This is a genomic window from Rhodococcus sp. P4_B6 (assembly GCF_056402215.1).
The window spans coordinates 1-56,217 of the sequence record NZ_JBFUHV010000054.1 but is presented as its reverse complement, the minus strand read 5'-3'; the positions used below and the strand labels follow the sequence as shown (position 1 = coordinate 56,217).

General features: G+C 65.9%; 45 protein-coding genes and 2 pseudogenes. 21 read left to right on the top strand and 26 right to left on the bottom strand.

Going from position 1 to position 56,217, the window contains the following annotated elements:
- Nucleotides 1–2,586 (top strand): winged helix-turn-helix domain-containing protein (locus tag AC1DWT_RS24530; protein ID WP_477922563.1); only part of this gene is annotated, 2,586 nt, incomplete at its 5' end.
- Between the two features lie 12 nt (nt 2,587–2,598).
- On the opposite strand, the gene AC1DWT_RS24525 is transcribed toward AC1DWT_RS24530, so the two are convergent.
- The 5 genes from AC1DWT_RS24525 to gnd form a co-directional block, all read right to left on the bottom strand.
- Nucleotides 2,599–3,213: a GTP-binding protein gene (locus tag AC1DWT_RS24525; protein ID WP_095869894.1), complete on the bottom strand. Its 615-nt coding sequence runs from the start codon at nt 3,211–3,213 to the stop codon at nt 2,599–2,601.
- The gene (locus AC1DWT_RS24520) at nt 3,210–3,629 is read right to left on the bottom strand and encodes a roadblock/LC7 domain-containing protein (RefSeq protein WP_095869895.1); all 420 of its coding nucleotides are present in this window, start codon (nt 3,627–3,629) and stop codon (nt 3,210–3,212) included. The genes AC1DWT_RS24525 and AC1DWT_RS24520 overlap by 4 nt, the downstream gene beginning before the upstream one ends.
- On the bottom strand, nt 3,626–6,256 hold the full coding sequence (locus AC1DWT_RS24515; protein ID WP_095869896.1) for an ATP-binding protein: 2,631 nt from the start codon (nt 6,254–6,256) through the stop codon (nt 3,626–3,628). Before AC1DWT_RS24515 ends, AC1DWT_RS24520 begins: the two co-directional genes overlap by 4 nt.
- Before the next feature lie 330 nt (nt 6,257–6,586).
- A complete protein-coding gene (gene pgi / locus AC1DWT_RS24510) occupies nt 6,587–8,254 on the bottom strand; it encodes a glucose-6-phosphate isomerase (RefSeq protein ID WP_095869897.1) in 1,668 nt (555 codons plus the stop codon).
- A 3-nt stretch (nt 8,255–8,257) separates the two neighbouring features.
- Nucleotides 8,258–9,157: a phosphogluconate dehydrogenase (NAD(+)-dependent, decarboxylating) gene (gene gnd / locus AC1DWT_RS24505; RefSeq protein WP_095869898.1), complete on the bottom strand. Its 900-nt coding sequence runs from the start codon at nt 9,155–9,157 to the stop codon at nt 8,258–8,260.
- A gap of 162 nt (nt 9,158–9,319) precedes the next feature.
- Here gnd and zwf point away from each other — a divergent pair, with 162 nt between their 5' ends.
- Complete coding sequence (gene zwf, locus AC1DWT_RS24500) at nt 9,320–10,900, top strand: glucose-6-phosphate dehydrogenase (RefSeq protein WP_095869899.1); 1,581 nt, start codon at nt 9,320–9,322, stop codon at nt 10,898–10,900.
- 301 nt (nt 10,901–11,201) lie between these two features.
- Here zwf and hxlA read toward each other — a convergent pair whose 3' ends face one another.
- Together hxlA and hxlB are read right to left on the bottom strand one after the other, a co-directional pair.
- Entirely contained in the window at nt 11,202–11,831 is a 630-nt protein-coding gene (hxlA, locus tag AC1DWT_RS24495; RefSeq protein ID WP_095869900.1) for a 3-hexulose-6-phosphate synthase, read from the bottom strand.
- Between the two features lie 47 nt (nt 11,832–11,878).
- On the bottom strand, nt 11,879–12,460 hold the full coding sequence (gene hxlB / locus AC1DWT_RS24490) for a 6-phospho-3-hexuloisomerase (RefSeq protein ID WP_095869901.1): 582 nt from the start codon (nt 12,458–12,460) through the stop codon (nt 11,879–11,881).
- 148 nt (nt 12,461–12,608) lie between these two features.
- Here hxlB and AC1DWT_RS24485 point away from each other — a divergent pair, with 148 nt between their 5' ends.
- The gene (locus AC1DWT_RS24485; protein WP_095869902.1) at nt 12,609–13,901 is read left to right on the top strand and encodes a helix-turn-helix transcriptional regulator; all 1,293 of its coding nucleotides are present in this window, start codon (nt 12,609–12,611) and stop codon (nt 13,899–13,901) included.
- A 796-nt stretch (nt 13,902–14,697) separates the two neighbouring features.
- Nucleotides 14,698–15,045 (top strand): hypothetical protein, encoded by a 348-nt coding sequence (locus AC1DWT_RS24480; RefSeq protein WP_095870006.1) that lies wholly within the window; start codon nt 14,698–14,700, stop codon nt 15,043–15,045.
- A 700-nt stretch (nt 15,046–15,745) separates the two neighbouring features.
- Here AC1DWT_RS24480 and AC1DWT_RS24475 read toward each other — a convergent pair.
- Nucleotides 15,746–16,168 carry a hypothetical protein gene (locus AC1DWT_RS24475; protein WP_179443366.1) on the bottom strand — a complete coding sequence of 141 codons (423 nt, stop codon included), beginning with the start codon at nt 16,166–16,168 and terminating at the stop codon, nt 15,746–15,748.
- Nucleotides 16,169–16,497: 329 nt separating this feature from the next.
- On the opposite strand from AC1DWT_RS24475, the gene AC1DWT_RS24470 reads away from it, so the two are divergent.
- The 4 genes from AC1DWT_RS24470 to AC1DWT_RS24455 all read left to right on the top strand — a co-directional run bounded on the left by AC1DWT_RS24470 (nt 16,498) and on the right by AC1DWT_RS24455 (nt 20,958).
- A complete protein-coding gene (locus tag AC1DWT_RS24470) occupies nt 16,498–17,109 on the top strand; it encodes a dihydrofolate reductase family protein (protein ID WP_095870007.1) in 612 nt (203 codons plus the stop codon).
- Nucleotides 17,110–17,198: 89 nt separating this feature from the next.
- Nucleotides 17,199–18,146: a barstar family protein gene (locus AC1DWT_RS24465; protein ID WP_095869904.1), complete on the top strand. Its 948-nt coding sequence runs from the start codon at nt 17,199–17,201 to the stop codon at nt 18,144–18,146.
- A 407-nt stretch (nt 18,147–18,553) separates the two neighbouring features.
- Nucleotides 18,554–19,849, top strand: coding sequence for an Lsr2 family DNA-binding protein (locus AC1DWT_RS24460; RefSeq protein WP_257014833.1), 1,296 nt, complete (start codon nt 18,554–18,556; stop codon nt 19,847–19,849).
- Nucleotides 19,850–20,256: 407 nt separating this feature from the next.
- Nucleotides 20,257–20,958 carry a hypothetical protein gene (locus tag AC1DWT_RS24455; protein ID WP_095869905.1) on the top strand — a complete coding sequence of 234 codons (702 nt, stop codon included), beginning with the start codon at nt 20,257–20,259 and terminating at the stop codon, nt 20,956–20,958.
- Between the two features lie 115 nt (nt 20,959–21,073).
- Here the strand turns inward: AC1DWT_RS24455 and AC1DWT_RS24450 are convergent, their stop codons facing one another.
- From AC1DWT_RS24450 to AC1DWT_RS24440, 3 genes are all read right to left on the bottom strand, one after another.
- A complete protein-coding gene (locus tag AC1DWT_RS24450) occupies nt 21,074–21,481 on the bottom strand; it encodes a YciI family protein (protein WP_095869906.1) in 408 nt (135 codons plus the stop codon).
- 317 nt (nt 21,482–21,798) lie between these two features.
- Nucleotides 21,799–22,503, bottom strand: a complete 705-nt coding sequence (locus AC1DWT_RS24445; protein WP_477922554.1) for an RES family NAD+ phosphorylase — start codon at nt 22,501–22,503, stop codon at nt 21,799–21,801.
- Nucleotides 22,497–23,240: a helix-turn-helix domain-containing protein gene (locus AC1DWT_RS24440; protein ID WP_095869908.1), complete on the bottom strand. Its 744-nt coding sequence runs from the start codon at nt 23,238–23,240 to the stop codon at nt 22,497–22,499. The genes AC1DWT_RS24445 and AC1DWT_RS24440 overlap by 7 nt, the downstream gene beginning before the upstream one ends.
- A 305-nt stretch (nt 23,241–23,545) precedes the next feature.
- Here AC1DWT_RS24440 and AC1DWT_RS24435 point away from each other — a divergent pair, with 305 nt between their 5' ends.
- Together AC1DWT_RS24435 and AC1DWT_RS24430 are read left to right on the top strand one after the other, a co-directional pair.
- Nucleotides 23,546–23,710 carry a hypothetical protein gene (locus AC1DWT_RS24435; RefSeq protein ID WP_166680744.1) on the top strand — a complete coding sequence of 55 codons (165 nt, stop codon included), beginning with the start codon at nt 23,546–23,548 and terminating at the stop codon, nt 23,708–23,710.
- 66 nt (nt 23,711–23,776) lie between these two features.
- Nucleotides 23,777–23,935, top strand: coding sequence for a hypothetical protein (locus tag AC1DWT_RS24430; RefSeq protein WP_166680743.1), 159 nt, complete (start codon nt 23,777–23,779; stop codon nt 23,933–23,935).
- A gap of 1,130 nt (nt 23,936–25,065) precedes the next feature.
- Here AC1DWT_RS24430 and AC1DWT_RS24425 read toward each other — a convergent pair.
- The 7 genes from AC1DWT_RS24425 to AC1DWT_RS24395 form a co-directional block, all read right to left on the bottom strand.
- Nucleotides 25,066–25,323, bottom strand: a complete 258-nt coding sequence (locus tag AC1DWT_RS24425) for a hypothetical protein (RefSeq protein ID WP_005568784.1) — start codon at nt 25,321–25,323, stop codon at nt 25,066–25,068.
- 152 nt (nt 25,324–25,475) lie between these two features.
- On the bottom strand, nt 25,476–25,664 hold the full coding sequence (locus AC1DWT_RS24420) for a hypothetical protein (protein WP_005263719.1): 189 nt from the start codon (nt 25,662–25,664) through the stop codon (nt 25,476–25,478).
- A 257-nt stretch (nt 25,665–25,921) separates the two neighbouring features.
- Nucleotides 25,922–26,344, bottom strand: a complete 423-nt coding sequence (locus tag AC1DWT_RS24415; protein WP_095869909.1) for a DUF5313 family protein — start codon at nt 26,342–26,344, stop codon at nt 25,922–25,924.
- A complete protein-coding gene (locus tag AC1DWT_RS24410; RefSeq protein WP_095869910.1) occupies nt 26,341–28,077 on the bottom strand; it encodes a SulP family inorganic anion transporter in 1,737 nt (578 codons plus the stop codon). The genes AC1DWT_RS24415 and AC1DWT_RS24410 overlap by 4 nt, the downstream gene beginning before the upstream one ends.
- Before the next feature lie 261 nt (nt 28,078–28,338).
- Nucleotides 28,339–30,234 carry a phosphoenolpyruvate carboxykinase (GTP) gene (locus AC1DWT_RS24405; RefSeq protein ID WP_095869911.1) on the bottom strand — a complete coding sequence of 632 codons (1,896 nt, stop codon included), beginning with the start codon at nt 30,232–30,234 and terminating at the stop codon, nt 28,339–28,341.
- Between the two features lie 59 nt (nt 30,235–30,293).
- On the bottom strand, nt 30,294–31,175 hold the full coding sequence (locus AC1DWT_RS24400) for a hypothetical protein (protein ID WP_095869912.1): 882 nt from the start codon (nt 31,173–31,175) through the stop codon (nt 30,294–30,296).
- Between the two features lie 120 nt (nt 31,176–31,295).
- Nucleotides 31,296–31,661, bottom strand: a complete 366-nt coding sequence (locus AC1DWT_RS24395; protein ID WP_005263702.1) for an ArsR/SmtB family transcription factor — start codon at nt 31,659–31,661, stop codon at nt 31,296–31,298.
- 305 nt (nt 31,662–31,966) lie between these two features.
- On the opposite strand from AC1DWT_RS24395, the gene AC1DWT_RS24390 reads away from it, so the two are divergent.
- Both AC1DWT_RS24390 and AC1DWT_RS24385 read left to right on the top strand, forming a co-directional pair.
- Nucleotides 31,967–32,890 carry a DUF1275 family protein gene (locus AC1DWT_RS24390; RefSeq protein ID WP_477922547.1) on the top strand — a complete coding sequence of 308 codons (924 nt, stop codon included), beginning with the start codon at nt 31,967–31,969 and terminating at the stop codon, nt 32,888–32,890.
- A 72-nt stretch (nt 32,891–32,962) separates the two neighbouring features.
- The gene (locus AC1DWT_RS24385) at nt 32,963–33,250 is read left to right on the top strand and encodes a hypothetical protein (RefSeq protein ID WP_095870009.1); all 288 of its coding nucleotides are present in this window, start codon (nt 32,963–32,965) and stop codon (nt 33,248–33,250) included.
- A gap of 331 nt (nt 33,251–33,581) precedes the next feature.
- Here the strand turns inward: AC1DWT_RS24385 and AC1DWT_RS24380 are convergent, their stop codons facing one another.
- Nucleotides 33,582–33,980, bottom strand: a complete 399-nt coding sequence (locus tag AC1DWT_RS24380; RefSeq protein WP_095869913.1) for a hypothetical protein — start codon at nt 33,978–33,980, stop codon at nt 33,582–33,584.
- 308 nt (nt 33,981–34,288) lie between these two features.
- Between AC1DWT_RS24380 and AC1DWT_RS24375 the strand changes: the two genes are divergently transcribed.
- Nucleotides 34,289–35,686 carry an NAD-dependent malic enzyme gene (locus AC1DWT_RS24375; RefSeq protein ID WP_477922544.1) on the top strand — a complete coding sequence of 466 codons (1,398 nt, stop codon included), beginning with the start codon at nt 34,289–34,291 and terminating at the stop codon, nt 35,684–35,686.
- A 614-nt stretch (nt 35,687–36,300) separates the two neighbouring features.
- Here AC1DWT_RS24375 and AC1DWT_RS24370 read toward each other — a convergent pair.
- The 6 genes and pseudogenes from AC1DWT_RS24370 to AC1DWT_RS24345 form a co-directional block, all read right to left on the bottom strand.
- A complete protein-coding gene (locus AC1DWT_RS24370; protein ID WP_477922542.1) occupies nt 36,301–36,594 on the bottom strand; it encodes a hypothetical protein in 294 nt (97 codons plus the stop codon).
- 642 nt (nt 36,595–37,236) lie between these two features.
- Nucleotides 37,237–37,335 (bottom strand): annotated as a pseudogene (locus AC1DWT_RS24365) (transposase); the annotation flags it as partial.
- Nucleotides 37,336–37,521: 186 nt separating this feature from the next.
- A complete protein-coding gene (locus tag AC1DWT_RS24360; RefSeq protein ID WP_061043358.1) occupies nt 37,522–38,577 on the bottom strand; it encodes an acyl-CoA dehydrogenase family protein in 1,056 nt (351 codons plus the stop codon).
- Between the two features lie 8 nt (nt 38,578–38,585).
- Nucleotides 38,586–39,824 (bottom strand): acyl-CoA dehydrogenase family protein, encoded by a 1,239-nt coding sequence (locus tag AC1DWT_RS24355; protein ID WP_061698726.1) that lies wholly within the window; start codon nt 39,822–39,824, stop codon nt 38,586–38,588.
- Nucleotides 39,821–40,585: an enoyl-CoA hydratase-related protein gene (locus AC1DWT_RS24350; RefSeq protein ID WP_477922539.1), complete on the bottom strand. Its 765-nt coding sequence runs from the start codon at nt 40,583–40,585 to the stop codon at nt 39,821–39,823. The genes AC1DWT_RS24355 and AC1DWT_RS24350 overlap by 4 nt, the downstream gene beginning before the upstream one ends.
- Nucleotides 40,586–40,592: 7 nt before the next feature.
- Complete coding sequence (locus tag AC1DWT_RS24345) at nt 40,593–42,191, bottom strand: AMP-binding protein (protein WP_477922537.1); 1,599 nt, start codon at nt 42,189–42,191, stop codon at nt 40,593–40,595.
- A gap of 221 nt (nt 42,192–42,412) precedes the next feature.
- Between AC1DWT_RS24345 and AC1DWT_RS24340 the strand changes: the two genes are divergently transcribed.
- The 3 genes from AC1DWT_RS24340 (at nt 42,413) to AC1DWT_RS24330 (ending at nt 45,890) form a co-directional block, all read left to right on the top strand.
- On the top strand, nt 42,413–43,204 hold the full coding sequence (locus AC1DWT_RS24340; protein ID WP_477922535.1) for a FadR/GntR family transcriptional regulator: 792 nt from the start codon (nt 42,413–42,415) through the stop codon (nt 43,202–43,204).
- Nucleotides 43,205–43,347: 143 nt separating this feature from the next.
- On the top strand, nt 43,348–44,718 hold the full coding sequence (locus tag AC1DWT_RS24335; RefSeq protein ID WP_477922533.1) for an MFS transporter: 1,371 nt from the start codon (nt 43,348–43,350) through the stop codon (nt 44,716–44,718).
- A gap of 584 nt (nt 44,719–45,302) precedes the next feature.
- Entirely contained in the window at nt 45,303–45,890 is a 588-nt protein-coding gene (locus tag AC1DWT_RS24330) for a GIY-YIG nuclease family protein (protein WP_477922531.1), read from the top strand.
- Nucleotides 45,891–46,623: 733 nt separating this feature from the next.
- Here AC1DWT_RS24330 and AC1DWT_RS24325 read toward each other — a convergent pair.
- On the bottom strand, nt 46,624–49,887 hold the full coding sequence (locus AC1DWT_RS24325; protein WP_477922529.1) for a protein kinase domain-containing protein: 3,264 nt from the start codon (nt 49,885–49,887) through the stop codon (nt 46,624–46,626).
- Between the two features lie 451 nt (nt 49,888–50,338).
- Between AC1DWT_RS24325 and AC1DWT_RS24320 the strand changes: the two genes are divergently transcribed.
- From AC1DWT_RS24320 to AC1DWT_RS24300, 5 genes and pseudogenes are all read left to right on the top strand, one after another.
- Nucleotides 50,339–51,799: an aldehyde dehydrogenase family protein gene (locus AC1DWT_RS24320; protein ID WP_477922527.1), complete on the top strand. Its 1,461-nt coding sequence runs from the start codon at nt 50,339–50,341 to the stop codon at nt 51,797–51,799.
- Between the two features lie 42 nt (nt 51,800–51,841).
- Nucleotides 51,842–52,975, top strand: a complete 1,134-nt coding sequence (locus tag AC1DWT_RS24315) for an NAD(P)-dependent alcohol dehydrogenase (RefSeq protein ID WP_061698748.1) — start codon at nt 51,842–51,844, stop codon at nt 52,973–52,975.
- Nucleotides 52,968–54,563, top strand: coding sequence for a class I adenylate-forming enzyme family protein (locus AC1DWT_RS24310; protein WP_477922524.1), 1,596 nt, complete (start codon nt 52,968–52,970; stop codon nt 54,561–54,563). Before AC1DWT_RS24315 ends, AC1DWT_RS24310 begins: the two co-directional genes overlap by 8 nt.
- 128 nt (nt 54,564–54,691) lie before the next feature.
- The gene (locus AC1DWT_RS24305; RefSeq protein WP_477922522.1) at nt 54,692–55,108 is read left to right on the top strand and encodes a PEP-utilizing enzyme; all 417 of its coding nucleotides are present in this window, start codon (nt 54,692–54,694) and stop codon (nt 55,106–55,108) included.
- Between the two features lie 44 nt (nt 55,109–55,152).
- A pseudogene (locus tag AC1DWT_RS24300) lies at nt 55,153–56,217 on the top strand (hypothetical protein); the annotation flags it as partial.

Below are 56,217 nucleotides of genomic sequence, written 5' to 3'. Positions count from 1 at the left end.
CCGCTTCCACTCGTCGGTGACGACGACCGTCCCTTCCGACCCACGGACGAGATCAAGGTCGGCGTGTCGGACTATCTTCGATACCGCCGCGGTAACGGGACGCGTCGAGATCTCCCCCCGCCACCGAGCGCCTCCACCAAGTACCGCCCGCCGGTTACACCGGGGGCAGCGGTGGCGCGCACGCACCTACTCGAGCGACTGCGCCGCAGCGGTCGCCGGCGCCTGGTGCTCATTCATGCACCCGCGGGATTCGGCAAGAGCACACTGGCCGCCCAACGCCTCGAGGCACTGCGCAGTGACGGCGTGGCGACCGCCTGGCTGACGATCGACAATGACGACAACACGCTCATCTGGTTCCTCACCCACCTGATCGAGTCCATCGCCGTCGCACAACCRGCCTTCGGYCGGGAACTGGTACGCGAACTCGAAGTCCACGGCGCCGGCCGCGAGCGGTACGTGCTCACCTCGTTGATCGACAAGCTGCACTCGGCCGACCAACACGTGGCCCTCGTCATCGACGACTGGCACCGCGTGAGCAACGACGACACGCGGTCGGCACTGGAGTTCTTACTCGAACACGGTTGCCACCACCTGCACCTGATCGTCACCAGCCGCACCCGGCTCGGCCTTCCTCTCAGCACGATGAGTGTGCACAACGAGCTCGTCGAAATAGATTCCGCAGCACTGCGGTTCGATGTCCGCGAGTCGACACAGCTGCTTGTCGACCGGACCGGTCTCGATCTGGGCGAACCCGATATCGTCGAACTCGAACAGTCGACGGATGGGTGGGCGGCGGCTCTGCAACTGGTCTCGCTGGCACTGCGCGATCACCCGCACCCCCGCGAGCTGATCGACCACCTGTCCGGGGGGAACCGGGCCATCGGCGAGTACCTCGCCGAGAATGTCCTCGGCAGTCTCGATCGACACACGCTCGACTTCGTGCTCACGACCTCGATCACCGAGAAGACCTGCGGCGGACTGGCGCGGGCACTCACCGGCGACCAGGACGGGCAAGCCGCCCTCGAGGACGTCGAGGCACGTGATCTGTTCCTGCGCCGACTCGACGACGAGGGGGAGTGGTTCCGTTATCACCACCTGTTCGCCGAGTTTCTCCAACGCCGCCTCGCGCGCGACGACCCCGATCGTGTGGTCGAACTCCATCGGAAAGCAGGCGGATGGTTTGCGGGCCGGGATCTTCTCAGCCAGGCAGTCGACCACTACCTCCTCGCMGGTGACGAGCACGACGCCRTCGGACTCGTCGAGRAYGCKGCGATGGACCTGCTCGAGCGGTCGCAAATGGGAACACTRCTCGGTCTCGCCGCGAAACTGCCGACGAAGAAGACCACCGATCACCCCCGACTGCAGATCGCACTCGCCTGGGCGCAYGCRYTGCTGCAYCACCCCCGCGACGCCGAGCAATTTCTCTCCGTCGCGGAGGCCGCACTGACCAGCGGAGGCGACGACAGCGCGGTAGCGGATATGYGCGTCGAGGCCGCCTTCATCCGAGCCACCGTCACCGTCTTCGACGACGAGATCGACGGRCTCGACGAGGCAGTCGAGGGATGCATTGCACGCGCSAGCACACTGCGACCCTGGGTGTTGTGCGGAGCCGCCGACGTCGCATCCTTCCACGCGATCTACCGATTCGACTTCGACGAAGCTCGGCGATGGCAGAARTGGGCGCTGCCCTACCATCGGCGCTCCAACGGTCCGTTCAGCGTCATCTACGGATACTGCATGGCCGGCRTCGCCGCCCGAGAACAACTCGATCTACCRGCCGCGGAGGCCAGCTTCCGGCACGCCATGGATCTGGCAGCCGAAGAGGGTCTCGGCTACGGCACCCRGCTSACCGCAGCCCTACTCGGTGACCTGCTGTACGAACAGGGACACCTCGCGGAGGCGGACCGTCTCCTCGACCGCAGTCACACCTTGGGTGCCGAGGGCGGCACCGTCGACTTCATGCTGGCCACCTATGGCACGGGTGCACGACTGAAGTACCTGCTCGGACAGAACGACGCGGCAAAGTCGCGTCTCGACGAGGGCGCCCGACTGGCACAACAACTGCGCCTTCCCCGACTAGCCGCGCGGATCGACAACGAACGCGTCCGAGCCGGGATCGGAAAGTCTGCGTCCCGTACCCCGGACCTCGACCGCGAGAGTCGACACCACCGCAGCCGGGACAACGGCATCGCCGTCCTCACCTCGGAAATGGCGGAGGACTCGGCGATCCGGGAGGCACTGGCCTCACACCCCCACGTGCAGGACCTCGGGCCCGTATACGACAGGGCGCACGCCCTCGTCGAGTCGATCGACCGACGAGCCCGCCCGAGGGCATTCCTCAACGCCGCCCTGTTGCAAGTGGAAACCTTGGCCGCCGCGGGACGAGAGGACACCGCGCGGGCGGAACTGCTGCCGCTCGCCGAGCAGTGCGCTCGACTCGGGCTGATCCGGCCTCTGCTCGATGCCGGACCGGCGGTGAGCCGGTTGGCACGACGTCTCCGGACACATCTCCAGGACAGCGCGGGCACCGTCGTGTCACCCGAGTTGGATGAGTATCTCGCCGACCTGGGGAAACAGCCGACCTGACCGAACGAGTGGTCAGAAGGACACGGGATTGGTCAACGCCTGCAGGGCATATGCCGAAATCGAGAGAAGGGCGTTCCGGACCGAAGCGCGGCTTCGTGCGTCAACGTAGATGATCGGCACGTCGGCCGTGACCGCCAACGCGGCCCGGATGTCGTCCAGGGGGTATCGCGGGGCCTCGTCGAACTCGTTGACCGCCACCAGAAAGGGAAGTCCACGCGATTCGAAATAGTCGACAGTGGCGAAACTGTCGTCGAGTCGACGGGTGTCGATCAGAACGATCGCTCCGATCGCTCCGCGCACCAGATCGTCCCACATGAACCAAAACCGGTGCTGGCCCGGCGTTCCGAACAGATAGAGGATCAAATCCTCTGCCAGCGTGAGGCGCCCGAAATCCATCGCGACGGTGGTGGTGACCTTCTGCGGGGTTGCCGTGACGCTGTCGATCCCGGTACTCGTGTCGGTGACCATCGCCTCGGTCCGCAAGGGAACGATCTCGGACACCGATCCGACCAGCGTGGTCTTCCCGACACCGAATCCGCCGGTGATGACGATCTTGGCCGAGGTGACACGCGCAGGTAAGGGATTCGGCCCACGAGTACCGGCCGGCGGTAGTGCCGCTGGGATCATGACCGCGCTGCCGAACGGGGCCTGGCCTCGACCTCGGACCCGACGCGTTCGACCAGGACCGCCATCTCGTAACCGACCTGTCCGATGTCGCACTCCGCTGTGGTCAGGGCCGCCAGCTGCGAGCCGTCCCCGACACTCATCAACAACAGATACCCGTGCTGCATCTCGACGACCGACTGCAAGACACCACCGCCCTCGAAAAGGGTCGACACGCCGGCCGAGAGACTGGCCAACCCTGACGTGACCGCCGCGAGCTGTTCGGCTCGGTCGAGTGGCAGGTGCTCGCTTGCGGCCATCAGCAGACCGTCGGCCGAGACCAGCACGGCGTGCGTCACGCGGGGGACGTCGCGGGCGAAGTTCGATACCAACCAGCCCAGCGTGCCAGGACTTGTCACGAAGGTTCCTCCTGTTGTCATCGGTCCCGCGGACCGGGACGGGGCGAGTTGCCCGTCCTGCCTGCGCGGACACCGCTTTGGTGTTGCGTGAGCGTGGCGCGGATGGTTTCGGGTGTGCGGACTCGCCTGGACGTGGCGTCCGGCTCGTCGATACCGCCGGGGACCAGGCGTTGGCCAGGGACACGTTGTGGCAGCCCGTGGCGGGTGACCCGCTCAGGGGTCTGCTGCGCGGCCCGGCGGGCAGCAGACCACCCGGTATCCGCTCGCGTGATCCACTGTTGCGGAACATCGCTGTCGGTCTTGGTGGGGGCGGTCAACCATGGGGGAGCGATACTGGCGAAGATCGGGGTCTGCGCGGTCCCGTCGTCGCGGGTCTCCTCGGCAACCACCCGAGGCTGGAAGAAGGATGCCGTCCGAGTGGAGTCCAGACGATGTCGCGGCGCGGGCCCTTCGGAAGTCTTACTGTTCTCCGGGGTTGCCACGGATGGGGGTCGGGCGGCGGTAGTGATCCCGGTCGCCCCGGGTCGGCGTTGGGGAAGAGTACCTGTTACGGGACCCGCTGGTGCGCCGACACCCTCGACTCCGAGAGGTACCGGTTCTTGGCGTGCTCGCTGTCGCTGGACGGGGACTGGTTCGACCGTCGCAGGGAGGGCGCGGGTCTCCGGTGACGTGTGTGCGGGCTGCTGACCGGAACCCGGGGGACGTCCGCCGTAGCTGTCCTGGACCTCGGCGGTCGGTGCCGAGGTGAGCACATCACCGGAGATGTGGACCGACACGGTGATTCCCGCGTTGCGTGACCGGTCGAGTGTGCGGCGAAAGGTGATGGTGATGTTGTGCCTCTTGCTGAGTTCGCTGACGACGAAGAGTCCCATGCGACGTGCAGTGTCCGGGGTGACCTCGGCCGCCGCGGCGACGCGGTCGTTGACCTCGTGCAGGTCGGTCGCGGACATGCCGATTCCGCGGTCCACGATCTCGATCACGACACCGCCGTCGATGGTGCGCGCGCAGGTCGTCATCACCGCAGTGTCCGGCGGCGAGAAGTGCAGCGAATTGTCGAACAATTCGGCCAGGATATGCACGAGATCCCTTCCCGCCGTGCCGGTCAACGTCACCGGTGGTACCGGGCCGACCTGAACGCGCTGGTAGTCCTCCACCTCGGAAATCGACGCCCGCACGGCATCGCCCAGCGGGATGGGTGCCGGGCGGCTACGCCGGTTGTCGCTGCCCGCCAGGATCAGCAGGTTGTCGCCGTTGCGGCGCATCCGGGTGGCGAGGTGGTCGAGCCGGAACAGGTTGTCGAGGCGCTTGGGGTCGCGCTCTTCGAACTCGAGTTGCTCGATCATCTCGAGTTGCAGATCGATCAGTGACCTGCTGCGCCGTGCAAGCGTTTCGAAGACGTTGTTCATCTGCAGCCGCAGTTGCGCCTGCTCGCCGGCGAGCAACAGGGCCTGGCTGTGAATGTCATCGATGGCGCGAGCAAGCTGGCCGATCTCTTCCTGGGTGTGCACGTCGATGGGATCGACTGCCAACGTGGACGCGGCGGCACCGGCCTTGACTCGTCCGACCGCCTCCGGCAGGTCTGTGTGCGCCACCTGCAGGGCACCGCGGCGAAGTCTGCGTAGTGGCTCGAGCAGGGATCGTGCCACCATAACGGCGAGCAGAATCGCGGCGAGCAATAACGTCGTGACCACCGCCATGTCTCGCCACGCGCTGGCCCGCAACGCGTCCGACTTGGCCCCGACCACCTCCCGCAAACCTGCGGACGCCGAGGCGACTGCGCTGGAGTAGTCATCGACGCTGGCGAACAGCGAATACTTGAGACCGGTCAGTGCCTGCTCGGCGCTCTCACGGCGAGTAGCGTTCTGTAACAATGCGATTCGGTCGCTCACGCCTTTTCGGAGAGTCTCGATGGTCGGGTCACCGGGAGGATAGCGTTGCGCGACCTGGTCGAGCAGTGCGGACTCGGTGCGGAGGTCGGCCAGAAGATTGACGCTCTCGGATTCGAGAGTGGCATCGGATTCGCCGGTGAGAATTGCTGTCGATGCGACGACCGACAGGCCCTCGGCGGAGATCTGCTTCTGGGCTGCCCACAGATCCTCGAGACGCCCGGTCTCGACGACCAATTCGGGGTCGGCGATCGGCACGGTAATCGCGGTCACCGCGCTCGACAGACCGGAGCGGATGGACGCGAGTTGTTCGGTGAGTGCCGCCGTCGACGTGGGTCCCTGCTTGGCCTGTGCACTCAACGCTCGCGCACCGGCGAGGGCGGTCGCAAGGTGCGAAGCCGTGGTGTCGTCGAGCCGGGCCGACGTATTCGCTCGTTCCACTTCCCCGATGGATGCGTCGAGGTTGTCGATCATCGACACTGTGATCGCGCGTTGCGCGAGTGTTCCCATCACAACGGCCGCGTCCCCGTCCAATTCGACGAGCAGGGGAAGCATCTGGACCCGGTCGGCGACCGTCGTGAAGTCCGCGGCCGCCTCGAGTCCTTCCTGTACGCGGAGAGCACCGAGTCCCGCCGCAACCAGGAGAGGAACGGTCAACACGATCGCCATCTTCCATCGCAGCGACCAGCCTGCGATACCTGATGTCGGCCGCTGCTCGCGGGTCCGACGGAAGCCGACAACCGCGGCGGTTGTGCGACTCATCGTGTGCCTCTCGGGTCATGCGCCCCCGGAGAGGGCGCGGCGGAGCGCCGAGGTGGTGGCCGAAGCAATGGGCGGACCGTCCTCGTCACGTGCCCGGGAGGCTATGACAGAGACGGAGAAGCGCAGGAGAGATGCCGGGATGTCCGCATTCCACCGACACATAGGCTGAAGCTGTTCGGGAAAACCGAAAGAAGTAGACCGAACAACCGGTGTTTCGCCGAAACTGTCGCGCAGCGCCACGTCGAGGCCGGGTTACGTCGCGTATGGCTACCCGAGAGGGGTCAGTGTATCCACCGGACCACAACAACCACCCCCGGACCGCAACCGCATTCACCGTCGGTCGCCACGCGCCGTGCTGAACCACCGGGCAAGCGACTCCGTCGAGCTGTCCAGATCGGCGAAGTCCGGCGACTTTTCCTTCGCACTCACGATGGTCTGCAGTTCCACCGCCTGAGTCTTGCCGAGTTCGACACCCCACTGGTCGAACGAGTTGATGCCGCACAGTGCGCCTTCGACGAAGGTCTGATGTTCGTACAGTGCGATCAGTTGCCCGAGGATCGAGGGGGTGAGCTTGCGCGCCAGGATCGTCGTGGACGGACGGTTCCCGGGCATCACCTTGTGCGGAATCAAAGAGTCGGGGACACCATCAGCGGTGATCTCGTCGGTGGTGCGGCCGAACGCGAGGACCCGCCGCTGCGCGAGAAGGTTGCTGACGAGGATGTCGTGCATGCTGCCCCGGCCGTCGATCGTGGGCAGGTCCTCGGTGGGATCGGCGAAGCCGAGAAAATCGACCGGTATGAGCCGGGTGCCTTGGTGAAGCAACTGGTAGAACGCATGTTGCCCCTTGGTGCCAGGCTCGCCCCACCAGATGGAACCGGTCGCGGTAGCAACCGGAGCCCCGTTCAGCTGCACCGCTTTACCGTTGGATTCCATGGTCAGTTGCTGCAGATAGGCCGGAAACCGGTCGAGGTCGTTCGAATACGGCAGCACCGCACGGGTTTCGGCGCCGAAGAAGTTCGAGTACCAAAATCCGAGGAGCCCGAGCAGCACCGGGGCGTTCGCCTCCAAGGGCGCCTCGGCGAAATGCCGGTCCACGGTGTGCATCCCGGCAAGGAACTGACCGAATGCGTCCCTGCCGATCGCGGCCATCACCGCCAGCCCGATCGCGGACCCGACGGAGTAGCGTCCGCCGACCCAGTCCCAGAACTCGAACATGTTGCCGGGGTCGATCCCGAACTCGGCTACTTTCGCGGCATTGGTGGACACGGCGACGAAGTGCCGGGCGACCGCATCCTCACCGAGCGCGGTGGTCAGCCACCGCCGGGCGGCGGTGGCGTTGGTGAGGGTTTCGATGGTGGTGAACGTTTTCGACGCCACGACGAACAACGTGGTCGCCGGGTCGAGATCGCCGAGCACCGCAACCAGGTCGGTGGGGTCGACATTCGAGACGAACCGGACCGTAATGCCGGCCTCGGAGTAGTGGCGCAGCGCGCCGCACACCATGCGCGGCCCCAGATCGGAGCCGCCGATGCCGATGTTGACCACCGTGGTGATGCGCTCACCGGTGACCCCGCGCCACTGTCCGCTGCGGATGCGGTCGGTGAACTCGCCCATTCGGTCGAGCACTTCGTGCACGTCGGCGACCACGTCGCGGCCATCCGCCCGTAGTTCCGAGGGCCGGGGCAGACGCAGCGCGGTGTGCAGGACCGCCCGGTCCTCGGTGGTGTTGACGCGTTCTCCGCGCAGCATACGGTCGCGGTGTTCTTCCAGGCCCACTGCGCGGGCGAGGTCGGTCAGCAACCCGAGGGTTCTCCGGTCGATCCGGTGCAGGCTGTAGTCGATGAACAGGTCACCGGCGGTAACGGTGAGGTCGCGACCGCGATCGGGGTCGGTGTCGAACAACTCCCGCAGGTGCAGGTCGGCCACGTCGGCGTGATGGGCCTGTAGCTTCTGCCATTCGGGGGAGCGGGTGACGTCAGATTGGGTCGAGATCGTCACGGTTCAGGCGATCCCGGCGGGTTCTGCGGACCGGACGGCGTGCCCACCGAACTGGTTGCGCAATGCCGCCACCGCCTTCATCGCGGGGGAGTCGTCCTGGCGGGACGCGAAGCGGGCGAACAGTGCGGCGGAGATCACCGGTGCGGGGACCGCGTGGGCGATGGCTTCTTCGACGGTCCAGCGGCCTTCGCCGGAATCCTCGGTGTACCCGGAGATCGCGGCCAGGTCGGGATCGTCGGACAGGGCTTGCACCAGGAGGTCGAGCAGCCAGGAGCGGACCACGGTGCCCTTGGACCACGCGCGCAGGACGGCAGGTACGTCGACGATGGATTCTTCCGCCGCCAGCAGTTCGTACCCCTCGGCGTAGGCCTGCATCAGCCCGTATTCGATGCCGTTGTGCACCATCTTCGCGTAGTGGCCGGCGCCGACCGGGCCGGCGTGGACGAAGGAGTCCTCCCGGTCCCCGTCCGGTCGCAGCGCGTCGAAGACCGGCATCAGCCGGTCGATGTCGGCGGCGTCACCGCCGGCCATCAGTGCGTATCCGTTCCGTCGCCCCCACACTCCGCCGGAGACGCCGCAGTCGAGGTAGCGGATGCCGTGTTCGGCGAGGATGTCCGCGTTGAGCTTGTCGTCGGTGAACCGGGAGTTGCCGCCGTCGACGACGAGGTCACCGGGCGCGAGCAGCCGCGAAAGCTGCCCGATCACCTGGCGGGTCGGCGCACCGGCGGGCACCATCACCCACACCGCACGCGGCGCCGGAAGCGATTCGACCAACGCTTCGAGGCTGTCCACATCGCTGTCGGCGGCGTTCGGGTCGTATCCGATCGCCTCGAGTCCGCGTTCACGCAACCGCTCACGCATGTTCAGCCCCATTTTGCCCAGACCGACCAGTCCCAGTTTCATCGTCACCGTTCCACTTTCAATTTTCGAGTGCCTTGCCGAGGTCTATGTCTACGGGGGTTTCGGGGCCGCCTCACCTGACCGGACGGGCAGCTGACACTGGCCGCTCGGCCAAGTGCATTACCTCGCCGCGCCTTCGACACTGGTAGTCGACGCATTGTCCGAATGCGCGTGTGGTGGAGCGAAAGACGGAGTGCAACAGAAGTGACCGTGTCTGAAGTGCAGGAGTGGGACCCGCTGGCAGCGGGCTCGGACGGCCGGTTGGGTGAGGCGTTGATCGGCGATATCGGTCAGGTCACCGAACCGGCGTCGATGGTGATCTTCGGGATCACCGGGGATCTCTCGCGCAAGAAACTGATTCCGGCCATCTACGACCTCGCGCACGGTGGCCAGCTACCACCGGACTTCGATCTGATCGGATTCGCCCGCGACAGCACCGACGCCGAAACCCGGCTGCGCGAGGCGGTGATCGCGCACGCGCGCACACCCTTCGACCCTGCGGTGTGGAACGAGCTGGCCGAGCGGATCCACCTCGTGCAGGGGTCGTTCGACGACACCGCCGCGTTCGCCCGGCTCGCCGCCCGGCTGGCCGAGCTCGATGCCCGCCGCGGCAAGCCCGGCAACTACGTCTTCTACCTGTCCATCCCGCCGTCGACGTTCGCCACGGTCTGCGATCAGCTCGCGATCACCGGCCTGAACCGGGATGCCCACGGATGGCGCCGGGTGGTGGTGGAAAAACCTTTCGGGCACGACCTCGCCAGCTCGCAGACCCTCGGTGTCGCACTGGAACGAGTGTTTCCACCATCCTCGATCTACCGCATCGACCACTACCTGGGCAAGGAAACCGTGCAGAACATCCTCGCGCTGCGCTTCGCGAACGGAATGTTCGAGCCACTGTGGAACAACCGGCACATCGACCACGTGCAGATCACCATGGCCGAGAACGTCGGCGTGACCGGGCGCGCCGGGTACTACGACGGCGTCGGCGCCGCCCGCGACGTCATCCAGAACCACCTGCTGCAACTGTTGGCGCTGATCGCGATGGAAGAACCCGTCGCGTTCGACGCCGACAGCATCGCCGCAGAGAAGATCAAGATCCTCTCCGCCACCGAACTCCTCGGACCGCTCGCGGAGACAACGGCCCGCGGCCAATACGGTGCCGGAGTGGAGAACGGCGTTCCCGTACCAGGATTGGCTGACGAGGCAGGCTTCCCCGCCGACTCGACGACCGAGACCTTCGCGGCCCTGACAGTGGGCATCGCGACCCGCCGGTGGGCCGGCGTGCCGTTCTTCATCCGCACCGGCAAACGCCTGGCACGGCGCACCACCGAGATCGCGGTGACCTTCACACCCCCCGCCCACGGCTCACCCGCGGCCCGGGCCGCGGCGGTCTCGAACGTGCTCGTGTTCCGGGTCCAGCCGGACGACGGCATCGAGTTGCACATCGGCGCCAAACGTCCGGGCGGCGGCATGCACATTCAGCCGGTCAGCCTCGGGATGGACTTCCGGTCGGTGTTCGACCCGGCACCGGAGGCCTACGAGCGGCTGATCAGTGACGTGCTCCGCGGGGACGCCACCCTCTTTCCCCGCCGTGAGGAGGTCGAATGGTCCTGGCGGATCATCGATCCGCTCCTCGAACACTGGGCCGCCACGGGTCGCCCAGAGGACTATCCGTCTGGTGCGTCCGGCCCGGAGTCCGCGGAACGGATCCTCAGCCGGACCGGCCGGTCGTGGCGCCAGCTCTGACCCCTCCGGGCAGGTAGATGCGCGAGGTGGGACCGACGGAGGGGTTCAAGTTCCACCCACGCGGACGGCAGCTCAACCGGACTTCGACGATCTCGATGCCGCCGGTGCTCGTTGCGGATGCTCCTCGGCCCCACCGGACCCAGCTGGGGACCTGCTCTGCGTGTTGAGAGCGAACTCCGTTGACGCGATGGCTGCGGAACGGTCCTCGAACACCGCTCCACGCTCACTCAGTGACAGCACCACACCATACGGCGAAAGGCCCCGAACACGAACATGTTCGGGGCCTTTCGTGCACGCAGGACTACTTGGTAAGGGCGTCCTTGAGGGCCTTCGCCGCCGCGGCGGGGTCCTCGGCGCTGTAGATGGCACCACCGGCGACGGCGACGGCGGCACCGGCGTCACGGACGGCGGCGATGGTGTCGACCTTCACGCCACCGGCGACGGAGAACGGGACACCGGCGATCTTGCCGTCGTCGAGGAGGGTCTGGATCGAGTACCCGGGCTGGGCCTGCTCGTCGAGGCCGGCGTGGATCTCGACGAACGCGACACCGAGCTTGGCGATCTCGCGGGCTCGCTCGACACGGTTCTCGACGCCGATCAGATCGGCGACGACCTTCTTGCCGTGCTTCTGCCCTGCCTCGACGGCACCCTTGATGGTGGCATCACCGGCGGCGCCGAGGACGGTGACCAGGTCTGCGCCGGCGGAGAAGGCCAGGTCGGCCTCGAGGAAGCCGGCGTCGGCGGTCTTGAGGTCGGCGAAGACCTCCTTGTCCGGGTGCGCCGCCTTGATCGCGCTGATGGCGCTGAGGCCGGCGCTCTTGATCAGCGGGGTTCCGAGTTCGATGATGTCGACGTACGGGGCGACCTTGTTGGTCAGGGCCAGCGCGTCGGCGGTGGTGAGCAGATCGACTGCAACCTGCAGCTTCGTCATGTGTTTCTCCTGGTTATCTTCTGTTGGGGATTTGGGGTAGGGGTCGCTCAGCCGATGTTGGCGTGGCGTTCCCACAGCCGCTCGGCGGTCTGATCGACGTTGTGCCACAGCGCCTGGAACAGGGCGTCGAAGGCGAGGAGCACGGACTGCTCGAACAGGCTGCCCGCGTACTGGGCGGTGATGGCGGCGCTGTGGTCCTGCTTGTCGGCCGCGGGCAGGAGCAGGACCTCGTCGGCGCGCCGGGCGAGCGGCGAGTCCGGAGCGGTGGTGACGGCCAGCACCGAGGCACCCACCGTCTTCGCGGTATCGGCGGCGCCGACCACCGAGGCGGTGGTGCCCGACCCGGAGACAGCGATCAGCACATCGCCGCCGCCGACGGCGGGGGCGGTGACCTCCCCGGCCACGTGGACGCGCAGGCCAAGGTGCATCAGCCGCATCGCGGCCATCTGGACGGCCAGGCCGCTGCGCCCGTTGCCGATCACGAACACTGCGCGCGCGGACGTGATGAGCGAACCGGCGCGGTCCCACTGTTCTGCGGCAACGGAATTGAGCAGGCGCACGTTCTCGTCGAGCACAATGCGGCGCCCGTCACTGAACCGTGTGCGTGTCTGCTCGACGGTGACGGTCATGGTCCTCCTCGGTATAGCCGTTCTGGGTGTGAGAACAAGGCTGCCGACCCCGAGGCGATCGGGCACCCGGCCGGCCGGCCGGTTCGGGCTGGCCGGTTGGCCAGTGCCTTCTCGCGGCTACCGGCCATACTGTGGACGGGTGGTAAGCGTGGAGGACTCGGTTCGGTTGCAGGGCGATGCCTGGGTGGAGATGCGGAAGGTGATCACGGGACCGCTCCCGGACATCGCGGCCCGCTTCTCCCGGTTCCTTGGCCGATGGTGGCCGCACGACGCCCTGGTGATCTTCACCCGTGAATGCACCGGACGTCCCCGCAAAGTCGCCGGAAACCGCGAGATCGTCGACCGGGTGACCATCGACGAACTCGACGAGATCAAACAATCCATCGAACCCGGTGGTCTCTTTGCCGGAATCCGTTCGCTGGGAGGTGGACGCCGCCGAGTCTGGGCGGCCCGCGACTCCGGCGACACCCTGCTCGTCCTGGTCCCGCGGCCCTCTCAGGCAGGCGCACCCGACCCCGATGAGGTCGCAGCCGTGTTCGGGATCGTCGCGACCTCCATCCAGCACCAGGTGGCACAGGCCAGCCCCGACTATCTCGCCGAGTCACGGGCAGCGTCGAGTGAACGCGCCCGCACCATCGCCGAACTGACCGAGGTCCACGAGGCGACCCTGTCGTCGATCCTCGGAACCCTTCGCTCGAACGACCTCGACGACCGGAGATCCCGCATCACCGCGAGTGAGACCGCATCGGCCGCACTGATCGCGCTGCGGTCCGCGGGTGCCGCCGACCGCGCCCACTCCGAGGAGGCGGTCACCACCGCGTTCGCCAGACTGCAAGGCGAACTACGCCCCCTGCTACGTCACCGCGACGTCGACGTCGACTACGTCGACCCACCCGCCGACGGCCGCCCCCTCCCCGGTGAGGTGGCGCACGCGGCGCGGGCGATGGTCCGCGCCATCGTCCTGGCCTTCACCGCCCAACCGGTGCTGACCCGAATGCGGATCGCGTGGGACTGCGACGGCGACAATGTCCTCATCGAGGTCCGCGACCAGGGACCCGGCGAAATCGACCGAACAGCCCTCACACGCCAGCTGGCCGGACGGCTGCACACCTTGCGTGGTGGGATCGACATCGAATCCATTGCCGGATGGGGGAGCCGGGTCACCCTGACCATCCCCCTGGATCCCCCGGCCGTGCGCCCGGACGAGCACCTGCTGTCCACACTGAACCCCCGCGAACTCGAAGTCCTCGCCCACCTCGCAATGGGAAAACGCAACCGCGCCATCGCCGAAGAACTCGGAATCAGCCAGAGCACCATCAAGTTCCACGTCGCCAGCGTGCTCAAGAAACTCGACGTCGCCAACCGTGGGGAAGCCAGCGCGATCGGGATCCGGGCGGGGATTGTCTCCGGCGAGGCACATCCAGCGCCCGGCCCAGGCTAGAGACCACAACCCATCTAGGCGGCGTACGCCCAGGTCAACCGTGCCGCGGTTGCGTCGACGCAACATTGACCGGCATTATGTCAGTGCCTGAGGCAGTAGCCGAGGGAAGTGGTTCGTGTAGGAGGTCTCCGGGGCGTAAGTACCCCTGTAGGCAGCCCCACCAAGCGGTTTCCAGCCTTGCGCGCCCACCTCGCACGAGGGCCTCTCCGATCCGGAGGGGCTTTCTTCGTCTCTTCAGAGCCTCACCACGGTGATGCGGTGCGCGATCTTCGCCCGCATGCTGCCACTTCGCCCCCAGGCCCACGCATGCACGTTTCAACAACGGGTTGGTGGTTCGGTGGGAGTGTCAGGTTTCGGTGGACAAAGCTCTGGCCAATCAGTTTTGTTCTTACACGGTCTGATTCGTCCTTCGAACGTGCGTGTATACGCATTGAGAGCCGGTTCCGGGGCCGTGCCCGGCACGGTGCTGTCCGCCGGCCCGGGCGACGAACTGCAAGGTGCGCGGCGGCTCGGTCCACGGCTCGTCGCCTGCACAGTCAACTTCTCGTTGGCTTCAGGCACGGTATCGCTGAATGTCATCCGCAGACAGAGGATTACGTGATCGACACGGATTGGGCTCCGGGCGGGATCGTCATGAATGCCGGTCTCACCGCACGGCACCTTTCGGGGCATGTCAAGTCGTAACGTGTCCGGCGGCTGCCCTATCGCGCACCGTGGGGTCCGTGTCGCTTGGATGAGACGGTTTGAACTGACGTTTCTGGCTTACCGTGGCGGTATGAGAGGTGATGAGGCTCGCGTGGCCCGGGACTTCGCGGGGTGGTTGTCGTCTCAGGGGTGGACGGTGCGTACCGATGCGGATTTCGTCGACATTGTTGCAGAGAAGGACGGGCGCCGGCTCTACGTCGAGGTCAAGGGTGCGACGACCGCGCCGGGTTTGGACGTCGATACCGCTATCGGGCAGCTGGTGCGGCGGATGCCGAGCGAACCGGATCAGTCGGTGTCGTTTGCGTTGGTCGTTCGTGACGAGCCGCGATCGGTGGAGGCGGCGGTGCGGGCACCTCAGCGGATTCTGGATCTGTGGGGGATGGCGCTGTATGCGGTCGATGAGGACGGTGGGGTGCGGCAGCTCTTCGGCCGCGCATGAAGACTGTCTTTTGCACGGGACGGGGCCACGGCCAGCCGGGTAGCCGGTAGCATCAGTGAGCCGATCCGTCGGGTAGGGCGGGCGCGCGGGCCTGGGTTTGGGCAGGACCTTTGGGCAACCGGGTCAGACTGGGTGTGTAGCGCATGGCCGTCCGAAAGGGTTGTGAGACAGAACTCCTCGACACACCGGTGCCACTTCTGATGCCGCGGGAGGATCGGGCAGCGGCAGACCGGCCGGGGCTGTGATCGGTTCGGCACCACGGCCACAGTGCGTGTCGGTGCGGTGATGCCTTGGCTCGACATCGGTGGGACCGGGAGCAACCCCGGATGTTCTACCCGTGCCCTCTCGAAAGAGGCGGTAGGGCGTGCACATGATCGTAGCGACACGGCGGACGTTGCTGAAGGAAATCGCTCGAAAGTAACTGGCATCACATCCTCCGTCTCGTTCGCCATCGTCGCCGACGATGGGCAGGTGCCGGATCCACCTCTTCCGCGAAGTTGACGCGTACGGGTTCCGAGGGCGGTTCGACCACATCGCACCCCGGTATTTCGGTCGGGTACGGCGCGGGCTCGGAAACGTAGGCGTACGCGCCGTTGGCAGTGGGCTCACCGGTCCCAGGGTCGTTCAACAGGCCGGCAACCACAGTTCCGACTACAACCGTCGCGATGACGACAACGTCGAACCATCTGCTCTCGCGTCATCACACGTCGACCAGCAGCGTGTCTCTTCCGCCGTCGGCGAGCGCACGGTAGTAACGCAGCGCGACCACCTCCGCGACGGCCAGGACCATGAGCTCGAGCCTCAAGCCCATCAGCCGACGCAGCTGCAGTGCCGGCCGATCGTCGGGACGCCGCCGGATCGCAGCAGCTCCGCCAGCATCCGCGCCTGGTTGTTCCTCGGCGACGAACAGTCGCAGGGCGGTTGCGTAGTCGGGGTCACCCGCGGCGTCTGCCTTGACGACTAGGTGGGCACCGTCGCCGCTCTCTCCCACCTGGAACTTCCGCAGACTCCGTGCCACCGCCGAATGCAGCTGGCAACTGAGGGACCAGTCCGGCTCGGGCTCCGTTGCCCGCCGCGCGGCCTGGGCCGCGAAGTCAGCGCACCTGGTCTCCGACGTGCTCATACAGAAAGGGAGCGAAGAAATCTGATCAATGACCGGTCAGCGATCTCGTTCCGGGCGAGCGTCGCCGACGGTCGGACATGTGATCGGTGGTTCCCCTTGCGGTGCAGCGGGCACAGCACGCCTGCCGTTGATCCTGCGGCGATTCATCCGATCGCGCTGAACGAGAAGTGACCAGCGGTCGCCGATCACCTCGACGGCGGCGTTGATCGCGCACCCCGGGCGCGGCTGTCCAGCTTTCGGTCTCACCGTCCCGTGTATGGCACTTGCGACCCGCCACCACTTGTTACGGTGACGCCTACCACACGCGAACTGCTTCCTGGGAGATGCTGATGTCCGACACCACCTGCCACATGTCGATCTCGCTCGACGGCTTCGTCGCCGGACCCGAGCAGAGTCGGGACAATCCGCTGGGCAAGCGCGGCGGCGAGCTGCACGGCTGGCATATCGGTGACCCGCGCGCGACCGAAGCCGACAGGACAGCCAATGGATGGCTCATGCGCCCTCGCGGCGCCTACGTCATGGGTCGCAACATGTTCGGGCCGATCCGCGGTGAGTGGAACGAGGCGTGGGACGGATGGTGGGGATCCGAGCCGCCCTACCACGCCCCGGTCTTCGTGCTCACTCACCACGCACGCGAACCGATCGAGATGGAGGGCGGGACCACCTTCCACTTCGTCACCGAGGGGTTCGACGCCGCCTACCCGCGGGCGCTCGAAGCGGCCGACGGCAAGGGTGTGGACATCGCCGGTGGCGCTTCGACAGTCCGACAGGCACTCAATGCCGGCGTGATCGATGAACTCACCCTCGACATCGCACCCGTCCTACTCGGCGGCGGCGAGCGCATGTTCGATGGCGTTGAGACGTTCGGCTTCGAGCCCGTCGAGGTGCTCCACTCACCGCTAGCCACCCATATCCGTTATCGCAGAGGCAGCGCCGGTTGAGCAGCAACTGCCCTTCGTGCGTCTCAATCGGGATCGCTGACCGGTCACCGAATCGATCGGTTGCAGTCGGATACGCATACGCTCGATAGATGGTGCGCACCGTGGTGTTCGATCCGACTGAGCGGGAACTGTTCGATGACCAGCGGCAACGGTTCGACTGGACGCTCCTGCAGACAGGGTTCGTGTTCCGGTACGCCGCTCGGTTCCAGCTCGATAGCGCGTGCACGCGACTCACAGACCTCGGCTACCTGGTGCATGAGGTCGACGCTCAGGAATGGGCCTGCGTTGAGGACATGCACACCGCGTTCGCGGCATCGATGTCGTTCCCGGACTACTACGGAAAGAACCTCGATGCGTTCGGCGACGTCCTCAGCGATGTCGCGACCTTCAGCTACGGCAGCGACCCTGCGACGGCGGGCACCGTCCTCGCGATCGCGGACTTCGACGTGCTGCTGCAGATCGACCATCGCACAGGCCGGAAGATCCTGGAGATCTGCGCACGGCAGGCACGCCTGGCGGCTCTCTATGGGCACCCCATGCTGTGCTTGGTCGAGACAACTGCGTCGGATCTCGGGACCGTAGGAGGCACCGACGTCTACGCAGGCACGGTGTGGGACACACCTCCGGACCCGCCGGATCCCTTCGACGAAGCCGACGTTCTCGAATTCGGATTCCAGATTTATGCCACGGAGGGTGAGGCCGCCGACTATGTGTCCGCACTCGACCAAGTGATCGCACCCGTTCTCGGCGAGATAGGCCGGTGGCAGATCCTCGACCCCACACTCGCATCGGAGAATGCAGTCCGCTTTCACCAAGAACATCCCAGCCCACGACAACAGCCCGGCCAGCAACTCTGGGACGTCTTCGTCGGTGTCCGCGGCGTGGGAGACGCCATGATGCTCGGTGAAGAAGTCTTTCACGCCGTGGAGCGKGCGGGCATGCTCTTCGAGCAGATGTCGCAGATCTTGTACAACAACGGCTACCAGGAAGCGGCCTTCGAGAAGTATCGGGAGTTGGCCGACTTCCCGAACGGCTGATTGGCCACCGCGAATTTGGCTCGCAATTGGATGGCTATCCGTCAGGCTCGTCCCCGAGACCCACACATTTACGCGTTTCTCCCTGATCGATACGGCTCGACATTACTCGGATCAAAGTGACTCGGTCCACCACCGGCTACAGTCGGTTCTGAGGCGGAAATCTCGAAGTCGCCCATCGTCACTGTGTCCCGCCAACGGCACTGACCGCCAGGATGATTCGCTCTAGTTCTGCGTGAAACTCGATGCGGAATGAGTTGGGAACTCCGGGAGGAATCGTGTCGGCCTGCCGAGATCGGTGATGGGTTGGGCACGTGAATTGGCGGTACGGGTGAGCCTTTTGATTACCGGGAGTGCTCGCCTGCCGTTACTGTGTGCGTTCGACGATTGCCCGGCGACGAAGGAGACACATGACGGTATCACCGAAGGGTTCTGACGGTTCGGCGAAGAACACGACCAAGCAGATTCGTAAGTGGGCGGTCGGGGAGGGTTTGGAGGTGTCCTCCCGTGGCCGGATTTCGGCCGAGATCGAGCAAGCCTTCCATGACGCTCACGCGAAGAAGGCTCAGACGGAGACCGCTTCGGTGAAGAAGGCGGCCGCGACGAAGTCGCCAGTGGCGAGGACGGTCGTGAGTAAGGCGTCGGCGAAGAAGTCGTCCGGGGAAATTCGTGAGTGGGCGATCGGGGAGGGTTTGGAGGTGTCCTCCCGTGGCCGGATTTCGGCCGAGATCGAACGAGCCTTCTATGCCGCTCACGCAAAGAAGGCTCAGGTCGAACCGGCTTCCGTGAAGAAGACGGCCGCGACGAAGACGGCCGTAAAGAAGACCGTCGTAAAGAAGCCGCCGGTCACGGCGAAGGCGGCCGCGGAGAAGCAGATCACTGCGAAGGCTCCGGCGAAGGGTGCGGCGAGCAAGGTTCCGGCGAAGCGGTCGTCCTGGGAGATTCGTGAGTGGGCGGTCGGGGAGGATTTGGAGGTGTCCCTGCGTGGCCGGATTTCGGCCGAGATCGAGCGGGCCTTCCACGACGCTCACGCGAAGAAGGCTCAGGTCGAACCAGCGCCGGTAAAGAAGACGGCCGCAGAAAAGACAGCTACGAAGAAGGCGGCGGCTCCGGTCAAGCAGGCGGCGACCACCGCTCCGGCGGAGCAGAAGCGCAAGAAGAAGGCGCCTGAACAGAAGACGCCGGTAAGGAAGGAATCCGCGACGAAGACGGCCGCGAACAAGACATCCGCGTCGACGGCTCGAGTGAAGAGTGCGCCGGTGAGTACGGCTCCAGCGAAGACGACGACCACGGAGATACGTCAGTGGGCGATCCGAGAGGGTCACGTTGTGTCCTTCCGCGGCAGGATTCCCGCTGAGATCGAGCGGGCCTTCCACGACTCTCAGGCAGCGAAGGTTCGGACAAAAACTGCGAAGGCCAGGAAAGCTTCCGCGACGAAAGCGGTCAGCAAGACGTCCGCGTCGACGGGTCCGGTGAAGAAGACGGTGGCGAGCAAGGCCCCTGCGACGAAGGCGTCCGCGAAGTCGCCTGCGGAGAAGGCTTCGGTGCAGAGTGCTTCGGTGAGTAAGACTTCGGCGAGGAGGACGTCCAGGGAGATTCGCCGGTGGGCGATCGGGGAGGGTTTGGAGGTGTCCTTACGTGGCCGGATTCCGGCTGAACTCGAGCGGGCCTTCCATGACGCTCAGGAACAGGTTCCGGTCGCGTGAGTTGTGACATGCACTGATGGCCATCCTGGCGCGAAGGGCTATGAGCCTGTGGGAATCCCGATCATCGGGGTCCTGCGCTGAGTGGTTGTTCGACACCGCTGTGGCGGCTCTGGGTTGAGGTTATCCCGGCGGCACCTGACGTGACCGGCGCGGGAGTTGATGGGGCACAGGTGTTCCGGTCCAGGGCACCCCTGATCGTGATGTGCATGGTTCTTCGGGTGCGGCGGGAGACTTGTATGCCGCGGTGGGTGTGACCGGGTGCCGGCACATAGAGGACTTCGCGCACGATGACGGGTCGCCGGGTCGTCTCGGACAACTGACGAGGTGATCGTCGATCCCCGCTCTGGGGAACTACCGGTGGCCGCGGTTGCCGCCATTTGAGCATCTGTCGGTGACACGATGTGTGGGTGGGGAGACAGAGCGGGATCTTCGGGGTTGTGGGTGTGGTCGTCGGGCTGGTGGCGGTGATGGTGTTCGCGTCGATTCCCGCGCGGCCGTACACGGTGGCGTCGTCGTTCCAGCCGGGGTGGACCGATCCGTCGATTGTGGTGGCGATCGTGCTCGTCGGCGCCGCGGTGGCCGGGGCCGGTTGCGGGATGGTGCTGTGGCTGTCCGGGTGGCGGGTGGTGCGGGATACGGCGAGTGAGGAGGAACGCCGCGGTCGGCGCACGTTCCTGCTGGGCCGGACCGTCGCCGCGGCCCTGGTTGGTGTCACCGTGGGGTTGTCGCCGATGCTGGTGTTGCTGTATGTCGTGTTCACGGCCACTGTGGGCATCGCGGTGGAGTGGGCATCGGTGTTGGTGGTCTATGCCGGCAGCGGAGTGCTGGCGTACGGGTGCGCGCTGCTGGGTGTGTGGTGGGTGTTGGCATCGGCGGGTGATGATCGGCGCGCGGGGACCGTGCGGATGCTGGCGGTGTTGCTGCCGGTCGGTGCGCTGGCGGCGACTACCGCGGGTGTGGGCGCGGCTGGGCTGTTCGGGTATTCCACCGTCCCTGCGACGTTCGTGTGCGTCGTCGAGGTGGTGGCCGCCGTGCTGACGGCCACCGTGGCGTTGGCTCGGTTGCTGACCCGGGTCCCGGCCCCGGCCGCAGGTACCGGCACCGGGTGACCGCGGCCCGACTCATCGGCTTCCTCGACCGCCCGCCGAGGTCGTCTCCGCGCCGGCCGAGGAACGGTGAGCCCCTTGTCGTGGCGGGCCGGGGTGCGTCGTTCGCCTTTAGGGGTTATTCGGTGATGGTGGGCGGTTCGGTCAGGAACGGGCGTACCTCGAGCCATTCGTGGATGGGTTTCCCGCCGGCTCCGGGGGCGGCCGACAGCTCGCCGGCCAGCTCGAGCGCCCGCCGGTGGGTGTGGACGTCGATGATCATCCAGCCGGCGATGAGGTCCTTGGTTTCGGGGAAGGGGCCGTCGGTGACCGGTGGGCGGCCTTCGCCGTCGTAGCGGACGAACAGTCCGTCGGGGGAGAGCGCTTGCCCGTCGACGAACTCGCCGGTGCATTCGAGGCGGTCGGCGAAGTCCTGCATGTACTGGATGTGGGCGGAAATTTCCTCCGGGCTCCACTGGTCCATCGGAACGTCGTTGACCGGAGTTGGGGCGCCGCGGTAGTGCTTGAGCAGCAGGTACTTGGCCATGGTGTCTCCTCGGTGGTGCGGACCATTGTGGTCGCGTTCAGTGCAGGGACGGAGCCGGTGCCAGGTTCTCGACATCGCCGCCAAGGAATTTCTCGGGGGTCTCCTATGCGACGCCGCCCAACACCCGGAGCAACCCCTCAACCCACCGATGTCATCGAGATCGGCACCCTGGGGGGCACGACATCGCGCCGACGCGGGCAGCTGCGACGACCTCGGTCTCGCGCCGCAATCGCGGTGGTCACGGAACTCACCGAACCTGGCGTCCTGCGTGCGCCATCGTGGCGATGCGATGCTGCCGGTGCCGTCGTCGCCCGTGGTTAGGGTGCGGCTGCGCGTTGGCAGTTGGGGCAGTGGGTTTCGTCGGTGTGGGTGACGGTGATGTGCCGGGGGATCAGGGCGGCGAGGAGCCGCGGGTGGATGCGGGGGTGGGTCAGGGGGAGGTCCAACGGTTGCCCGGTGCGGTCGTGGGCGAYGGTGATGGCATTGTCGCAGTCCCAGAGCGCGAGGGCGTGGTCGTCGTTGTAGGCGGTGCGGTAGCGGATGCCGTCGACTTTCGTTGCGGCAGGTTGGTCTTCGAAGATCGCCCTCGCCCATTGTTGGGTGAGGCCGCGGTGTTCGTTGCCGGCGGCGAGGGCGGGCAGCGCCCCGATCGCCAGGGCTGCTCCGGGGGTGGTGAGGTCATAGGTGACGATGTCGCGGACCGGGCGGACCTGGGTGATCCGCCAGTGCGGGCACAGGGCGGCGACCCCGGCCTCACCGAACACCTCGCAGGCGCTGGTGGCGAGGTCCACAGCCAGGTACAGCACCGCCCGCCCGTTCGGGTCCATGGCGGGTGGGGTGGGGGTGTGGTGGTCGAAGCGGGCCAGTGGCCCGAATCGGCGGAAGGTGATCCCGTTCGGGGTGAACCGATCCCGGTGGTAGATCCGGAACCACGGCGCGTTGGTGGGGTCGGTGGGTGTCCAGGTCCAGCGGTGATCCGCCGAGGGCAGTGGCCGGACCGGGGCGGGGAGGGGCTTTACCATCCGGCGGCGGTCAGGCCGGTCGCGACGGTGATGACGTGGTCGCTGTCGCGGGCCATTTCCTGGGCGGGGGTGCGGCCGGCGAAGGTGGTGTTGGGGCGGGTCATCCACCGCGAGAGGCTGACTTCACCGCCGGGGAATGCGCGGGTGAGGCGGTCGAGGTCGGGCAGGACGGGATCGGCCCGGTCGGGGGTGAACTGCCAGGTCGGGAACCGCCATTCCCGCCCGTCCTTGAGTCCGATGAGCCGTCCGTCGGCGGCCATGTCGGACACCGTCTGCCGGGAGACGCCGAGGATGTCCGCGACCTGGGTGCGGGTGAAGGAGGCGGCGAGTTGCGCGCGCCGTTGATCGACCTGCAACTGCAGGTTCTCCTCCTCCAGCGTGACGGTCTGCGCGGGGGTCGGTGCCGGCCCCCATTCGTCGTCGGGGACGCTCGCGAGGTGACCGGCAGGCGCGGACACCGGCAAGGAATCAGCGGGGGTGTTCGGGGCGGACTGCTCTTCCCGCAGGATCTGCGCGGCGATCTCGAGTGCCTCCACCTTGGTCTGAACGACCCGTGCCGGTGACCGCGGTGCCGGGGTGGTGATGGTGAGTTCGGTGACCCGCGACCACGCGAGGGCGCCGCCGTCCTCGGCGACGGTCACCTTCCAGCCACCGGCGCGGTGGCGGCGACCGGCGAGGTGGCGTGGTGCCCGCACATAGGGGGTGGTGTGCGGTGTGTGTCGTCGTGTCCCGGGCATGGTGCACCTCCTCCGGCCTTATTGTACGGGTAATGCGGGATACGCGGGAAGTGCGGACATGTTGGAGGACGGGGGACCCAGTGAACGCCGGGGTACCGGCTGGACGTTGCCGGCGCCGCAGCCGTGCAGGAAGGACAGCCTGGCAGCTGTCCATGGGAAGGCTTGGCAGCTGTCCATGGGGAGGTCACTTCACCGGCACATGTCTTGTATTCGATCCGATGAGATCGGCAGAGTGCGTGTCATCCCTGCTGGACACGTCGCGCACGGATGAGCGCGGTGGTGCGGGTGTACAGCAGACTTGGCACATGACGGATCCGCTGTATGTCGACCTCATCGAACGTCTCGGTTGGGCTGTCGCCCGTGCCGCCATGGAGGGTGATCCCCTGTTCGGCACCGTGGAGGTCACCATCGAAGCGGAGTTGCTCGAACGCCACATCCCTCCCCGTGACCAGGATGCTGCGCCGCACTGACGGTGCCTCTGGTGTGTGTCGAGCGGCTCGCGCTGATGTCCGCCCACTTCAGGGCAGGATGAGACGGTGGGTGATCGAACCGCAGCAGACCTCGAGCGTGAACTCGCCATGCTCGCCCACGTACGCGACTGTCTCCGCGTGTCGCAGGGTGAAGACTTCCGCATCCCGACGACCGCGGTTGATGAGGTTCTCGATGAGCTGAACAGTGTCGAACGATCACCGTGAGATCGGACGTGGCTGAGGCGATGGAGCACCAGATCTGTGGCGGTCGCGATGCAGTTCACTTGTGGGCCGGGGACGGCGGTGGGTGGTATGGGTTAGCTCGGATTTCGGCCGGAAAGGCGTTGGCCGTGTTGGCAGTTCACAGGTACGCGAACATGGGGAACGGGCGATCGCGGAGACGATGATCCCCATCGGCGCCGCAACAACACCCAGCATGCCCCGCATGGATTGGGTGCAGCCTGAGGCGGAGGCTGCTGGTGCTGTGCCGCGATGGCGGGTGGGTGCGGCCTGCTTGGGTCTGTCGTAGGTGGGTGTCAGAATGGGCGGTATGAGTTCTKGTGGATGGCGACGCCCGCTTCGGCGGGCGAGGGATGCGGTGCTCCTATCGCCGCCCCGGTCCGTCCTCATTCGGGGGTAGCGGGCCGGGGCGCATGAGCGCTGGAAGGCACCGCTTTGTCCCGTACCGATGCACATTCTCCTGTTTGGGTTCGTCTTCGTAGTGGCAAACTTTCTGTTGAACCGTGGCACGTTGACTGCCATGACGTCTGCGACCTCCCTGAGCGGTTTCAGGGAGGTCGGGCCTGGTTGCTGGCGACGAAGTGCTTCTGGGTTTTCGCGTACACGGGCACCGGGATTTGCTCGTGTTCGCTGTGCCACGACGGTGAGGGTCATGCTCGTGATCTGCGTCGTGAGCGTCGCCGTACCGCGCGCATCCTCGCGGAGGGCCGTCGCCGGTGGGAAGCCGACGACACTACGGCTTTCGACGACATCGTTGTCCCGCATCGCAGGCGGGATTGGTGGAGGTGACCAGTAGGCGCCGTCACCTCAGTAGCGGGTATTGATGCAGGAACAGACGCGGCGCGGCGGGTCTCGTATCGGTGCAACCGTGCTGGACCCGGTCGGCTCTCGCCGGCGATGGTGCCCTATCTCGCGGGCTGTAACCACCAACGGGGTATTTGTATTGGCTCGCAGCGCTTTCGGGGAATGGCCGACACGAGTTCGCACCCCAGACGGTGTGCGACGGTGCGGCGCGCCAATGACGTCGAGTGTGCTGACTGGGTTGCCGCTCACAGGGTCGCCTCGACGGGGCACGCTGGGAGGGCCGGTCTGTTCGCCCCTGGGTTAAGCGCGGGTTAGCCGCGGGCGAGGCGGCGTACGGCGCCGCGGAGGGTGTGTTCGATCTGGGGCAGGTCGACGTCCTCGGGGGCGGTGGCGGTGTTCTGGGTGGGGTTCCAGCTGATTCGGCGGTCGATCCCAGTGGCAGCGGCGGCGAGTTCGGTGCTCCACTCGCTCAGGGTCGGTTCGGGGTTGTCGACGTCTTCCCACTCGAGGATCCAGAGGGCGAGTGTGTGCCACTGCAGGTCGGTGGCGTGGATGGTGCGGGTTGTCATCGGGTCCTGGCTTCTGTGGGGTTGGTGGCTGGTTTCTGCGGTCGGCGATGTCGGCGAGAAATGGGTGGGTTCCGACGTCGACGCGCCGGGAGCACGGGGGTCGGGCACGGGAATGCGCGGAAGCCATCGGCTCGAGGGGCATGTGTGCGGACTTATTCGCGTTCGGGCGCTCCCACGGTTCGGCGGCTCAACCGTTGCGTGATCTGGTCCGGTTCCACCAGCTCGAAGTAGCGCGGGTCGGGATTGGTTCGGGCCGCGACGATGTCGCCGTAGTTGATCATCCGGGTCGCGGCGCCGAGATGGATTCTTTCGTGGGTGCCGACGTATCGGAAATGTGGCATGACGATCCTTCCTCGCGGGCGTGGCCGGTGATCGGGCACATTGCCGGACGGATGGGGCGCCACCACCGTATGCGCGCCGGCCCAGCCTGGGTGGTTTCGCCGAGCCCCGGTTCCCCGTTGCTCGATCCGGGAGGCGCATGACCCCATCCCAGTTCAYCGTCACTTCCAGTTTCTCTACTTACGAATATTAGCAATTAATTGGTTGGTAGTGAACGGGTGTCACCCCGGGTTCTGGGCTGCACCGGGGTGTTGCAGGATCAGGGGGCGGATCGGTAGCGGGATTCGTAGGAGGCCTGCTCCTGGTCGAGTCGGCGTTGTTTGGTGGCGTTGAGGCGGCGGGGGTCGAGGCCGTGGCTGACCAGGCGGTGGCGGAGGTAGATGTTCTTCAGGGCGAGAAGGAAGTACACGAACGGCAGGAACAGCAGCAGCACCATGCCGGTGCGGATGATCCAGGGGCCGGGGATGAGTAGGAGCCCGGCGAGGATAGGGATCAGCGGGATGAGGCAGCGGGTGGCGTAGCGGCGGGTGGCGCCGGGGCCGGTGGTGTCCGCGATGACCCAGGGGTGCAGCTGGGTGGGCAGGGTTCTGCCCAGGACGTAGCCGAGGCGTTGCCGCGCAGTGGGTTCGGGTGTTGTGGCGGTGGGTGTGCGGGTGGTGTTGTGTGCGGTGTTCTCGGTCATGGTCGGTCCTCGTTCGTGGTGGAGGTGAAGTGGTGTTCGGGTAGGACGAGCATGCGGGCGTAGGCGATGGCGCGCGGGGTGGTGTCGAAGAGGTGGCGGTCTTCGCTGTCGGTGGTGGTGAACACCCCGAGGGCCTCGAGCGGCCGGAGATGTTCGGGTTTGGCTCCGGAGATCAGGACGGTGATGTGCCGGTGCTCGAGTTTGGTGATGACGTCCTTGAGGACGATCGCACCGGTGGCGTCGATCGTGGTGATCCGCGACATCCGCAGGATCACCACCTTCACGTCGGAGACGTCGGCGAGTTCGAGCAGGAACCGGTGCGCGGCGGCGAAGAACAGGGCGCCGTCGATCCGGTACGCGACGATGTGCTCGCCGAGCAGGTCGTGTTCCTCTGCGAGGTGGTCGTCGGTGTCGAGCGGGACCTGTTCGATGCGGGCGGACTTGGCGACCGCGCGGAGCGCGAGGATGGCGGCGAACCCGACCCCGACGGCGACCGCGGTGACCAGGTCGAAGACGACGGTCACCAGGAAGGTGGCCACCATCACGACCGCATCGGCGCGGGTGGCCCGGGTGATGGCCAGGATCGACGCGGTCTCGACCATCCGCACCGTGGTCGCCAGCAGCACCCCCGCCAGGGCGGCGAGCGGAATCTGCGCGACGAGCCCCGCCGCCAGATACACGATCGCCGCCAGGATCACCGCGTGGGTGAGGGCGGCGAGCCGGGTGCGGGCACCGGAGCGGACGCCCACGGCGGTGCGGGCGATCGCCCCGGTGGCCGGCACCCCACCGAACAGGGGGGCGGCGATGTTCGCCAGCCCCTGCCCGAACAGTTCCCGGTCCGGGTTGTGGCGGGCTCCCACCGCCATCGAGTCAGCGGCGGTCGCCGACAGCAGCGACTCGAGTGCCGCCAGCGCGGCGACCGCGAGTGCCGGGGCGATCAGCGAGGTCAGCTCACCAACGTGCAGAAAACTCAGGGTCGGCGCGGCGAACCCGGCCGGAATGGCGCCGATCCGGGCGATGTCGAGGTGAAAGAGTTGCGCGATCAGGGTGGCGGCGGCGACCGCGATCAGGGAGAACGGGACCCTCGGGAGGTAGCGGCCGCCGACGAGAATGACCACGGCCACCGCCAGCGCGGTCGCCGGGGTCAGCAGGGAGGGCTCTTGCACGAACTGGTGGACGGCGTCGGCGGCGCTCTGCCACACCTTCTCCCCCTCGGCGCCGGTGATGCCCAGCGCGGCGGGAAACTGTTGCAGGGCGATCACCACGGCGATCCCGGCGGTGAACCCCTCGATCACCGGCGCCGGCATATAGCGCACGGCCCGGCCCACACCGGCGAACGCCAGAACGACCAGCACCAGTCCGGCGATCAGCCCGACCGCGAGGACCCCGGTCGGGCCGTACTGGCCGACGATCGGCACCAGCACGACGGTCATCGCACCGGTCGGGCCCGACACCTGGAACCGGGACCCGCCGAACACGGCCGCCACCGCCCCGGCGATGACGGCGGTGGTCAGCCCGGCGGCGGCGCCGAGGCCGGAACTGATGCCGAACCCCAACGCCAGCGGCAGGGCCACCAGCGCGACGATCAGCCCGGCGAGCAGGTCCGCGCCCGGGGCACCGGCCGCGGGTTTCCACTCACCCCAGCGCGGCAGCAGCGCGGCCACCGACCGCACCGCCCGCACGACGGTGCTCTCGGCCGCGTCGGCCGGGCCGGTGCGGGTTGGTTCGGTCATCGACGTTCCTCGGTAGTGACGGCCAGCGGACCATCTGTTCTATAATTGCTAATGTTAGCAAGTAGTCATCATGGAAAGTTGAGTGAGGCGGGTAACCTCGATCACTGCCCTGCGGTGCCGTGATCAGCGCTGCCCGGTATGTGAGCGCGGCGGCCTGGTCGTCGCCGGCACAGGACAACGGTTTGCGCCCGTACCCGGCCCGCGTTCGGGCCGACCCCGCTCGCCCGACGACCGTGACGCGCTCCACCGTTGCGGCGGCCGTCAGAAGCGGGGCTGCGCCCACCGGGATTCCCCGCCCCTGAGCACGGGGTCGCGCCGGGGATCGATGGTGGCGGCGTAGCCGGACGCGGCCGCGGCGAGGCGCTGCCGGAGGGCGGCGAGTTCCTCGCGCAGGACGTCGGGCAGTCTGTTGCCGCCGATGGTGGCGAACCACTCGTCGATCAGCCGAAGTTCGGTGATCCAATCCGTGGGGTCTACCCGTAGCGCGGCGGCGATCTTGGCGTGGTCGAACTTCAAGCCCGTCAGGTCGAGGTCGCCCGGGGTGGGCACCAGGCCGATCGGGGTCTCGTCGGCTTCGGCGGTGCCCTCGATCCGCCGCAGCGCCCACTCGAGGATCCGGGAATTCTCCCCGAAGCCCGGCCAGAGAAATTCGTCGTCATCGCCGCGGCGGAACCAGTTGACGTAGAAGATCTTCGGCAACAACCCGGCGTGCGTCCGGGTGCCGATGTCGAGCCAGTGCTGGAAGTAGTCCCCGACGTGGTAGCCGAGGAATGGCAGCATCGCCATCGGGTCGCGGCGCACGACGCCGACCCGCCCGGCCGCGGCGGCCGTGGTTTCCGACGACAGGGTCGAGGCCAGGAACACCCCGTGCTGCCAGCTGCGCGATTCGGTGACCAGTGGGATGGTGGTGGCGCGGCGGCCGCCGAAGAAGATCGCCGAGATCGGCACCCCGGCCGGATCGTTCCATTCGGGGGCGACGGTCGGGCACTGGGCGATCGGGGTGCAGTACCGGGAGTTCGGGTGCGCGGCAGGCTCCCCGGAGGTCGGGGTCCAGTCCCGTCGTTTCCAGTCCGTCAGGTGCGGCGGCGGCGTGTCGGTCAGCCCTTCCCACCAGATATCGCCGTCGTCGGTGCGGGCGACGTTGGTGAAGATCGAGTTGCCCCGCGCGATGGTGGCCATGGCGTGCGGGTTGGTGTGGACGCCGGTGCCGGGGGCGACGCCGAAGAACCCGGCCTCCGGGTTGACCGCATAGAGCCGGCCGTCGTCACCGAACCGCAGCCAGGCGATGTCGTCGCCGATCGTTTCGGCCGTCCATCCGTCGAGGGTGGGGTCGAGCATCGCGAGGTTGGTCTTGCCGCAGGCCGACGGGAACGCCGCGGCGACGTAGTGCACTCGCTGCTCGGGTGAGGTGAGTTTGAGGATCAGCATGTGCTCGGCAAGCCAGCCCTCGTCCTTCGCCATCTTCGACGCGATCCGCAGCGAGTAGCACTTCTTGCCGAGCAGGGCGTTGCCGCCGTAACCCGAGCCGTAACTCCAGATGGTGCGCTCCTCCGGAAAGTGGGAAATATATTTGGTGTGATCGCACGGCCACGGCACGTCGGCCTGCCCCGGGTACAGCGGGGCGCCGACCGAATGCAGGCATCGGACGAACTCGGTGCCCGCGATGAGCCTGTCCCAGACCGGGGCGCCGGAGCGGGTCATGATCTGCATCGATACCGCCACGTATTCCGAGTCGGTGATCTGGACCCCGAACTTCGGCTCGGCCGCATCGAGGGGGCCCATACAGAACGCGATGACGTACATCGTCCGCCCGGCCATCGCCCCGCGGAAGTGCTCGGTCATCACCGTCTTCATATCGACCGGGTCCATCCAGTTGTTCGTCGGACCCGCGTCGGCCTGGAACCGGGAACAGATGAAGGTGCGGTCCTCGACCCGGGCGACGTCGTCGGGGTCGGAGACGCACCAGAAGGAGTTCGGTTTGCGATCCAGTCGCACGAAGGTGCCCTTGTCCACCAATTGTGTGGTCAGCCGGTCCCACTCGCCGGCGCTGCCATCGCACCACACCACCTCATCCGGTGCGGTGAGGTCGGCGACGTCTTCGACCCAGGACACGACCGCGGGATGTGAAGTCGGGGCGGCGGCGGTGGGGGTGCTCACGGGTGTTCTCCTCACAAGAACTCGATAGAATGTGCTGCTTGCTGGCGCCGTGCGTTCGATCACCGATGGTGATCGCGATACGGGACGGGATGGCCCAGGGCCCGGCTCACGTGGCGGGCGATGGCGGACACCAGCAGCCGGTCATCGACGGACGGCAGCATCTGGTCGGCGGGGGTGATCAGCGCCAGCGCCCGCACGCATGCGGACATCACCTCGACAGACAAGGTCCGCACCTCGTGCCCACACAGTGCGGCGAGCAGCCCGGGCAGCACCAGCGCGCCGTAGGCGAAGCCGTCGGCGGGGACCGTCACCGTGCGCCCGGGCGCCGCACCATCCGGGGCGCAGCCGGCGAGATCGATCAGGACATCGTTGTGTTCCATCAATCGGCGCAGCGGGAACGCCTCGGCATCACGCTCGTGCCAGCTGCTCAGATCCCCGACCCCCGAGGCGATCAACACCGGTGCCAGCAGCGGCGCCCACGACGCGCCGGTGATGACGACCCGGCCGGCGCGTGGGGGGACGCTGCGTCGGCGCAGGGTGGTGATCGTCGCGGCCGCCGCCGCCGCTGTCAGCACGTCCAGTTCGGTGAGGATCACGGGCCCGCCGCGCTCGGTCACCTCACGTTGCACCGCCGCGGACTCCCGGTGCCCCATACCGACCACGAACACCGCGGACACCCCTTTCGGGAGACCCAGGATGCGCTCGGTCAGCACGTGCGGGTCGCCCGTGGTCACCGGAACGCAGAGCGCGCGCATCGGAGTCTGCTCCCGGATGAGGGCCGCGTAATCCTCCATCGCGGCCCACGGGGTCCGCGTCCGCATCGCCCCCGTGCTGGGTGAGCGCGTGGCGGACACGGCGAGCACCGCGACAGCGATTCCCGTCAACGCCATCCCGGGCCCGTCGGGCGGCCCGCTGACGCCACCGTCGTGATTGTTCGTCACCGCCCACTTCTCTTTCCGGATCCGAGAGACGAATTCCGCCGCTCATGACACCAATGTATGTACTTTAGAAAATTTGCAACTAGTGCTTGCGGTGTGGGGTTCTGCCGTGGTGGGCCCCCGTCAGCCCCCGGTCTCGCCCACCAAGGCGGGAGGTTCGGACACATCCTCGAGTACCTCGGCCTGCCCCGCGACCACCCCGGTCAAGATCCCGCGCGCGACGCGTAGCAGCTCGGCGATGCGGGGGGAGGTCAGCGCGTAGGACACCGACAGGCCTTCGCGGCGGGCGGTGACCAGGCCTGCGCGTCGGAGGATCGACAGCTGCTGGGACAGGTTCGCCGGCTCGATGCCCACCTCGGGCAACATCTCGGAGACGGCGTGTTCGCGTTCGCTGAGCAGCTCGAGGACCCGGATGCGCGCCGGGTGCCCCAACGTTTTGAAGAAGTCCGCCTTCATCTGATACAGCGGTTGGCGCGAGTTCGCGGTCATGGCTCCTCCTGTCGTCCGGGTCGAGCCAGCGGCGGCGAGGTGTGTGTCGCGGTCGCCGCGGCGCCGGGTCTGCTGCCTCGCCTGCAACCTGCAATCCCGGCAGGTTGCGTTACTTGCGAATCTTAGCAATTTGCTAGAATTCGCGCTGCAGAGCCCCTTCCGGCCCCGCATCCCGAAACCCGGGGCGCCCGTAAAACGGTCGCGGCAGGCGCCTCGCCACCGAGGGGAGAGGACCGGACCGACCGCGCTGGTCAACGATCCCTACCCTGTCCGATGCCGGCAACTGGCCGGTGGTGAGAGAGCCGATGAGCACAGCCGATGCAGAGATGACAGCGCGACCTGGGTCACGGCGACCGGTGGAGACGATCGTCGCGATGCACCTCGGTTTCGTCGACGCCTTCGGGTTCGTCCTCCTCGGCGGGTTCTTCGTCTCCTCGATCGATGCCACCACTACCCGAACCGGCGTCGCCCTCGGCGGCAGTTCGTGGTTCGTCGTGGGCCTGGCCGGGGCGATTCTTGCCGGGTTCGTCGTCGGTGTCGTACTGGCCGCGGTGGTCGGCCGGATGTGGCCACGCCAGCGGGTGCCGCGGGTTCTGCTGCTCACGGCGGTTCTCCTCGCGGCAGCCGGCGCCCTCCATGCGGTCACCACCACCGCACCCCTGATCGGATTCACCCTCGCCCTGGCCATGGGCGCCGAAGCCACACTTCTCGAGACCGGCGGCCTGCTCGCCGCGGCGGCTCGGTCCCTGACCGATCGTCTGTTCGGCCGGGGATCCCGCCGATGGGCTCGATACCTGCGGCTCTGGGGTGCGGTCGCGGTGGGGGGCGGCCGCCGGCGCGGTGACATACCGGGTGCTCGCATTCAACGCCCTCTGGGTCGCCGTGGGGGCCGCGACTCTCGCCGCCTACGTCGTCAGAAACAGCCCCACCGACCTGACCGACGCCGCCGGCCCGTTTGGGCTGGAAAGGTAGGCGCCCCAATGCCGATCGACCAGAAGGGAGTCTGTCGGCCGATCCGGAGCAGACCCGCGAAGTCGCGTACAGGTCCCCACAGACCGCGGTGGCCGCGCAGGCACCGCGCGCCAGCGAGTCCCGGCACGACCCCTCGGGGGCCACCGCGCCCACCAGTGCCGGCGAAACGCCGGGGACGCAGCAATGCCGGTGCCGCCGGAGCGCCGACCGGACCCGCGGATACTTCCGCCGCGGCATGCTTCCGGGCGAGGGGTTAACTCGCGGTAACCAATCACCGTCGAACGGTGGAACGAATGGCAGTCGGCGGTGTGATGCGCAACCATGGGCCGATGAAGCCCCAGAAGAAGACCGCGATACGGCCCGCGTGGTCGGTGGGCGCTCGGGTGACGACATACCATTCGCTAGATCCGGCGATCGCCGAGGATCAATGGCCGCAGAAGAACGGGGTGATCGTCGAAGATCACGGCGAGATGATCGACTCGGTGACCCGGTCATACGGGCGCACTTGGGCTCTTCCGCGCCGCTGGGCGGTTCTCCTCGACGAAGGACAGTTGGTCTCCCGCGACGGCGCCGAGCTCGAGGTCGAGGGAACGAGGAGTACGGAACCACCGAAGTAGGGCCGCGCCCATCGCGGCGAGACGGCCCACCTTCGTGCGCAGAGATTCCGGCCGGTGGCCGCCGGCGCCGTGGAGCGTGTGCAAAGACCTCTGAGCAGAACACCGGAGCGCCGACCACCGCACCGCTGACCCCGAAAACCGGACCGTCCGCTCCACGGGGGCTATCGTCAGCGACGGTATCCGCGGTGGGGATCGCGGGCCTGGTGATCCTCGAACGGAACGCACCAGTCCCCGGGTCGAGGTTGACCCCGTGCGTAGCGGCTCGGGGTCGAACAGGGTCAGGACGTCGTAGTCCTCGAACAGGAACTCCAGTGGACTGATCCAGTCGATGTCATCGGGATGGGCCGGGACGTCGCGCAGGAGATCGTCGAAGTCGTCGTCGAGGCGCCGGCCGGCCGCGGTGACGACGACAATGTGCAGCGCCATCTGTTCCCCGGTGCAGGTCGGTTCCGCCGGCGGCGACATCGGCCGCGAGGTCGTCGAATGCCTGCGCCAGGCGTCGCCGCCACGGCTGCCGCACGTCCAGGTGCACGGCGGCGGTTCGCAGCACCGACCCGATGCCCGCACTGTCGATCTCCCGTCCGGCCAACAGGGCGGTATCGACCCGCACCTCGTCGGCGATCTGGGTGGACGTGACCGCGACGGCGCGACGTTGCCGCTCGGTGAGCTCGAGTCCCCGGTCGTCGGCGGGGAATTTGTTATCGGGTGGTCGATTCGGCACCGGATACATGGCCTCGACCCTACAAAACCCAGTGGGTCACGCGCGGGAGCCCGTCGACGTGGGTCATCGTTTCCTCCCGGTCGAACTTGCGGGGTTCGTGGATGCAGGTCGGCGATTGCGTGGTGGTCGCCTGCCGGTGAGCGGGTGCTCCGAGGAACGATCCCCGCCGAGCAGGATGGTGTTCGGTGGTCCTCCTTGTCCGGATCGGTGCTGGCCGCGCAGACTGAAGGTGTTGCGGCGGAAGCGCCGGTGCGTGCGTGCCGATCGGACACGCCGCCTGCTGGTACCTGCTGCTCGTCACTCGATCAGGAGTTCCCATGCCCAGTCCCAGCCCCGGTTATTCGATCACCGTCCGCGTCCATGCACCGGTCGGCGCCGGCACCACGTCGACGYTGGCGGCCGCGATCGCATCGGTGAAAGGTGCCATGACGGCGCTCGATGTCGTCGAGAGCCATCCCGACCACATGGTCATYGACCTCACCTGCGATGCCTCGGACGTCGCGCACGCCGACCAGATCTCTACCGCGATCGCCGAGGTTCCGGGGGTGATCGTCGGCAAGGTCAGCGACCGCACCTTCCTTCTGCATTTGGGCGGCAAGCTCGAGGTGGTCCCCACGGTTCCGCTCACACACCGCGACGACCTCTCCCGCGCCTACACCCCCGGCGTCGCCCGGGTGTGTACCGCCATCGCTGAACACCCCGAGGATGTGCGCCGCCTGACGATCAAACGCAATACCGTCGCCGTGGTCACCGACGGCTCCGCGGTCCTGGGTCTGGGYAACATCGGTGCCGCGGCGTCGATCCCGGTGATGGAGGGCAAGGCGGCACTGTTCAAACGGTTCGGCGGTGTCGACGCCTGGCCGGTCTGCCTGGACACCCAGGACCCGGATGCCATCGTCGAGATCGTCCGGGCCCTCGCGCCGGTGTACGGCGGGATAAACCTTGAAGATATTTCCGCCCCAAGGTGTTTCGAGATCGAGGCTCGGCTCCGCGGTATCCTCGACATTCCGGTGTTCCACGACGACCAGCACGGGACCGCGATCGTGGTCCTGGCCGCCYTGACCAACGCGCTGCGSGTGGTCGGYAAGTCGCTCGGCCGGGCTCGGATCGTGGTGTCCGGCGTCGGCGCCGCSGGGCACGCTGTCATCCGGTTGCTCGTCGCCCAAGGTGCGACGAACGTCATCGGCTGYGGGCGKMRGGGGATYSTKTCMCCSGACGACACCGCCGACGAGTTTCGTACCTGGATCGCCGAGCACACCAATCCCGAGGGTCGGACGGGATCACTGCGGGACGCGTTGGTCGGGGCGGACGTGTTCATCGGGGTCTCGGCGCCGAACATTGTCACGGGCGATGACATCGCGGCGATGGCCGACGAGTCGATCGTGTTCGCGCTGGCCAATCCGGTCCCGGAGGTCGATCCGGTCGYCGCCGGTGAGCATGCCACCGTGGTGGCCACCGGTCGGTCGGAYTTYCCCAACCAGATCAACAACGTCCTCGCCTTCCCGGGGGTGTTTCGTGGTCTGCTCGACGCGCACGCGGTCGATATCACCGACGAGATGTTGATCGCCGCGGCTGGCGCGATCGCCGACAGGGTGTCGCCGTCCGAGCTCAATGCCACGTACATCGTGCCGAGCGTGTTCGATGCGGGTGTCGCGCCGGCGGTCGCGGCGGCGGTGCGCGAGGTGGCCGAGCGGGGGCCACGGTCCGAGAAGTGAGCCGTTCGCTCATTGTTTTCCGTGTCGCAGGCGATCACAGCTGCGGGCGAGATGTCCGGAGGCCCGAGCCGGCGCCCATGGTGCATCGCGCCCACCCGTCCCTGCAGCGCGTCGCGCCGGGGCGGTGCTCTATGTGAGGTCATGGGTACTCCGCCTCGGGTCGCGAAGATTGGAGGACGGGAAGGGATTGGGGGGAGGGAGTCGTATCTGAACGCCCCGGTGCCAGCGGTTTTCTGCTGGGCGATGTGATCGGCGGTTACGGAGTCGCCCAGGCCTGCATCGGTGTGGTGAAAGCATGTGGCTGGACTCCGGCCGACACGACGGCGGCAATCCAGGGCATCGGCACCACGGGGGCGGCGCGGCCTGGCATCTGTACGAGGCCGGTATGCGCGAGTACCTGACCCTGCCTCAGTGGCGACGACGTTCGTCCCGGCGAGCCGGGAGTTTGATTGTGGCGGCGAACGCGGCCCGGAAGATCTCGTCGGCGGCATCCCGAGATCCGTTCGGCCAACGGCCCCACCGACCCGGCAGGCGCATTCACGACTGCCTCCCTGCGACGGGTACTCATCACTCCTGTCGTTTGTCTGGAAGGGGCGGGGGTGTGGCGCGCGCGATCACTGGGGGCCGTCCGCGGTGCGGGGTCGGGTTCGGGGTACGAGTTCGAACCAGGCGCTGATCCCGCCCTGTAGGTGCGGATCCGGATAGCTGAGGGCCAGGCCCTGCTGGTCGAAGGCGGCGAACCATTCCGTCCAGGAGATGTGTTCGAGTCCGGAGTCGACTCCGTGCAGGTCGATTCGGAGCACGTCGTTGGCCGTGGTGTGGGGGACCCGGGCGGGGATGCCGTGATGGGCTTGGGTCCATTGACGGATTTCCTCGTGGTCGGTGGTGAGATGCGCGTGTGTGGTCATGAGATCGATCCTGCTGTGTCGCGGCGGGGTGTCGTCGTGGCTCGGTCGCCGGGGCGGGTGAGGTGATCGTCGGGGCGAACGACACCGGGTGCGAGGCGGCCCAGGTGTGGGACCTGGAGCGGGGGCAGTGCCTGCATACCCACTGCGGCCGTATTCAATCAAGGCGTGACCTGCGCACCAGGGCTGCCTTCACGGAGCTGGTGTCGGGCGTTTCCGGCCGGGGGGCATGCCGTGGTGGACGCTCATGGTTGCCGTCGAACGCCTGGTCGATCAGCCCGCTTGCGGTGCAGTCGGGGGTCCTCCGGAACTGCTGGCGGTGGGGTCGTTCGGTTCGGGGTTTGATCGGCCTGGTGGGCGGCGCGATCTGGTTCTGGCGGCTCTACCGTGCCAGCGACCGTGACGCGTGAGCGAGGAGCCGGTCGTCGTCGGCAGATGCAGAACGGACGGCGGCCAAGTGATCGCTCCGCGGGACTGTCGAGTGGACGTAGCTCAAGCCATCTGTCGGTGCGGGTGCCCGCGGTCTGCTTCCCGATCTCCAAGCCCAACCCTGGTCCGCCGACCGCACGGCAGCTGGGCACCCGACGTGGACCGGTTGCGAAACGCTCGGGCAGACACGTGAGAAAGGCGACTTTCCGTGTCGTGGACCGACGAGCGGTCGGGGAGAATCCCGACGACATCGGTCCGCCGCCGGATCTCCTTGTTGAGTTTCCTGGGGATTTTGGACCAGCTCTGCCGCCAGATCAATCCCAACTCCACGCATGGGTGCGGAGGACGTTCCTGCCGGATTGCCAGCCTGAGGGTGGACAGTGGGCCGCTCCATCCGATCTCGCGTGTGCGGGCGCGTCCGTTACCGACATTGGTGATGATCGGCTGCAATCATTCCGGCAGGCTAATCCGGTTGGAAGGAACCGACTCCCCGAACAACACCTATATCACCGAAGCGGCAATGACCTCGTGGTGCGTCTCGGTGCTGCCGAATAGCAGTGTGTCGCTCTTGGCTCGCCGAAAGTACCTGTGTAGGGGGTGTTCCCAGGTGAATCCGATACCGCCGTGGATTTGGATGGATTCTTCGGTGGCGTAGGTGAAGGCCTCGGACGCCAGCAGATGCGCGATGCTCGCTGCAGTGGCTAGTTCGTTTGTTGGCTTTTCGTCGGAGTTCGCAGCGTCCAGCACTGCCGCGTGCGCCAATTCGAGTGCCACCAGCATGTCGGTGAGGCGGTGCTTGATCGATTGGAACGAGCCTATCGGTCGGCCGAACTGCTCCCGGGTCTTGGCGTACTCGACCGACATTTCCAGGCACGCCTCGGCGGCGCCGACCTGTTCGGACGCCAGTGCTACGAGGGCTGACGCCTGGGCGCGTGGCAGCGTCGCATCTAGGTTCGCGTCGCCGACCGTCTGTGCGTGGGCGTCGAAGAACTCGATCCGGGTCAGTGGGCGGGTGGTGTCCAGGGACTCTAGTGGGGTACGCACGACGCCGGGAGCGTCGCCGTCGATGACGGCCAGCTCGAGGCCTTTCTCTCCGCGTGCGACAACGACGAGAAGATCTGCGCTGTCGCCGTTTACCACGAAATCTTCCGTGCCCCGGAGAATCATCCCGCTGTCACCGGTTGCAGTGGCGGTAATCGGGGTGTCGAAGTAGGGGTACCCGGCGACCAGCGTGGCGGTGCGTTTGCCTGTTGCGATGGCGGGCAGATGTGCGGCGCGGCCCACGTCCGAGGCGCATTCCGAGAGGGTGAGGCCGGCAAGGCACACGGACGAGAAGTAGGGGGCGTCGGAGATGGTGCGGCCGAGTTCGTGCATCACGACCGAGGTGTCTTTGAGGGTGCAACCGGCTCCACTGAAGCGCTCGGGGAAGGGGATCTCGGTCAAGCCCAGGCCGATGAGCCCTTCCCACGGTACGTGTTTCGTATCAGCGTTCTTCGTGAGGTAAGCGCGGACGCTGTCGCGAAGTTGTTCTTGTTCATGGGTCAATTCGAGGGCCATGTTTGCTCCTAGCGCGGTTCTTTGGGCAGCCCGAGGCCGCGTTCGCCGATAATGTTTCGCTGGATCTCGTCGGACCCGCCGGCGATGCGGTAGCCCGGGGCGCCTAGGAGATGCTCGGTCCAGGCATAGGTGTTCTGGGTGCCCGTGTCGGCGAGGATGCGGGGTCCGAGGAATCGGGCTGCGGCGTCACCGATGCGTTTTAGATTTTGCGTCCACACGAGCTTGGCGATCGAGCCTTCGACTCCGGGGACATGGCCGGCGAGTTCGCGCTCGGCCTGCCGGGCGTTGAACATTGCGGTGGCGCGTTCATAGACGACGACTTGGGCGAGTGTCTGACGCACGTGGGGGTCGTCGGTGATGCCAAGTTGCCTGGCGAGCCTGATCAGGTCGGCTGCGCTGCCGCCGGCGGAGACGATTCCGCCGCTGGAGCTGCGTTCGAATCCGAGGGTGGTCAATGCGACGTTCCAACCGTCGCCGACCTCGCCGAGACGCAGCGAGTCAGGCAGTTCGACGTCGGTGAGGAATACCTCGTTGAAGGTGGAACCGCCGGACATCTGGCGGATGGGGCGGGTTTCGACTCCTGGGGCGTCCATCGGCACCAGGAACGCCGTCATTCCGCGGTGCTTGGGTGCGGCGGGGTCGCTCCGTGCGATGAGTAGTCCCCATTCGGCGAATTGTGCGCCCGAACTCCACACCTTCTGACCGGTGATCTTCCAGCCGGTGTCGGTGCGAACTGAGCGGGTCGTGAGCGCGGCCAGGTCGGAGCCGGCGCCGGGTTCGGAGAATAGTTGGCAGCACAGTTCGTCGGCACGCAGGAACGGTTGCACGAATCGTTGTTTTTGTTCCTCGGTGCCGAGCAGATGGATGGTCGGTGCGATCAGCTCCACAGTCACGAGGATGGTTTCGTGCCGCTCCGGGGCGCGGAACTGACGTTCGAGCTCGACGTAGATCCGTTCGTGGGAGGCGGTCAGGCCCGGTCCGCCCCATTCGGGGCACCAGGTGATCGCGCCGAATCCGGCATCGACGCGTGCGGATTGCCAGGCCTTGCCGCGGACGAGTAGTTCGCGCTCTTCGGCCTCTGTGCGGTTGTGGAAGATGGCGTAGGACTGCTCCGCGTCGTTTCCTGGCAGGTCGGTGTCGGTGGCCGGCAGATGCCGGTCCAGCCGCTGGGACAGCCACGCGGTGGCGCGCTCGCCGAACGCGTCCAGGTCTTCCGGTGTTGCCAATTCGCGCGTTGCGGTACTCATGGGTTCTTGCCGTTCGTCAATGCGGCCATTCGTGCCTCGACCGCAGTCTTGGAGTCCGGATGCTCGGACAGCCGGACGGTGAAGGTCTGTTCGAGTTCGTAGCCGCGCTTGAGGTCCATACCCTCGCAGCCGTTCAACGATTGCTTCGCCAGGGTCAGTGCGTAACGGCTCTTCGAGGCGATGGACCGTGCGCGGGTGAGTGCGGTGTTCATGAGCGTGTCGTGGGGGACTACCTCGATCGGCGCGCCCCACCGCTCGAGGGTGTGTGCGTCGACGGCTTCTGCGGTGAAGAACAGCCGGCGCATTGCTTGCTGCGGCAGCATGCGGGCGGTGAAGCGGCCGCCGCCCAGTACCCCGACGTTCATTTCCGGCAGCCCGAACGTCGCCTTTTCCGACGTCACCACGAGGTCGCACGATGCGGTCAGGCCAAGTCCGCTGCCTAGTGCCGGCCCGTTGACGGCGGCAATGACGGGGATCGAGCAGTCGATGAGGTTGAACATCGCGCGGCGGACGTTGCGCATCTGCAGTTCACCGCTCGTCGTGTCCATGGTGCGGAAGTCGTTGAGGTCGTTGCCCGCGCAGAACACGTGACCGCGTCCTGTGAGCACGGCGACGTTGACTGTGGGATCGTCCGATAGCCGGTCGAAGGTCTCGGCGAGTTCGCCGTACATTCGGTGGTCGATTGCATTGACCTTGCCGCGGGCGAGTTCGACCAGGGCGATCCCTGGTTCGGGTTGGGAGATGAGAATGTGCTCGGTCATGTGGTTCTCACTTCTCATGCGTCGCATGAAGGCTGACGCCGACCATCTGCGGCGGGAGGTTGGTGCGGTTACGGGTCCAGTCGCGGAGCGCGAACTTCTGGATCTTGCCGCTCGCGGTCTTGGGTAGTACGTCCACCACGAAGACGCTCTCGGGGATTTTTTGCTTGGCGACCTCGCGTCCGGTCAGGAACTCGTGGACGTCTTCGAGAGTGAGGTCCTGTGCGTGGTGTGTGACGACGAAGGCGCAGCCCCGCTCACCGGTCGTCGCGTCCGGCCCGGCGACGACGGCGACCTCGCTGATGGCGGGGTGCTCACTGAGCAGGTTTTCCACCTCGTGAGTGCTGATCTTCTCGCCGGAGCGGTTGATGATGTCCTTGATTCGGCCCTCGATGTGTATTGCGCCGGTTTCGTCGAACCGTGCGAGGTCACCGGACCGGAAGAAGCCGTCCTCGGTGAACGCCGCGGCGTTGAGTGAGGAGTCGAGGTACCCGAGGAAGGTGTCGGGGCCGCGCCACAGGACTTCGCCGACGGAGCCGGGCGCGACGGGGCGCTCGGCGGGGTCGACGATGATCACCTCGGTGGGCGCGAGGACTCGCCCGTCGGTTCGGGTGCGTAATTGCGTTGTGTCCCAGCGATTGCCTGCTGTGACGGACGGTCCTTCGGTGGCGCCGTACATTCGGACGACGGTGCCGAGCCGATCGGTGGCCCGGCGGGTCAGTTCGTCCGGCATGTCAGCGCCGCCGCACACGATGTACCTGATCGACGGAGTGGGGCGACCCGCCGAGACCGCGGCGTCGAGTAGCCCTTGCAGGAACGGTGTGGAGAAGATCATGAAGCTGGCGTCGTCGCGGGCTATCTTGTCGAGTGCGGCGACTGGATCCCACTGATCGTGCAGCACGACCGGCGCCCCGAGTAGGAACGGCAGTGTCAAGGCGCAGTTCACCCCGGTCACGTGCGTGACCGGCGAGGGATTGAAGATGACGTCGTTCTCGTTGAGGCCGAACAACTCGATCATCGAGAGGTTCTCGAACACGAGCGTGTTGTGGCTGTGCAGCGCGCCCTTCGGATCCGCGGTCGTCCCAGAGGTGTACAGCAGCACGCAGACCTGATCCGGATCCGGCTCTTGCAGTGCGGCAACCACCTTCGCGGCTTCAGTCGGGGCACCGCCGAGCAGCTCCTTCCATGTGGTCATCCGCTCATCGGTGCTGCGCTCGTCACGGTCGCCGAGGACGACGACCTTCTTCACGTGCGGCAAGTCGTCGAGCAGCTGGCCATACATGGCGGCGTAGTCGAATCCTCGGTAGGTCGCGGGAATGAAGACGGCCGACGCCTGCGCCTGCCCGAGGATGAACCGCAGCTCGCGCCCTCGGTAGATCGGAACTATGGGGTTGGCGACGGCGCCGACCTTCATGATCGCCTGGTAGATGATGACCGCTTCGGCCCGATTGGGGAGCTGGAACGAAACCACGTCGTCGGCACCGATCCCGACCGAATGCAGCGCCGCAGCGAGCGTGGTCGCGTCGCGGTCGACGTCGGCGAAGGTCAGGCGTGTGTCGCCGTCGATCACGGCCACGGCATCGGGGAACAGCGACGCAGCGCGTGTCAAGTAGTGCCCGGTCGGCTGATCACGCCAGTGCCCTGACTCTCGGTAGGAACGGACAAGGTCGGGCGTCGGTGGGCGCGTCGGCCACATCTTTACCTCCGGGAAATCACTGCGTTCGGATGTTGAGTGGGTGCCACGGGTTGACTGGTGTCACGCTAGCCACTTTCGCTAAATATGTACAGAGTTTGTCGATTCACGCTTCGGTCTGGGTAGGGTTTGTACGCATGGCGGCTATGCACCGAACTGTCGACGAGTACACCGGGGACGCAATGACGAAGGACGATGCCCATCGCGCAACGGGCAGGGCCCCGAAAATGTCCGAGCGCATCGCGAACCGGATAGCGGACGAGATCCTCGGGGGCGGCATCGAGGCCGGTGACCGGCTGCAGACCGAGAAGGAAATGGTCGCCGAGTACGGCGTGGCGCGCACGACAGTGCGCGAAGCCCTCCGCCTGCTCGAGAGCCGGGGTCTGGTCACCATTCGGGCCGGTGTCGGCGGCGGCCCGGTCGCGTGCCGGCCGCAGTTCGAATCACTGGGCAACACCATGAAACTGTTCCTGCAGCTCGAGGGTGCAAATCTCAGCGACGTCATCGACACCCGACTGACCCTGGAACCGGTCGTCGCGCAACAGGCAACTCCTCGAATCACGAACGGCCAGCTGGACGAATTGCAGGCAGCGCTCGACAGTATGCGGACACAGCCCGACGACTACGACAACTTCATCGAGAAGAATGCACTGTTCCACACCACCATCTACACCGCGTCCGGAAACCCGGTGCTGCGGATCCTCATGGAAACACTGCTGCTCCTGGTGCGCGACGCGGAACCCTCGCGGCATCCCGAGATCACCCGCACCGCCGCCGTCGAAGCGCAGCAACTCGTCCTCAATGCCATGCGCTCGCGAAATGCGTCCGCCGCGGGAGAGGCAATGGAGGCCTTCGTCCATGACACCGCGAAGTACTACCGTAAGCGCCTTGCGCACATCATCTCCGAACCCGTGCGCTGGCAGCTCTAGCGGACTGCTTCCGTCAATTTTCGTAAACATGTACAGGGTTAGCGGATGCGCGGTTATGGTGTGGAGGCGCTCGCAGGATCTGACTCACCCCACCTGTGGTGAGCGCACCTTCGGTTCACTCTCCGCACAGAAATGAGACGTTCGTGGCGACCCACACGAATTCCACCTCGCGCACCCCGACCCTCGAGCAAACCAGGCGCCGCGGCGTTCTCGCCGCAGCTGTCGGCACCATCGTTGAGTACTACGACCTCACCGTCTACGCCTACCTGGCCGTGGTCGTCAGTCCACTGTTCTTCCCCGGCAACGATCCCACCGCYGCATTGCTCGCCAGCCTCGCCGTATTCGCGTCGGCCTACCTCATGCGCCCCATCGGCGGCATTTTCTTCGGCCGCCTCGGCGACCGGCACGGACGCAAGCGCGCCCTGCTGGTGTCCGTACTGCTGATGGGGGTCGGCAGCCTCCTCATGGCATTCCTGCCGACGTACGCGTCCGCGGGCATCGTCGCGCCGATCCTGCTGGTCCTCGCGCGTCTGGTGCAGGGCTTCTCCGCAGGCGGTGAACTCGGCGGAGCATTGACCTACGTCTATGAGACCGTCGGGGAAAAACGTAAGGGCCTCGGCGCCTCGTTCGTCGCACTCGGCAGCAACGGTGGCTTCGCGCTCGCCGCGATTGCGGTCGGGACCGTGTCAGCGCTCACCACTGAACCGCAGATGACCAGCTGGGGCTGGCGGATCCCGTTCCTGCTGGGCGTCCCCCTCCTGCTCTTCTGCCTGTGGACCCGGACCCGCATCGACGACACCGCACAGTTCGAGAATGCCGCGGCCACGGACGACCTGGCGAAGTCACCGTTCGCCGAACTCATCCGCACACACCCCAAGCAGGTTCTGCAGGTGTTCGGGCTCGGCGTGGCACAGAACGCCACCGGCTACATGGTGCTCACCTACATCGGCATCCACCTGGTCCGCCAAGGCGGATTCGATCGGACCGCGGTCACCTGGACGACCGCGCTCATCATCGTGCTGATCGCGCTGTTGATGCCGGTCGCCGGTCTACTCGTCGACAGATTCGGCAGCGTCCCGGTCGCGGCAGCCGGACTGATCGGATCCGGCATCCTTGCTTACCCGGCCATGTCCCTGATGGGCGGTCACGGGCTGGTCGTCGCGGGCGTGGCCTTCTTCGTCTTTGCGCTCGGCACCCCGCTCATCCAGGTCGCCACGGCACCACTGTTCCCGTCGCTGTTCAACTCTCGCGTCAGGCTCACCGGCGTCGCTCTGGGCTTCAACCTGGCGACGATCGCGACCGGCGGAACGGCCGCGTACATCGCCACCTGGCTGATCGACCGGACCGGCAGCGCCTTGTCGCCGGCATACTTTCTCGGAGGATCGTGCCTCATCGGGTTGCTGACCCTGTTCAGCATCCGAACTGCAACCTACGGCGGCGTCCGCCGCGAGTCCGCCTCCCATCCGGATACCGCTGCGTCCGTCGCACGTCGCTGCTGTCGTCCACCCGAATGACATTTCCGATCGCTGCGTCTTTGTGACACTTACTACAGGGATCGTCCGTCTCTCTGACGTGAAGGGGGCAACATGGCGCTGGCAGTGCGTACATCGTGTGTCGTGCGCGGCATCGCCGCCGCTTCCAGCGCAGTCCTCGCGTCCTTCGGTATCGCGTTGTCCGTGACGTCAACTGCTCACGCTGCACCAACCGACGTGCAGTTCTTTCTTCCGACATATGGTGTTACGGCTGCTCCGCCCTACATGTTGTCGTCGGCCGTCGGTGGATGGGTCATCGCGCAGACCGACTTTGAAAAACCGGGGATGACGCGATTTGTAAGCGATGACGCCAACTATTGCTTCTGTAGTATCCAGTGGCGAAACCTTTCGACGGGGGCGACCGGCATAACGCAGGTGGCACCTCGAAGCATGCTGAATCGGGGGTATGTACGGACAGGTCCGGGAGTGCTCGTCGCCTCAGTCGGGATTCCCGGGACTCCGAGCTTCACGTTGCTGCCGGGCGCCGGGGTGTGGACGGTTCCGTAGATCGCTGTCGCCGCCCTGTGACAACATCCTCCGCATGAGTCCGATCGTTGACCCGCAGGATGAATCTGCGCTCTACCTCGCTGCCTCAGCGCACACCCGTGAGCAGGTACTCGCCAGGCCGTGCCCCGTTCCAGCGACTGCTGGTGTCTACGGCTGGTGGTTCCGGAAATTGCCGGCCGAGATCGACACCTCGGGGTGCGCGAAGCGGGACGGGCTCACGCATCAGTCCGAGCAAGCCGCCGACCAACGGCAAGGCTCCTAGTAGGCAGAACATCCGGAAGCGAATCAAGACCCACTACACCGGTAACGCTGCCGGGTCGACACTCCGCCTCACGCTCGGTTGCCTGGTCGCGGATGAGGTCGGGATCGAGTTGCGCCGTGTCGGCTCGGGTAGGCGGTATACCTTCCACACAGGGGAGACGCTGCTGTCGAAGTGGATGGCCGAGAACGCCCTCATCTCGTGGATCGCGCATGAGGAGCCGTGGGAACTTGAGGATCGGTTGATTGCAGGCTTGGACGTTCCGCTCAACCTGGACGGCAATTCGCGTAACTTCTTCTATCTCCAGTTGAAGGCTGCGCGTGCCGCTGCGAAGCGCGGGGCTGATGATCTGCCGGTCCTTCCGAACCCCGGCGTGGGCGGGCGGTAGATCGAGGTTCGATCGCGTTTCATCCAAATGTTGCGACCCAAGGTTCTCGTCAAAGGTTCTGGCAGACCTTTGATATGGACAGTGGCGGCGGTTCGTGGCGCGTGGGCGGTGGCACGGTCGCGGACGACGTCTTCTGGGATGCGTGCCAAGCGGCGGGGCGAATGAGACTGAGCGTCGCAATGAAGGCATAGAGGAATAGGGTTGGCAGGTTGAGATTCCTACGGGGTGGGCAGTGGCGCGGACGTTTCGTTAGATGTGTCGGATGAGGCGGAAACGAGCAGCAGTCTTTGGTGGGCGCCTCGATGTCGTCGGAACCGGCGCGACGAACAGAATGTGAGGATAAGGTCTTTCACTTCACTGGGATACCTGCGAATTCGATTGCTGCAGGCGAGGTCGTAGAGGCGATCTTCGTACTCGTGTTTGGAGATTCCGAAGTTGACCATGATGTCTTCCGCGGGTCCTCCGCCGAACGCGGACCAACGTCGGAAGAATTGCACCATGAAGTCATCTTCACGAGTGCTCGCGTGATGCTCCTCTGGCCTGTTCGTCATTTCCACTCCTCTTACCCCGCCGCCAGCGTCAATGTCCTGAGCTGTGTGCGTGCCTAGGTCTCCACCGGCGTACCCGCTGGGACAGACGATAGGACCGCGGACTGTCTGACCGCATTACGTTGGGAGATAGCCTGAAACCGTCTTTTCCTCTGCTGAGGATGAGGACTGCGCCACATGTGGGATCACTGTTTGTGTGCGACCACCCACGCTGCGATCTGGGCGCGTGAGGTGAAGCCCAGTTTCGTGAGGATGTGTTCGACGTGCCCCTGGGCTGTTCGGTTGGCGATGACCAGCCTGGCCGCGATTGCTCTGTTGGTCAGGCCTTCTGATACGAGCTCTGAGACTTGGTGTTCGCGTTTGGTCAGGTGGCAGTTGTCCGAATCGGCGTGCGCCGGAGGAAGCGGCGCGTCCTCGTCAAGGGCGAAGGCCACCGCCTCCTCGAGCGTCATCTTCCGTCCGGCCTGATAGGTGTCGTTGAAGCACCTGCTGCTCAGAGTGTTACGCGCCTGGTTGGCGCATTCTTCGTGATACACATGTAAGCCCGGTATGTGAACTGGTGCGCTGCCGACGCTCTCCCAGAGTCCTTCGGCGGCGCCCATCAACTGCGCGGCGTGCTCCGCTTGATCGTTCTTGGCAGCGATCCATGCCAGTGCCTCCAGACACCAGGCTGTACTGAGCGGATCGTCGACGGTCCGCGCCATCCGGAGTCCCTGACCGAGGAGCCCCGTCGCTCGGTCACGGTTGCCGAGTTGCCAGACCTGCAGACCCAGAACCCAGAAGGATCGGGCGCGGTAGACCGATTCTCCCAGGTCGGCGCTGAGGGTGAGGGCTTCCTCGTTGCGGGCGATCGCTTGTTCGGTGTCGCCGAGGAGTCCGCTGGCGAGTCCGAGTCCTTGGAGTGTGGAGATCCGCAGGAAGGGCATGGGGTGGGTATCGAGGACCTCGAGAGCCGCGGTAAAAGACGTTGCAGCTATCTGTAGGCTGCCGGAGTACAGCGAGTGCATGCCTTCGGCGTGGTGCAGATGTGCCTGTGCCACTAAGTCGTCGACTTGGGTGGTCGCAGTGCCGGCTACGGTAAGTAGTTGCTCTCCAGCGGAGAGGTCGCCTTGGCGACCGGCGAGCACGCTCTGAGCGCACAGTGCCCTCACAGTGTCCACCGGATGTGTACCGTCATCTGTAGGCAATGCGCTGTCGAGCCATCGTCGCCCTTCGCTGAGAAGACCGCGAGAAAACCAAAAGGGATACAGGGCGGCGGCGAAGTCAATCGAATCCGGTTCCCGCTGTGCGATGCGGAACTGTAGTGCGTCCCGAAGATTCGGTTGCTCGCGATCCAATCGAAGGATCCACGTCAGCTGGTGTGCACTCACCCACTCGGCTTCTGCCTCACGGGCCATCTGCCGGTACCAATCGCTGTGGCGGCGCCTCTGCGTCATGATGTCTTCGGCGCCGTGCAGTTTCTCGCGGCCGTACTCGCGCAAAGTTTCGAGCATGCGGTAGCGGACCGTGAGTCCCTCCTCCTCTCGAAGCAGAATCGACTTGTCGACCAACGACGCGATGATATCCAGGACGTAGTGGGTGGCCAGACCATCGGCGCAGATAGCTTCGGCTGCATCCAATTCAAAACTGCCGGCAAAAACCGATAGTCGTGACCAGAGCGTGCGCTCCTGGGGTGTGCAGAGGTCGTGACTCCAGTCGATGCACAGCCGCAGGGATTGCTGGCGGGTCGGTGCGCCCCGCCGACCTCGTGAGAGCAGTTTGTAGCGGTCGGTGAGTTTGTCATAGATCTGGTCGATCGAGATCGCGCGTAGGCGGACCGCGGCCAGCTCGATCGCGAGTGGTAGTCCGTCGAGCTGTTTGCAGATGCGAGCTACCTGCTTCCAGTTATCCTCTGTGAGTTCAAATTCGGGGAGTGCGGTGGTGGCGCGGGCGAGGAACAATGTCACGGCGTCGTATTGGCTCATCGCCTGCATCGATCGTGTTCTTCGCGAGTCTGGGGTGGCCAAGGGTTGTACCCGATGGAGTGTTTCACCGCCGAGGCCCAGTGGTTCGCGGCTGGTAGCAAGGATTCGTAGCTCGGGGCAGGACTTGAGGAGGGTCTCGGTGAAGGCGGCGGTGGCTTCGATGAGGTGCTCACAATTGTCGAGGACAAGCATGCATTGGCGTGACCGGAGGTACTCGATGAGCCCGTGAAGGCGGTGTTTGTCGGGTTGTTCTTGGATCCCGAGCGTGTAGGCAACAGTGTCGACGAGGAAGTGGCTGTCGGTCAGCTCGCTGAGTTCGATCAGCCACACACCGTCTCCGAATGCGCGATGTGATTCGGCGGCCACCTTGGTCGCGAGCCGGGTCTTTCCGACTCCTCCGGTCCCGATCAGTGTCACGAGGCGCGACTCGGCCAGTAGGCTTTTGGTGGTTGCTACTTCGTGGCGGCGTCCGACGAAGGTGGTCAGGTCTGCGGGCAGATTGCCTCGGACCCTGGGGGAGGTACTCAGGCCTTGGCCCGTAGCAGTGGGCACGACGGTGAGAGCCGGTTCCGGTTGGGAGTGGATGGCTTCGCCCGCGGTGTCCGGCAGGGGTGGGCGTGCTGACTCAGTGGTCGGGTGAGGTTCGCGATGAGTGATCAGGGCCATCTCGTCCACCGGGCAACCGTTAAGGCGTTGCATTCGCCGAAGACGGTTTCCGAACTCTGCGGCTGTGGAGGGACGGTCCTCGGGTTTTGTTGACATGGCTCGTTCAATCTCGGCGCAGACATTGTCGGGAACTCCGAGGTGTCGGAGGTCGGGAATCGGTTGGGTCGTCACTCGGAGGTAGTGGGCGACAATCGGTTCGTTGGCGTGTCGCTCGTATGCGGCGTGGCCGGTCATGGCGCAGAACATTGTCGATGCGAGTGCATAGACGTCCGCGGCGGCAGTCGGGCAAGCACCTTGCARTATCTCCGGGGCGGTGTAGGCGAGCGTGCCGGTGACGGCGTGTTGGGCGGTCTCGAAACCACCAGCGATGTGGGCGATACCGAAGTCCGCGAGCTGCGGTTCGCCGTAGTCGGTGAGCAGTATGTTCGCGGGCTTGACGTCGCGATGAAGGATGCCGGCGCTGTGGGCGGCGGACAGGGCGCCGGAGATGCGCACCCCGAGGCGTAGCGCGTCGTTCCAGGTAAGCGGGCCCTGTTGATGAATCCGATTCTCGAGAGACCCGCGGCGATGGAATTGCATTGCTATGTATGGCAAGTCGGATGCCGTGCTCCCGCATTGGAAGACGCTGACAATGTTCGGGTGGCCTGATAGTCGGCCCATCGCGCGCTGTTCGCGAAGGAATCGTCCGAGATTCGACGGCTCGAGATCTGAGGTCATGACTTTGACGGCGACGGTCCGCTCCAGGGCTGCTTGGGCGCAGCGGTAAACGGCTCCGAAGCCACCTCGTCCGATCTCTTCGGCGTCGTCGAACCCGGCCATCGCCAGTTCGTCGGGAAGGGATAGTGGTGCGATTTGCCATGCTGCGGTCGCCGCGGTCGAGTGCCTCGGTGTTGCTCGCGGGCGGTGGTCGTTCGTGCGGTGAGGATGGGTGTCAGTGGACAGCTCATCCGGTGTGACTCGAATGCAGGTTTTCATGCGCTTGACCAGCTTCTGGATCGTCGAAGAATCGAGCGATTTACCAGTGACAATGCTCCGGTTCCCGGCGAGCGGCTATTCCCTGAGGGATAGAAGGCTGCCCCGGTTTGCTCCCTCGAGGATGACGCCCCCATCACGCTCGGACAGTAGAACTTGTAGTCGCCACCCCACCTCGCTGTTGAAGATGCAAACCCTCGTCTCGCTCGAGGCCAGGACGGGACGTATGTGCCCGCTCGGGCGGCACCTCGTCGATGCAGTCTCACCACCGGTGGAGCTGCGCACCTGAAGGAGATGAATGTTGTCTACCGAAGCACCTTCCCTTGTCCTCCCTGCAGAGTTCCCGATGACGATCGGTGGGCGGACTGTGACCGCACAGGCCACGGCGCCGGTGTACAACCCGGCGACCACCGAGACGATCGCCGAAGTTCCTGTTGCGACCTCTGATCAACTAGACGAGGCCGTCGCGGCCGCTCAGACCGCGTTTACTTGCTGGTCGGCGACACCGCTCGCCGAACGCCAGGCCATCGTCGCGGCGATCGGCGATCGGCTCGAAGCCCACGCCGAAGAGTTCCTGGCATTGTTGACCGCCGAGCAGGGCAAGCCGCGTGCGATGGCTGAATGGGAGGTCTACGGGTCGGTCGCGTGGTTCCGGGAGATCGCCAAGCAGTCCCTGCCCGAAGAGGTTCTCGAGGACACTGCCGAGCGCAGGGTGATCAGCCGGCACACGCCGCTCGGGGTCGTCGGCGCCATCGTGCCGTGGAACTTCCCGATCCTGCTGGCGGTCTGGAAGATCGCACCCGCGCTGGTGGCTGGCAACACCATCATCGTCAAGCCGTCCCCTTTCACTCCGCTGTGCGACCTCAAGCTCATCGAGCTGGTGCAGGACCTCCTTCCCGCAGGTGTATTGAGCGCGGTCAGCGGTGACGACGAACTCGGCAAGTGGATGACGGCGCACCCGGGCATCGCGAAGATCGCGTTCACCGGCAGCACCGAAACGGGCAAGCATGTGATGCGGTCCGCGGCCGGCACCCTCAAGCGGGTCACTCTCGAACTCGGCGGAAACGATCCGGCGATCGTCCTGCCGGACGTCGATCCGGCGAAGGTCGCCCCGCAGATCTTCTGGGCGGCGTTCCAGAACAACGCCCAGTTCTGCAACGCCGCCAAGCGCATCTACATCCACGACGACGTCTACGACGCCGTGCGGGACGAACTGGTCGCGTACGCACGGACCGTGGTGGTCGGCGACGGCGCCGCCGCCGACACCCAGTTGGGCCCGATTCAGAACCTGCCCCAGCTGCAGAAGGTGCAGGAGTACTTCGACGACTGCACGGCCAACGGTTACACCTTCGCCCTCGGTGGACGGATCGACCCGAACGCCGGAGGCTGGTTCGTCCCGGTCACCCTCGTCGACAATCCGCCGGAGAACTCACGCCTAGTCGCCGAGGAACCGTTCGGCCCCATCCTTCCGCTGCTGCGCTGGACGGAAGAGAGCGATGTCATCGCCCGGGCCAACAACACCGTCTGGGGCCTGGGCGCCACCGTCTGGGGTGAGGACCTCGAGGCGATCGAGCGGATCGGCCGTCAGCTCGAAGCCGGAACGGTATGGCTCAACGAAGTCCACCAGTACTCCCCGCATCAGGTCTTCGGCGGACACAAGCAGTCCGGCATCGGTGCCGAGAACTCCTTGCACGGGCTCGCCGAATACACCAACCACCAGACCGTCACGCTGAACAAGGTCCCCGACACGGTCTCGTGAGACCACCCGAGCTCAAACAACTTTCACACAGGAAGTGCAATTATGAAGACCACAGCAGCCGTCCTGCGCTCGGCGCAGGAGCCGTTGTCGCTCGAGGAACTCGACATCGACGAGTTACGCCCCCGTGAGGTCTTGGTGCGCATCGTCGGTTCCGGTATCTGCCACACCGACCTCGGGGTGATCGCGACCGCTGAGACCGACGCGGCCCCGATCGTGCTCGGTCACGAGGGATCTGGAATTGTCACCGCGGTCGGACACGATGTCGACAGCATCGAGCCTGGCGATCATGTGGTGCTCTCGTACAACTTCTGCGCGGAGTGCGACAACTGTGCACGCTCACTTTCGATGCACTGCCGGGACTTCGTCCCGCTCAATTTGGTCGGTGGACGCCTGGACGGCTCGAGCGTCCTTCGTTCCGGGGGCGAACAGGTACGCGGGCACTTCTTCGGGCAATCCTCATGGGCGACTTACGCGGTGGCGAACGAGCAGAACTGTGTCCGTGTCGCCCGCAATCTGCCACTCGAGCTGCTCGCCCCCCTCGGTTGCGGCATCCAAACCGGTGCCGGGGCGGTGCTGAACACCCTCAACCCGGAGGCGGGATCGTCGATCGCGATCTTCGGGACCGGCTCGGTCGGGCTCGCCGCGCTGTTGGGTGCGGTGGTCGCCGGCTGCGGCACCATCATCGCCGTCGACATCCAGCCCGCGCGCCTGGCCAAGGCCGCCGACCTCGGCGCCACCCACACCATCAACTCCGCCGAGGAGAACGTGGTCGAGAGGATCCGCGAGATCACCGGCGGAGTGGGAGCGCAGTATTCGGTCGACTGCATCGGGCTGGCGGGCGTCATCCGCAGCGCGCTCGAATGTCTGCAGTCACCGGGGGTGTGCGCCACCGTCGGATTCCAGGGCATCCCGAACGAGATCTCCTTCGACCAGGGTCACCTGTTATTCGGCCGCAGTCTGATCGGCGTCATCGAGGGCGATGCCATCCCGCAGGAATTCGTCACCCGCATGATCGACCTCTATCAGGCCGGCAAATTCCCCTTCACCGAGCTGATCGACACCTTCGAGTTCGGCGAAATCAACGAAGCGATCGAGGCTGTTCACCAGGGGAAGGTCACCAAGGCGGTTCTGACATTCGACGAGCCCACCCCTGCGAATGGGGCGACGGGTGAATAGCCGTACCGGTGGCGTCCTGCCATCGGTGGGGCCGGGAGAGATTCTCCCCGTCTCCGCGGCCCGCCACCCGGACAAGATCGCCCTCGTCGTCGGCGATACGTGCTTGACGTACCAGGAACTCGACCGCATGTCGGACGCGGTCGCGGCCTCACTTCGCTCGCGCGGGATCGGCGCCAGAGATGTGTGCTCGCTCTACGCGCAGAACTGCTGGGAATGGATCGTCGCGTATCACGGCATCCTCAAAGCGGGTGCGATTGTCAATCCGGTCAATGTCATGCTCACTGGCCCGGAGCTGGCGTTCGTCCTCTCCGACTGCGAGGCCGAAGCTCTCTTCTTCGGGGCCTCCCAAGCCGCTACCGTCGCGAACGTGCTCGGGGAGATGCCCACGCTCGAGCTCGTGTGCCAGCTCGCCGGCGATATCGGCGACGGAATCGGTGCGGTGACCTTCAGCGAGCTGCTCACCGCGCCGGTCGACGCTGCTCCGGCCGGGAACCCGGCGCCCGGGCCCGCCGACCTGTGCAGCATCGGTTACACCTCCGGGACGACCGGCCACCCGAAGGGCGCGATGCAGTCGCAGCGATCGGTGCTGCTCAATTGTGCTCTGACGGCCACGATGCACGGTCGCAACTCCGACGACGTCGTCGTCACCGCGTTGCCCTCGGCGCACGTGTACGGCAATGTCGCTATCAACAGCACCTTCCTGGCAGGCGGCACGGTTGTGCTGATGGAGCGGTTCGACGCCGGGGAAGCCCTGGCGTTGCTCGAAGGAGACCGCGCCACCCTGTTCGAGGGCGTGCCGGCGATGTATTCGATGATGCTGGCACACCCGACGTTCGAGACGACGGACCTGTCCAGCCTGCGCGCAAGCACCATCGGTGGTCAGACGTTCTCCCCAGAACTGCTCGATCGCTGGCAGACCAGGGCACCGGGGCCGGTGCTGGAGCTGTGGGGGATGACCGAGCTGTCCGGGCTGGGAACAACCCATGCAGTCCACGCCCCACCGGTAGCCGGTTCGATCGGAGTGGCCCTACCCGGCCTCGAAGTCAAGATCGGTGCGATCGACGGCACGAACGGGGGCGTCCCGACGGGTGAGCATGGTGAGCTGCTCGTTCGTGGCCCGCTGGTGATGCTCGGCTACTACGGCCGCCCTGACGCCACCGCAGAGGCGCTCACCGCCGACGGGTGGCTGCGTACCGGAGATGTCGCGTACGTCGACGAGACCGGTCACTTTTTCATTGTGGACCGGCTCAAGGACATGATCGTCACCGCCGGATACAACGTGTACCCCGCCGAAATCGAACGCGTCATCGGCGCGCATCCCGACGTCGCGCTGGTCGCCGTCGGAGGCCGACCGGATCCTGTCAAAGGGGAGATCGCCGTCGCATACGTGGTTCCGGCCCCGGCCGCGCAGCTCCTCCCACAGGACATCATCGAGCACTGCCGCGCGCATCTGGCCGCCTACAAACGGCCGCGTGAGGTGGTGTTTGTCGACGCTCTACCGACCACCTCGTCGGGCAAACTCATGCGCCGCAAATTGGCAGATCTTGACGTCACCGACAGTGATCAAGGCGTTGTCCACGCGAGATAATGGTCACACGGAACGCTATCCGCAGAGCCCATGCGGCGGTCACATATCAAAGGGCATTGTGACAAGCGCAACAGAGCAAGACGGATGTGGTCGAGGCCACCTTCCTCGATTCGATCAAAGGAGTACCAATGCAGGTTGTAGCCGAAGGGTTCAACGCCTTCGAGACGCAGAAGAGCCCGAAGGGTGAGGTCAAGTTCCTGGGCTCGCCCAAGGACGTGATCGAAGTCGTGCGGTCCGGAAAGTTGCAGGACTACATCCTGCTCGTTCGCGGCGGCACCACGACCTTCCTCACCCCGGCATTGAGCATGGGTGCTCTCGGCGTCATCACGATGTCGGGCGCTCCCGAGTCGCACCTCGGCATCCTCTCTCGTGAGTTCCAGATTCCCTGTGTGATGACCGCGTACCTGACCTCCAGCGATTCGCGCTACGTCGTCGGCAACACCGACGATGCGCACTTCGAGGAGATCGCCGAAAGCCTGATCGGGAAGACCGTCCAGTTGCACTGCGACGACGCGGAGGTCGCGCGCATCAGCATCGTCAGCTGACCGCCTTCCGACCACACACCATGAGCAGAGAGGAACAACCCCCAATGAGCATCGAAATGACACCCGGTCTCCGCTCCACGTACAAGCAGCGCTATGAACCGAACGATGACGGTCTGCGGTTCCAGGATCTGGTCTTCGAGGGCAACTTCGTCGGCCAGGAGCCACTGCGCGACGGCATCCTCGGCGACAAGGTGCAGAAGCAGCGCGCCAAGAGCAAGGTCCTCGAGAAGGTCAGTAAAGAGGACGTCCTGGTCGACCAGTTCACCCTTGACGAGCTCAACGACCTCAACAACTACCTGGCCTGGAACATCTGGGACGTGCTGGTCATGCGTGCCACCGAAGGTGTCTCAGGCATGATCCCCCGCCAGGAATACGAGATCCTCGCGTTCATGCACCAGTTCTACCGGTGGCCGGAGATCCTGCGCATGACCACCGACGAGGTCGGGGCCCAGGGCATCTTGGACATCGGTGCCTCGGCGCGGCGGGAAATCGGCACCAAGGTCAACGCGGTGCACGACTGGTCGATCGGGGCTGTCGGCTTCGGTATGGGCCGCTGCGGTCTGCTTGCACTCGAAGCGATCGGGCCCGACGACTACATCGAGGAGAGYAACGAACTCCTCAAGTTCATGCAGCGGATCGAGTTCGGCAAGCGCCAGGACGGGTACATCCTCAACTCGCAGGACCGCTACCGCTGCCAGATCCACGAGCCGGACTTCCTCGAAGGCATTATCAACCAGCTCGAAACGCTTGAGCCGGGAAGCCCGAAGCACGAATCCTTCACCCGCTTCAACGCGGCCGCCGAACTGCTGTCGTTCCTCGACCACATGGACTGCCGGCTTGGTCTCGGCGACACCGGACCGTACGAGTTGCCCAACGGCAACATCCTCATTCTCCGGGACCTGTTCGTCAACGAGCCGATCTTCCACTGGAGTGATGTGTGCGACGACGCGCAGCTCCCACACGCCTACACTGTCGCGCTCGAAATCGACCCGGAGATACTGGGCCTGCAGGAGATTCGCGTCAACGACATTTCCACCACCTTCACCCGGCCGAAGAACTACATCCCCGCCATCGTCGGCGGCGCAGTCTTCGCCCGCGAGCAGTGGGAC

Coding starts and splice junctions, on each gene's coding strand:
- AC1DWT_RS24450 (WP_095869906.1), bottom strand. CDS start 21,481: ATGGCCAAGTACCTGCTGCTCAAGCACTACCGCGGCGCCCCAACTCCG.
- AC1DWT_RS24355 (WP_061698726.1), bottom strand. CDS start 39,824: ATGAGTACCGCAACGCGCGAATTGGCAACACCGGAAGACCTGGACGCG.
- hxlA (WP_095869900.1), bottom strand. CDS start 11,831: ATGACGAAGCTGCAGGTTGCAGTCGATCTGCTCACCACCGCCGACGCG.
- AC1DWT_RS24315 (WP_061698748.1), top strand. CDS start 51,842: ATGAAGACCACAGCAGCCGTCCTGCGCTCGGCGCAGGAGCCGTTGTCG.
- AC1DWT_RS24420 (WP_005263719.1), bottom strand. CDS start 25,664: ATGCCACATTTCCGATACGTCGGCACCCACGAAAGAATCCATCTCGGC.
- AC1DWT_RS24425 (WP_005568784.1), bottom strand. CDS start 25,323: ATGACAACCCGCACCATCCACGCCACCGACCTGCAGTGGCACACACTC.
- AC1DWT_RS24350 (WP_477922539.1), bottom strand. CDS start 40,585: ATGACCGAGCACATTCTCATCTCCCAACCCGAACCAGGGATCGCCCTG.
- AC1DWT_RS24525 (WP_095869894.1), bottom strand. CDS start 3,213: ATGATCCCAGCGGCACTACCGCCGGCCGGTACTCGTGGGCCGAATCCC.
- AC1DWT_RS24360 (WP_061043358.1), bottom strand. CDS start 38,577: ATGGCCCTCGAATTGACCCATGAACAAGAACAACTTCGCGACAGCGTC.
- zwf (WP_095869899.1), top strand. CDS start 9,320: ATGCGCGTGTGGTGGAGCGAAAGACGGAGTGCAACAGAAGTGACCGTG.
- AC1DWT_RS24440 (WP_095869908.1), bottom strand. CDS start 23,240: ATGCCCGGGACACGACGACACACACCGCACACCACCCCCTATGTGCGG.
- AC1DWT_RS24380 (WP_095869913.1), bottom strand. CDS start 33,980: ATGTATCCGGTGCCGAATCGACCACCCGATAACAAATTCCCCGCCGAC.
- AC1DWT_RS24395 (WP_005263702.1), bottom strand. CDS start 31,661: ATGACCGCGAACTCGCGCCAACCGCTGTATCAGATGAAGGCGGACTTC.
- gnd (WP_095869898.1), bottom strand. CDS start 9,157: ATGAAACTGGGACTGGTCGGTCTGGGCAAAATGGGGCTGAACATGCGT.
- AC1DWT_RS24470 (WP_095870007.1), top strand. CDS start 16,498: ATGTCCGACACCACCTGCCACATGTCGATCTCGCTCGACGGCTTCGTC.
- AC1DWT_RS24435 (WP_166680744.1), top strand. CDS start 23,546: ATGACGGATCCGCTGTATGTCGACCTCATCGAACGTCTCGGTTGGGCT.
- AC1DWT_RS24385 (WP_095870009.1), top strand. CDS start 32,963: ATGAAGCCCCAGAAGAAGACCGCGATACGGCCCGCGTGGTCGGTGGGC.
- AC1DWT_RS24515 (WP_095869896.1), bottom strand. CDS start 6,256: ATGAGTCGCACAACCGCCGCGGTTGTCGGCTTCCGTCGGACCCGCGAG.
- AC1DWT_RS24390 (WP_477922547.1), top strand. CDS start 31,967: ATGAGCACAGCCGATGCAGAGATGACAGCGCGACCTGGGTCACGGCGA.
- AC1DWT_RS24520 (WP_095869895.1), bottom strand. CDS start 3,629: ATGACAACAGGAGGAACCTTCGTGACAAGTCCTGGCACGCTGGGCTGG.
- AC1DWT_RS24320 (WP_477922527.1), top strand. CDS start 50,339: ATGTTGTCTACCGAAGCACCTTCCCTTGTCCTCCCTGCAGAGTTCCCG.
- AC1DWT_RS24370 (WP_477922542.1), bottom strand. CDS start 36,594: ATGACCACACACGCGCATCTCACCACCGACCACGAGGAAATCCGTCAA.
- AC1DWT_RS24330 (WP_477922531.1), top strand. CDS start 45,303: ATGAATCTGCGCTCTACCTCGCTGCCTCAGCGCACACCCGTGAGCAGG.
- AC1DWT_RS24415 (WP_095869909.1), bottom strand. CDS start 26,344: ATGACCGAGAACACCGCACACAACACCACCCGCACACCCACCGCCACA.
- AC1DWT_RS24460 (WP_257014833.1), top strand. CDS start 18,554: ATGACGGTATCACCGAAGGGTTCTGACGGTTCGGCGAAGAACACGACC.
- AC1DWT_RS24305 (WP_477922522.1), top strand. CDS start 54,692: ATGCAGGTTGTAGCCGAAGGGTTCAACGCCTTCGAGACGCAGAAGAGC.
- AC1DWT_RS24340 (WP_477922535.1), top strand. CDS start 42,413: ATGGCGGCTATGCACCGAACTGTCGACGAGTACACCGGGGACGCAATG.
- AC1DWT_RS24410 (WP_095869910.1), bottom strand. CDS start 28,077: ATGACCGAACCAACCCGCACCGGCCCGGCCGACGCGGCCGAGAGCACC.
- hxlB (WP_095869901.1), bottom strand. CDS start 12,460: ATGACCGTCACCGTCGAGCAGACACGCACACGGTTCAGTGACGGGCGC.
- AC1DWT_RS24475 (WP_179443366.1), bottom strand. CDS start 16,168: ATGAGCACGTCGGAGACCAGGTGCGCTGACTTCGCGGCCCAGGCCGCG.